Source organism: Paenibacillus lautus NBRC 15380, from assembly GCF_004000945.1.
GTDB classification, from domain to species: domain Bacteria; phylum Bacillota; class Bacilli; order Paenibacillales; family Paenibacillaceae; genus Paenibacillus_AQ; species Paenibacillus_AQ lautus.
In genome coordinates this window covers 1-57,671 of the sequence record NZ_BIMF01000020.1, presented here as the reverse complement: position 1 = coordinate 57,671, position 57,671 = coordinate 1, and the positions used below count along the sequence as shown (strand labels likewise).

General features: G+C 50.4%; 48 protein-coding genes (1 of these 48 running past the window's edge). 8 read left to right on the top strand and 40 right to left on the bottom strand.

What is annotated here, in order from left to right; all coding sequences use genetic code 11:
- On the bottom strand, positions 1 to 228 hold the beginning of the coding sequence (locus PLA01S_RS25710) for an ABC transporter ATP-binding protein (protein WP_127594626.1). It extends 828 nt beyond the left edge of the window; the window shows 228 of its 1,056 coding nt (coding positions 1–228); the start codon lies at positions 226 to 228; the stop codon falls past the left edge of the window.
- 362 nt (positions 229 to 590) lie between these two features.
- Here PLA01S_RS25710 and PLA01S_RS25705 point away from each other — a divergent pair, with 362 nt between their 5' ends.
- On the top strand, positions 591 to 1,352 hold the full coding sequence (locus PLA01S_RS25705; protein WP_071221931.1) for a DeoR/GlpR family DNA-binding transcription regulator: 762 nt from the start codon (positions 591 to 593) through the stop codon (positions 1,350 to 1,352).
- Positions 1,353 to 2,111: 759 nt separating this feature from the next.
- On the opposite strand, the gene PLA01S_RS25700 is transcribed toward PLA01S_RS25705, so the two are convergent.
- The gene (locus PLA01S_RS25700; protein WP_127594625.1) at positions 2,112 to 3,146 is read right to left on the bottom strand and encodes a lytic polysaccharide monooxygenase; all 1,035 of its coding nucleotides are present in this window, start codon (positions 3,144 to 3,146) and stop codon (positions 2,112 to 2,114) included.
- Between the two features lie 381 nt (positions 3,147 to 3,527).
- Positions 3,528 to 3,827 (bottom strand): hypothetical protein, encoded by a 300-nt coding sequence (locus tag PLA01S_RS25695; protein WP_127594624.1) that lies wholly within the window; start codon positions 3,825 to 3,827, stop codon positions 3,528 to 3,530.
- Between the two features lie 204 nt (positions 3,828 to 4,031).
- Here PLA01S_RS25695 and PLA01S_RS25690 point away from each other — a divergent pair, with 204 nt between their 5' ends.
- From PLA01S_RS25690 to PLA01S_RS25680, 3 genes are all read left to right on the top strand, one after another.
- Positions 4,032 to 5,447, top strand: coding sequence for an NAD-dependent malic enzyme (locus PLA01S_RS25690; RefSeq protein WP_127594623.1), 1,416 nt, complete (start codon positions 4,032 to 4,034; stop codon positions 5,445 to 5,447).
- Positions 5,440 to 6,045: a class I SAM-dependent methyltransferase gene (locus tag PLA01S_RS25685; protein WP_127594622.1), complete on the top strand. Its 606-nt coding sequence runs from the start codon at positions 5,440 to 5,442 to the stop codon at positions 6,043 to 6,045. The genes PLA01S_RS25690 and PLA01S_RS25685 overlap by 8 nt, the downstream gene beginning before the upstream one ends.
- 76 nt (positions 6,046 to 6,121) lie before the next feature.
- Positions 6,122 to 6,637, top strand: coding sequence for a DinB family protein (locus PLA01S_RS25680; protein WP_127594621.1), 516 nt, complete (start codon positions 6,122 to 6,124; stop codon positions 6,635 to 6,637).
- Between the two features lie 207 nt (positions 6,638 to 6,844).
- Here PLA01S_RS25680 and PLA01S_RS25675 read toward each other — a convergent pair whose 3' ends face one another.
- The 9 genes from PLA01S_RS25675 to PLA01S_RS25635 form a co-directional block, all read right to left on the bottom strand.
- The gene (locus tag PLA01S_RS25675; protein WP_246059851.1) at positions 6,845 to 7,624 is read right to left on the bottom strand and encodes an anti sigma factor C-terminal domain-containing protein; all 780 of its coding nucleotides are present in this window, start codon (positions 7,622 to 7,624) and stop codon (positions 6,845 to 6,847) included.
- Between the two features lie 326 nt (positions 7,625 to 7,950).
- Positions 7,951 to 9,375 (bottom strand): alanine/glycine:cation symporter family protein, encoded by a 1,425-nt coding sequence (locus tag PLA01S_RS25670; protein ID WP_127594619.1) that lies wholly within the window; start codon positions 9,373 to 9,375, stop codon positions 7,951 to 7,953.
- Positions 9,376 to 9,682: 307 nt separating this feature from the next.
- The gene (locus PLA01S_RS25665; protein ID WP_127594618.1) at positions 9,683 to 10,453 is read right to left on the bottom strand and encodes a MerR family transcriptional regulator; all 771 of its coding nucleotides are present in this window, start codon (positions 10,451 to 10,453) and stop codon (positions 9,683 to 9,685) included.
- Between the two features lie 158 nt (positions 10,454 to 10,611).
- A complete protein-coding gene (locus PLA01S_RS25660; protein ID WP_127594617.1) occupies positions 10,612 to 11,385 on the bottom strand; it encodes a hypothetical protein in 774 nt (257 codons plus the stop codon).
- A 227-nt stretch (positions 11,386 to 11,612) separates the two neighbouring features.
- Positions 11,613 to 12,281 carry a hypothetical protein gene (locus PLA01S_RS25655; RefSeq protein ID WP_127594616.1) on the bottom strand — a complete coding sequence of 223 codons (669 nt, stop codon included), beginning with the start codon at positions 12,279 to 12,281 and terminating at the stop codon, positions 11,613 to 11,615.
- Positions 12,282 to 12,576: 295 nt separating this feature from the next.
- Entirely contained in the window at positions 12,577 to 13,761 is a 1,185-nt protein-coding gene (locus PLA01S_RS25650) for an acyl-CoA dehydrogenase family protein (RefSeq protein WP_174819252.1), read from the bottom strand.
- Between the two features lie 110 nt (positions 13,762 to 13,871).
- A complete protein-coding gene (locus PLA01S_RS25645; protein ID WP_246059857.1) occupies positions 13,872 to 14,375 on the bottom strand; it encodes a GNAT family N-acetyltransferase in 504 nt (167 codons plus the stop codon).
- Between the two features lie 512 nt (positions 14,376 to 14,887).
- Positions 14,888 to 15,667, bottom strand: a complete 780-nt coding sequence (locus tag PLA01S_RS25640) for an alpha/beta fold hydrolase (RefSeq protein WP_127594614.1) — start codon at positions 15,665 to 15,667, stop codon at positions 14,888 to 14,890.
- Positions 15,668 to 15,693: 26 nt separating this feature from the next.
- Positions 15,694 to 16,287: a TetR/AcrR family transcriptional regulator gene (locus tag PLA01S_RS25635; protein WP_127594613.1), complete on the bottom strand. Its 594-nt coding sequence runs from the start codon at positions 16,285 to 16,287 to the stop codon at positions 15,694 to 15,696.
- A 278-nt stretch (positions 16,288 to 16,565) separates the two neighbouring features.
- On the opposite strand from PLA01S_RS25635, the gene lacZ reads away from it, so the two are divergent.
- A complete protein-coding gene (lacZ, locus tag PLA01S_RS25630) occupies positions 16,566 to 19,685 on the top strand; it encodes a beta-galactosidase, LacZ type (protein WP_127594612.1) in 3,120 nt (1,039 codons plus the stop codon).
- A gap of 150 nt (positions 19,686 to 19,835) precedes the next feature.
- Here the strand turns inward: lacZ and PLA01S_RS25625 are convergent, their stop codons facing one another.
- The 10 genes from PLA01S_RS25625 to PLA01S_RS25580 form a co-directional block, all read right to left on the bottom strand.
- Positions 19,836 to 20,903 carry a hemolysin family protein gene (locus PLA01S_RS25625; RefSeq protein ID WP_127594611.1) on the bottom strand — a complete coding sequence of 356 codons (1,068 nt, stop codon included), beginning with the start codon at positions 20,901 to 20,903 and terminating at the stop codon, positions 19,836 to 19,838.
- 77 nt (positions 20,904 to 20,980) lie between these two features.
- Positions 20,981 to 22,279 carry a hemolysin family protein gene (locus tag PLA01S_RS25620; protein ID WP_127594610.1) on the bottom strand — a complete coding sequence of 433 codons (1,299 nt, stop codon included), beginning with the start codon at positions 22,277 to 22,279 and terminating at the stop codon, positions 20,981 to 20,983.
- A 505-nt stretch (positions 22,280 to 22,784) separates the two neighbouring features.
- A complete protein-coding gene (locus PLA01S_RS25615) occupies positions 22,785 to 23,282 on the bottom strand; it encodes a pyridoxamine 5'-phosphate oxidase family protein (protein WP_127594609.1) in 498 nt (165 codons plus the stop codon).
- A gap of 229 nt (positions 23,283 to 23,511) precedes the next feature.
- Complete coding sequence (locus PLA01S_RS25610; RefSeq protein WP_127594608.1) at positions 23,512 to 25,527, bottom strand: alpha-L-arabinofuranosidase family protein; 2,016 nt, start codon at positions 25,525 to 25,527, stop codon at positions 23,512 to 23,514.
- A 51-nt stretch (positions 25,528 to 25,578) separates the two neighbouring features.
- On the bottom strand, positions 25,579 to 26,472 hold the full coding sequence (locus PLA01S_RS25605; protein WP_127594607.1) for a carbohydrate ABC transporter permease: 894 nt from the start codon (positions 26,470 to 26,472) through the stop codon (positions 25,579 to 25,581).
- Between the two features lie 15 nt (positions 26,473 to 26,487).
- Positions 26,488 to 27,456 (bottom strand): ABC transporter permease, encoded by a 969-nt coding sequence (locus tag PLA01S_RS25600; protein WP_371860458.1) that lies wholly within the window; start codon positions 27,454 to 27,456, stop codon positions 26,488 to 26,490.
- A 27-nt stretch (positions 27,457 to 27,483) separates the two neighbouring features.
- On the bottom strand, positions 27,484 to 29,055 hold the full coding sequence (locus tag PLA01S_RS25595; RefSeq protein ID WP_127594605.1) for an extracellular solute-binding protein: 1,572 nt from the start codon (positions 29,053 to 29,055) through the stop codon (positions 27,484 to 27,486).
- Positions 29,056 to 29,252: 197 nt separating this feature from the next.
- Entirely contained in the window at positions 29,253 to 30,896 is a 1,644-nt protein-coding gene (locus PLA01S_RS25590; RefSeq protein WP_127594604.1) for a response regulator transcription factor, read from the bottom strand.
- A 4-nt stretch (positions 30,897 to 30,900) separates the two neighbouring features.
- A complete protein-coding gene (locus PLA01S_RS25585; RefSeq protein ID WP_127594603.1) occupies positions 30,901 to 32,700 on the bottom strand; it encodes a sensor histidine kinase in 1,800 nt (599 codons plus the stop codon).
- Positions 32,701 to 32,775: 75 nt separating this feature from the next.
- Complete coding sequence (locus PLA01S_RS25580; protein ID WP_127594672.1) at positions 32,776 to 33,630, bottom strand: AraC family transcriptional regulator; 855 nt, start codon at positions 33,628 to 33,630, stop codon at positions 32,776 to 32,778.
- A 123-nt stretch (positions 33,631 to 33,753) separates the two neighbouring features.
- Here PLA01S_RS25580 and PLA01S_RS25575 point away from each other — a divergent pair, with 123 nt between their 5' ends.
- The 3 genes from PLA01S_RS25575 to PLA01S_RS25565 are packed head-to-tail and all read left to right on the top strand — an operon-like array spanning position 33,754 to position 36,496.
- Positions 33,754 to 35,292 carry a sulfatase family protein gene (locus PLA01S_RS25575; RefSeq protein WP_127594602.1) on the top strand — a complete coding sequence of 513 codons (1,539 nt, stop codon included), beginning with the start codon at positions 33,754 to 33,756 and terminating at the stop codon, positions 35,290 to 35,292.
- Positions 35,292 to 35,939: a chromate transporter gene (locus PLA01S_RS25570; protein WP_127594601.1), complete on the top strand. Its 648-nt coding sequence runs from the start codon at positions 35,292 to 35,294 to the stop codon at positions 35,937 to 35,939. The genes PLA01S_RS25575 and PLA01S_RS25570 overlap by 1 nt, the downstream gene beginning before the upstream one ends.
- Before the next feature lie 26 nt (positions 35,940 to 35,965).
- A complete protein-coding gene (locus tag PLA01S_RS25565; protein ID WP_127594600.1) occupies positions 35,966 to 36,496 on the top strand; it encodes a chromate transporter in 531 nt (176 codons plus the stop codon).
- A gap of 217 nt (positions 36,497 to 36,713) precedes the next feature.
- On the opposite strand, the gene PLA01S_RS25560 is transcribed toward PLA01S_RS25565, so the two are convergent.
- From PLA01S_RS25560 to PLA01S_RS25475, 18 genes are all read right to left on the bottom strand, one after another.
- Positions 36,714 to 37,514 (bottom strand): sugar phosphate isomerase/epimerase family protein, encoded by an 801-nt coding sequence (locus PLA01S_RS25560; RefSeq protein ID WP_127594599.1) that lies wholly within the window; start codon positions 37,512 to 37,514, stop codon positions 36,714 to 36,716.
- 27 nt (positions 37,515 to 37,541) lie between these two features.
- A complete protein-coding gene (locus PLA01S_RS25555) occupies positions 37,542 to 38,285 on the bottom strand; it encodes a phytanoyl-CoA dioxygenase family protein (RefSeq protein ID WP_127594598.1) in 744 nt (247 codons plus the stop codon).
- An 81-nt stretch (positions 38,286 to 38,366) separates the two neighbouring features.
- Positions 38,367 to 39,245: an AraC family transcriptional regulator gene (locus PLA01S_RS25550; RefSeq protein ID WP_127594597.1), complete on the bottom strand. Its 879-nt coding sequence runs from the start codon at positions 39,243 to 39,245 to the stop codon at positions 38,367 to 38,369.
- An 84-nt stretch (positions 39,246 to 39,329) separates the two neighbouring features.
- Positions 39,330 to 41,057 (bottom strand): thiol reductant ABC exporter subunit CydC, encoded by a 1,728-nt coding sequence (gene cydC / locus PLA01S_RS25545; RefSeq protein ID WP_127594596.1) that lies wholly within the window; start codon positions 41,055 to 41,057, stop codon positions 39,330 to 39,332.
- The gene (cydD, locus tag PLA01S_RS25540; protein ID WP_127594595.1) at positions 41,054 to 42,874 is read right to left on the bottom strand and encodes a thiol reductant ABC exporter subunit CydD; all 1,821 of its coding nucleotides are present in this window, start codon (positions 42,872 to 42,874) and stop codon (positions 41,054 to 41,056) included. Before cydD ends, cydC begins: the two co-directional genes overlap by 4 nt.
- 69 nt (positions 42,875 to 42,943) lie before the next feature.
- Complete coding sequence (locus PLA01S_RS25535) at positions 42,944 to 43,960, bottom strand: cytochrome d ubiquinol oxidase subunit II (protein ID WP_127594594.1); 1,017 nt, start codon at positions 43,958 to 43,960, stop codon at positions 42,944 to 42,946.
- Entirely contained in the window at positions 43,957 to 45,321 is a 1,365-nt protein-coding gene (locus PLA01S_RS25530) for a cytochrome ubiquinol oxidase subunit I (RefSeq protein ID WP_127594593.1), read from the bottom strand. Before PLA01S_RS25530 ends, PLA01S_RS25535 begins: the two co-directional genes overlap by 4 nt.
- Positions 45,322 to 45,649: 328 nt before the next feature.
- Complete coding sequence (locus PLA01S_RS25525) at positions 45,650 to 46,657, bottom strand: LacI family DNA-binding transcriptional regulator (RefSeq protein ID WP_127594592.1); 1,008 nt, start codon at positions 46,655 to 46,657, stop codon at positions 45,650 to 45,652.
- A gap of 132 nt (positions 46,658 to 46,789) precedes the next feature.
- Positions 46,790 to 48,175: an ABC transporter substrate-binding protein gene (locus PLA01S_RS25520; RefSeq protein WP_127594591.1), complete on the bottom strand. Its 1,386-nt coding sequence runs from the start codon at positions 48,173 to 48,175 to the stop codon at positions 46,790 to 46,792.
- Positions 48,176 to 48,228: 53 nt separating this feature from the next.
- The gene (locus PLA01S_RS25515) at positions 48,229 to 49,113 is read right to left on the bottom strand and encodes a carbohydrate ABC transporter permease (RefSeq protein ID WP_127594590.1); all 885 of its coding nucleotides are present in this window, start codon (positions 49,111 to 49,113) and stop codon (positions 48,229 to 48,231) included.
- A complete protein-coding gene (locus PLA01S_RS25510; protein WP_127594671.1) occupies positions 49,110 to 49,967 on the bottom strand; it encodes a carbohydrate ABC transporter permease in 858 nt (285 codons plus the stop codon). Before PLA01S_RS25510 ends, PLA01S_RS25515 begins: the two co-directional genes overlap by 4 nt.
- A gap of 454 nt (positions 49,968 to 50,421) precedes the next feature.
- Positions 50,422 to 51,225, bottom strand: coding sequence for a hypothetical protein (locus PLA01S_RS25505; RefSeq protein ID WP_127594589.1), 804 nt, complete (start codon positions 51,223 to 51,225; stop codon positions 50,422 to 50,424).
- A 355-nt stretch (positions 51,226 to 51,580) separates the two neighbouring features.
- Positions 51,581 to 52,795, bottom strand: coding sequence for a TraB/GumN family protein (locus tag PLA01S_RS25500; RefSeq protein WP_127594588.1), 1,215 nt, complete (start codon positions 52,793 to 52,795; stop codon positions 51,581 to 51,583).
- A gap of 189 nt (positions 52,796 to 52,984) precedes the next feature.
- Complete coding sequence (locus PLA01S_RS25495; protein WP_127594587.1) at positions 52,985 to 54,289, bottom strand: ABC transporter permease; 1,305 nt, start codon at positions 54,287 to 54,289, stop codon at positions 52,985 to 52,987.
- Positions 54,282 to 55,184 (bottom strand): ABC transporter ATP-binding protein, encoded by a 903-nt coding sequence (locus PLA01S_RS25490; RefSeq protein ID WP_041621923.1) that lies wholly within the window; start codon positions 55,182 to 55,184, stop codon positions 54,282 to 54,284. The genes PLA01S_RS25495 and PLA01S_RS25490 overlap by 8 nt, the downstream gene beginning before the upstream one ends.
- Positions 55,185 to 55,206: 22 nt before the next feature.
- Complete coding sequence (locus tag PLA01S_RS25485) at positions 55,207 to 56,109, bottom strand: ABC transporter ATP-binding protein (protein ID WP_127594586.1); 903 nt, start codon at positions 56,107 to 56,109, stop codon at positions 55,207 to 55,209.
- Positions 56,110 to 56,115: 6 nt separating this feature from the next.
- A complete protein-coding gene (locus tag PLA01S_RS25480; protein ID WP_127594585.1) occupies positions 56,116 to 56,517 on the bottom strand; it encodes a GntR family transcriptional regulator in 402 nt (133 codons plus the stop codon).
- Positions 56,518 to 56,590: 73 nt separating this feature from the next.
- Entirely contained in the window at positions 56,591 to 57,292 is a 702-nt protein-coding gene (locus PLA01S_RS25475) for a hypothetical protein (protein WP_246059848.1), read from the bottom strand.
- Positions 57,293 to 57,671 lie beyond the last annotated feature (379 nt).

Genomic DNA, 57,671 nt, shown 5'->3' with positions numbered 1-57,671 from the left:
GCCGCGCTTACCCGGTGCAATTCGCGTAACATCCTTGCCATCGATAAGAACGGAACCGGAGGTTTGAGGGTCAATGCCCGCGATCATCCTTAGGAGCGTTGTTTTTCCGCAACCTGACGGACCGACCAGCACGGTGAATTTTCCGTCCTCGATGGTAAGATCCAGGTCCTGTATGACGGTTTGACGATCAAACGACTTGCTTACTTTCACAAATTCAATGGATGCCAAGAGCGATCCCCCTCACGAAAGTGTAATGATGCTGTCATGACAAGCGAAAAATAAATGAATCCATAAAAATGAAATCCCTTACATACATCTGATAATAAGTACGCATGAAATGCACATGTAATGATCACTTTTGTTCATTTTTATTTAATTCGATTGTAGATGTGCAGTATTAGGAGAGTGTTAGACCTTCGTACGGATTTTGTAAATTCGCTTCGCATCAAGGGATTTAACATGGCATTAACATAATGGGAGTACACTAGATAGACATGGAATCCTTAAGCATAAAAGAGCAAAAGTGCGCATTGTATGTACAAACGTACCTGCACAGCTCATGGTCTATTTAGGAAGGGAGAAATTATCGATTGCTGGCACATGAACGAAAGAAAAGGATCATTGATTATGTAAGACAATACCGAACGGCAACGGTTGCTGCGCTGGCATCGGAATTCGGCGTTCACACAGCCACCATCCGCCGCGATCTGGCAGAGATTGAGCAGGAAGGCGCTTTGAAGCGCACACATGGCGGGGTCATTATGGAACAATGGACGCATAACGAGCCATCCTTTAATGAGCGAACCAACTTTCACCGGGACGAGAAAATACGCATCGGTCAGCTCGCGGCTTCGCTTGTGGAAGACGGGGAGAATATCATTATCGATTCGGGAACAACCACCCTTCATATTGCTACGCATCTTGTGCACCGCTCGGACATTACGGTGATTACGAACGATATGAATGTCGCTGTTGAACTTCGTGATGCTCCGGGAATCAAAGTCATTCTGACCGGCGGGGAGCTGTACCCCTCAAGCTATATGTTAAACGGCATGTTTACCGACCATGTGCTGAAATCCCTGCACGTTGAGAAAGCGTTCATCGGTACCCCTGCCCTGCATCCTCAGCATGGCCTCATGCACCCGGAAGCGCTGCTCGTCCCGGCCAAGCAGAACATGATACAGGCCGCCGGCGAAATTGTCGTTGTCACCGACCACAGCAAAATCGGCAAGCTGTCTCTGCACACGGTCGCTCCCAACAGCGCGATACATACCCTTGTCACCGGCACTGAGGCTTCCGACTCGGATATCAAGCCGTTTCAGGAACGGGGCATTACCGTGTACAGGGTTTGAGGCTTGCACACCTTGCATACTTTTTATAGATGCATACCTTTGCGTACCTTTGCGTACCATTGCGTACCTTGGCGGACCTTTGCATACCTGGACATACTCCTTGCAGAAAACACAATAGGCACCCCTAGGGGTGCCCAGATCAAGCTGCTGCTTGCCGGCAGCTTGATTATTTATATTCCACTGCTATTTTACCATCCATACTCGCTCTTTTTTCGCGATCCCCCCGCTCAGACCAAAAGAGCAATAAGCAGAAATTCACTGAACGTGCAAAAATACGATCGCCATATCATTCAATATGTCCAAAACTCAACTTGTTCTTTGGTGTGAGGACTTCCTAACGGACTCAGAATACCTTATTTCATAGAAAACAGCCCTTTTAGTAACTTTAGCGGACCCAGCGGATCTTATTTGCTGTTTTAATCGGTATTTGCTCCCGTAATTCTCATAATAGCGGATCTGGAGTCCCTTACATTGTGAAAAATCGGGTTATGATCTTAAATAACGGAACTAGGGTCCGTTAAAGTTGACGAAAGCCATGAAATCATCGAATGAAGAACATCGACAGTCAGTGAGCCCACAACATATCGATAGGTAATTCCAGGAGCCACCAGGGTCAATGCGTAGCCGACGGAAGCTATTTCCTCTACGCTTATTAATGGAAGTAACCAAAGAAAAGATTCCCCGACTCTCTCATTCCCTGCCCGGCTGCTAAAAAAAGATCCGGCAGTCATTAGACGCCGGATCCTCTCACACTATCGATTAAGGGATGACCTTCCAAACCTCGGCAGATCCAGGAGTTTCGCCTTGAGTCCACCATCTTGCTTCATAGTTCACGCCGTTGTGGCTGACTTTGCTGCCACCCAAGTAAACGGCTGTTGCGCTCCATGCCGGATAGGTCGTTGAGCTTCCGGATGTTGACACCGTAAGCGGGGCGGATGCTGACGATTTGCTGCCCGTGCTGCTTACGGCTACCACAGTATACGTATAAGACGTTCCTTCGGCTAACCCCGTATTGGTATAGGAGGTTGTAGTGGATGTACCCACAAGGGATCCGTTCCGGTAGATTTCGTAACTGGAAGCGCCTGTGGAGGCTGCCCATGCCAAGGAAACGCTGTTGTTGGTTTGGGATGGGGAAGTAAGTCCTGTCGGTGCCGGTACGCCTGGGTTCGGAGTTCCGCCGCCGCCAAAGTCCACATCGATGACATTATAGAAAGCGTTCGCCGTGTCAGCTACTTCCCATACTGCCAGAATGACATGGTAACCGGATTTAGCAGGAACGTTACAAGTGGAAGCATAGTTTGTTGGAGGTTTTACACCGCCGTAGTCAATGGAGCAGAAAGGCGTCAGATCAAACGAAGCTCTGCTCAGCGGAGCATTTTGATTCCAGCCGTCTTTCGTAATGTAGTATTTCCAGCTTGCCGTTGCATGGTTGGCTGTCAAATGCCATTGGAACGTTGTGGTTCCCGGGGAAATGCTTACTTTGCTCCAACGAGTTGCGGATTGCTCATCAAGTTTAGGGAACGCGCCGCCTGCACTGGCGATTTTTCCATCGGCCGGGCCTGCGTTCGGCCAGCCTTTAGGAGCTTCCAAGCTTTGAGGCTCATACACGATTGCGCCGCAATCGGTATTTTGCCCCTGCTTACACAGAATGGCGCGGCTGCCTGGAGAATCGACATATCCGTGGGCAAAAGCCTTATCTGCAAATAAAACCATGAATAAGGTCATCACTAACATCGTGGAACCGGCAATGATTAGATGCTTGAGCCAAGCTTTGTTCGGCAAACTTAAAGTCATACAATTAATCCTCCTTTAATATAAAAGATAATAATTGAAGCGTTTACATAACCTCCGGCTGCTCAGGCCACCTCCCTTTCTTTGATACAGTAGCTGCCCTCTTAACTTGACTGAAACTTGACTGAACTTGGAAATCTTCCACAACCATCGTCCAAGCTTTACCAGTACTATCATTATTTTAAAGCATCTGAAAGCCGTATCCCATAACACTAATCAACGATTTGTTACACATTTCAATGAAATTGGATAATTATGTAACCTGAAATGTTATGAAAACACTCGGAAATTGCAGAAAAAAAATCACAAAAAAAGCATGCCTCCCCTGGGGGAATCATGCCTTCATCCATGTTTTTCTATCCGTCCAGACCGCGCAACTTACTCCTATTCCACGCCGTCGTTAAAATGCTTCTTGTAATGTTTATCCCCTTTGTGCTCCAAATCCTCAATCGTAAGCTCCAGGGTATGCACAATTTGTTCCTTGACCTGATTCAAGGTATCAAAATAAACATTTTCCTCCGTCCCTACAATACGTGTACCACTGAGTGCCTGAACGGCCTGGTAGACCCGGTGCTGTTCGGCCAAATCATCAACGGCTTTCAACGTATGTTTCATCTGAAGAAACAGGTCTTTATGATGCTGGGTCGTTAAACGCTTTTCAAGCTCCTCGATTCTGGCATTCATGGCAGCTCTCTCCTTCACAATAAGATGCTTTCGATTATACTCCGTAGCATTCGCATTTCCAATAAATTCTTCCTATATATATCACAGTTTCTTTGCAATGAAACAGGAAATTGACCACTGCTCAGCGAACTATGATAACGTTAACATTTTGCACAGTTACATACACTTAGAAGGACGAAATCGATCAAACATTTGGAGGTAGCAATGGAAAACAACGGACTCGGAGGAAAAAGCATTATCCTCAGACTAGAGATGAATACACAGGAAATCAAATTCGGTCAAGTTGCATCCGCCATATTTGAAGCCGGGGGAGACATGGTCGCCATCGACGTCATTCAGGCGAGCGGCCACATTACCGTACGCGATATTACCATCACGGTCACGGACAGCGTGGATATCGGTAAAATTACAAATTCAGTAAAAAATCTAAAAGGTGTCCGGCTCGTCAACGTTTCGGACCGCACCTTCCTGCTGCATCTCGGCGGCAAGATCGAAACCCAGCCCAAAATTCCAATCCAAAACCGCGATGACCTGTCGCGCGTCTATACGCCAGATGTTGCTCGCGTATGTGCAGCCATCCAAGAGGACCCGAAAAAAGCCTTTACGCTTACCATTAAAAGAAATACGGTGGCCGTCATCTCGGACGGAAGCGCCGTGCTCGGTTTGGGCAACATCGGTCCTTATGCGGCCATGCCAGTCATGGAAGGAAAGTCGATGCTCTTCAAACAGTTTGCGGGCGTAGACTCCTTCCCGATCTGCCTGGATACCCAGGATACAGAAGAGATTATTGCCTGCATCAAAGCAATGGCTCCGGCTTTTGGAGGCATTAACCTGGAGGATATCTCCTCCCCGCGCTGCTTCGAGATCGAACAACGACTGCGGGATGAGCTGGATATTCCTGTGTTTCACGATGACCAGCACGGCACGGCGGTCGTTCTGTATGCAGCACTGATCAATGCGCTGAAAATTGTCGGGAAATCCATCGATACAGTTAGGATCGTGGTATGCGGAATCGGCGCTGCAGGCGTAGCATGCAGCAAAATCCTCCTGTCGGCCGGTGTCAAAGACATCATTGGCGTAGACCGTGAAGGTGCACTGGTGGCCGGAAAAACTTACAACAATAGTATGTGGCAATGGTACGCAGAGCATACGAATCCGAATAAAGTTGAAGGTTCCTTGCGCGAAGTGATCCAAGGTGCCGACGTATTCATCGGCCTCTCTGCCGGCGGCCTGCTTCGTCGTGAGGATGTACAGGCCATGGCTAAAGATCCGATCGTGTTTGCAATGGCAAACCCTACGCCGGAGATTAAACCGGAAGAGGTCGAGGATATTGCAGGCGTCATTGCAACCGGACGTTCGGATTATCCGAACCAGATTAATAACGTCCTCTGCTTCCCTGGTATTTTCCGAGCGGCCTTGGACTGCCGAGCGACCACGATTAATGAAGAGATGAAGCTGGCTGCAGCCGAAGCCATTGCATCCGCCGTATCGGATGAGGAACGCAACCCGTCGTATATTATTCCAAGCGTATTTAACCAGAACGTCGTAAAGGCCATTCGTGAGCTTGTCGTGAAAGCGGCGGTCAAAACCGGCGTTGCCCGGAGAATCCCGCGTGAATAAGGAATCCCTCATTCGGAAGTTCAATAAGCAGGCAGCGATATATGAAAGGAACACCAGACAGCGCAGGCTCGGTGAGTGGAGACAGCGGCTGCTTCAGGATGTAGAGGGTAACGTGCTTGAAGTAGCTGTCGGCGCCGGCGCGAACTTCCCCTTTTATCAACGCGACAAGGTGAACGTCACGGCTGTCGATTTCAGTCCCGAGATGTTAAGCCGTGCCCGGCGTATGGCCTCCGAGCTTGGCATTCGGGCCAATTTCCTGGAACGGGATATCGAAACGCTGGAGCTGCCGGAACGTTCCTATGATTGCGTTGTATCCACCCTGTCGCTATGCGGCTATGAGGATCCGGTCCAAGCTTTGAATAAAATCAACCGCTGGGCCAAGCCTGGCGGCCGCGTTTATTTACTGGAGCATGGCATGAGCACGAACCGATTCCTTGGCGCCATGCAGCACCTGATCAACCCCGCAGGACGGCGGATATCCGGCTGTCATTATAATAGGGACATGATCCATATCGCGAATGCCTCGGAACTGAATATCGTGAAGACGGAACGTTACTGGAACGGCATCGTCCATCTGATCTGGGCGCAAGCTACCTGATCATTCATTCATTCATTGTGACCTGTCGGCATATTTTTAACATAAGCTCTTATTAATTGATCTGGAGGAACTTGTTATGAATACAAGGCCCGATTCTAATGAATACTTACCCCTCGCCGAAAAATACGTCTCTCTTGTCCCCGAAGGCCATATTGCCGAGGTTTTGCAGCGACAGCATGATGAAACGCTAAGATCGCTCAGCGATCTGACGGAAGAACAAGCGAATGTTCGCTATGCGGAAGGGAAATGGAGTCTAAAACAGGTGGTTGGACACATCGCCGATGTAGAGCGCTTATGGAATTACCGCATTCTCTACATCGCGCGTGGAGATGCACGTGAATTTTCGGGGTATGACCGGGAGATTTTTGTCCAGAACTCTCCCTTCAGCCATCTTCCGTTACGGGAAGCCCTTAAGGATTATGCTGCCGTCAGGCAGTCTACCATTACGCTGGTTGGAAGCTTGACAGAGGAAGCAATGCTCCGCCAGGGCACGTTCAACAATTACCCGCTCTCCGCCCGGGCAGCCGCCTATGTCATTGCCGGGCATGAGCTTCATCACCTGAATATTTTGCGGGATAAATATTTAACGTAGTTTATGAAGATGGCTTAGCGGCATGGTTTAGTATTGCTTATTCTTAACAAAAGGGGGGGCCCAAAAAGATCTTAGATCTGACGGGATTCCCCCTTTTTCTGTTAGGAGACGCTCCGTGTAAGAATCGTTTCGTCCTCTCCGCTACCGTTGTGCGACCCACCAGCTCCTTCTTGTTTGGTTATACAAAGGTTGGCAGCGCAAGCTGTGTTAACTCCAATTCCATACCTCGATGCGACCCAAACGGAATTCCCGGAATTCCGGCCGCTCCTTCAGCTTCTCCAGCTCACGCACAGGTCCCGTAACGGTCGCTCCGTATACTTGAACCCCATTTTTCTTTAAGTAAGCCAGCCGCTGTTTGTCTTCATCCACACCGTTATATTTGATGTTGTCAGTCATCCATTCAACGTCGGCGATCAGTTGCTTCACGTGATCCGTTATCTCGGTATCCCCTGAGAAGAATGTGTGCCAGAGGGAAAGGGAATGGTTATCGCCAAACTGAACCTTGGGTCTTAACGTTAGATGAGGAATCATGTAATCTGCGCCGCTAGAGCTATAAGTACCCAGCTTAAAATCCTTCAGTTCGCCTGCAAAAACAGCCATACTGGTTGCTTTAACGTCATAGTCCGACAAGAGCTCCAAGACCTCCTCCGGTGACCTAAGCATTCGAAGCGAGAAGAATAATTCCGCTACGTTACCGTCTTCAAGTTTCCCTAACTGGTTCATTGCACCAGTAGGGTGAGGATCGTCTTTAATCTCCCTGCCCTCCAGCAGCGCAGAGTTCAGGATATAAGAATTTCTTTCCTCACGATTCAAATAAGGATTCAGTTCCTCAATAGAATACCTCAGTTCTCCCCCTAATCGCTTCTTCGCGTGAAGCTCTCCGACAATTACCTGCCATTCCCCCACATCCTTATACACTTTCAGCTCTGTCTTCTGAGTGAGGAAGGGCGTCACTTCACCCCAAGGCGAGCTTCGTTTATCTACCATAAGTCCATTTTCATGCAATTCAACCGTTGTTATGACGGTCCTTAGAAATTTATCATTTAGGCCGGTTTTATAATAGTAGATGTGGATAGCTGAGTAATACACGGCATAAATAAAAAACAATATTAACACAGCTAACAAAGCATATATAAGCTCCTTCACCCTTGTCCGCCAGGTCACTCGATTAATCATCCGTATTCATCTCCTCTCAACCCTCTCATCTAGACAACGGTTTGAGCCCGTAAATGTTACGGTAAAATAAGAAAAATCGCTACAGCAGCTAAAAACACGAGCTACTGTAACGATTCCATATCACACAAAATTATATATTATTGCGCTTCAGTGGATGGGGTGTTGTGTCCATCCCAGCACTCCACATCATCAAGCCCTCTGATGCTATCCTTGGTGAAGACAGGATCAAGACCAGCCCGCTTCTGCTTCAAGTAGTCATTCAGCGCGGCAAAGGCTGTTCGGGAAAGCAGCGTGATGGCCACAAGATTCACAATTACCATCAATCCCATGAACAGGTCGGCCAAATCCCACACCAGCTTCACGCTGGTAACCGAGCCGAAGATAACCATAGCCAGCACGGAAGCCCGATAGATCCACACCCACGCCCGATTCGACTTCAAAAATTCGATATTGGTTTCCCCGTAGTAATAATTGCCGATCAGCGTGCTGAACGCAAACAGGAAGACCATGATCGCCAGGAAGTCGGACGCCCATGCCCCCATCTCCATACCCAGCGCCGCCTGGGTCAGGGCGATTCCATCAAGTCCGGTCTGCTGATAAGCACCGGTAAAAAGAATAATGAAGGCGGTGCTTGTACATATGACCAGCGTATCGATCAGTACGCCCAGCGCCTGCACCAGCCCTTGCTTCGCAGGATGGCTTGTTGTTGCGGTAGCTGCTGCGTTAGGCGCGCTCCCCATGCCGGCTTCGTTGGAGAATAGTCCTCTTTTGATCCCGTTCATGAGGGCGGCACCGATTGATCCGCCAACGACCTGCTCATAGCCGAACGCGCTTTTGACGATAAGCGCAAAAACCTCCGGCAGCTTGGTGATGTTGGCTAGTACGATAAACAGCGCGGCACCGACATACACCACAGCCAATACAACAACGATCAGCTCCGACATTTTGGCAATTCGCTTCACGCCGCCAAAGATGATAACCGCGAAGATCACCGCCATAATAATTCCGATGGTTAAACGATCGGTACCGAATGAATTCTCGAAGGCAATCGTAATCGTGTTGGATTGGACCGCATTAAAGACAAGACCGAAGGACAAGGTGATCAGGACCGCAAACAACACGCCCATCCACCGTTTCTTTAATCCTTGCTGCATGTAATAAGCGGGACCGCCGCGGTAACCACCCGCCCCATCTTTTACTTTATAGATCTGGGCCAGCGTACTCTCGATAAAGCTGGATGCCGAACCGATAAGCGCAATGATCCACATCCAGAATACGGCACCAGGTCCCCCAAGCGAGATGGCCAGAGCAACCCCGGTTATATTCCCTGTCCCGACACGGGCAGCCATACTAATGGCAAATGCCTGAAAAGGCGAAATGCTGCCCTTTGCTTTACTTTTGGGTTCGCGAATCACCCGGAACATCTCGCCGATCAGGCGAAACTGCAGAAACTTGGTCCCCACCGTGAAATACAGGCCAACGGCAATCAGCAATACGATAAGCAGCTTAGACCATAAAAAATCATTAAAAATATTCACTACATGCTGTACAATTTGATCCATACTCTACCCTCGCTATATAAGTCATCACCCATGGTGTAGGTTTTGTGTATAATAGTCCACGTTTCATCTAACCATTACTTCCCCTTCGGAAACAAGAGGTTAATTGTGGTAATTGGAGGACATGGTTTCGACGGGGACCCTCCGCCCGAAAGTCGAGACGATGGTTTAGGCACTCCCCTCTCGGCAGCAGGGTGAGCAGAGCATGGACCTCCAAGCGATACCATATAAAAAAGACCCTCTCCTCCGCGGGTTTAGCGCAGGGAAAGGGTCTTGTCAGTATGGCAGGCGGCTGCTTCAACTTGCCTTACTATGATGAAGGATTCGCGCCCGTGTAGATCAGAATCGCATCGCGGAGGAACACTGCCGTTCCGGGCTGCTTCTCATCGTAATGGGCGGTAAAACGCTCATCGTCAACGTACATCTGAGCGAGGCCTGCGTGGGCCTCTTTACTGTAATCGTTCCAATAATAGGTGAGCCAGCGCTTGTGAAGATCGGCCGCCTTCTGAGCAAGCTCACTGGCAGGATCACCTTGCTTAAACGCTTCAGCCAGCGTCTTGTACAGTTCATCAGTCAGACGCGTTACTTCCTCATGCTGCTCTTGCGTCATGTTTTTCAGCTTGGCATTGGATTTATTTACAGTCTCTTCGCCATACTTCTCGCGAATTTCCTTACCGTATTTCTTCTCATTATCATCAATCAGCTTCTGCTTGAATCCTTCGAATTTCTCTTGGTCACTCATGGTTTTTCTCCCTTCGGCGGAGGCGATCGTGTTCTCCACATTGGTAATCAGCAAATCCAATTGCCTTCTTTTGTCTAGGAGCTGCGCATGGTGTTCCTGGAGCGCCTTGATCCGGTTGAAGGATGGCGAGGTCAGAATCTCCTTGATCCCGTCCAATTGAAGACCGAGCTCCCGGTAAAACAAGATCTGCTGCAATTGATTGACCTCCTCCTGCCCATAGATCCGATATCCTGAGGAGTTGATTCTGGCCGGCTTCAGAATGCCAATCTCATCGTAATAACGGAGCGTCCGTGTGCTTATTCCTGCCAACTTTCCAAGCTTTTGCACCGTGTATTCCATGGTTTCACCTCCTGACAACATCAATGTACACCTTCACGTAACGTTAAGGTCAACACTTTGTGCAAAAAAAATTATAAATATCTTAAATATAAAAAAAGAAACTGAATGTATTCTTAACAGAATATCATCCAGTCTCCCCAACGATCCAATTCAGAATGTTATTTCGCTTCCTCTGTCGTATCCGCCGCTGCTGCTGCGGATTTATCGGCGTCCGTATGCTTCTCGTTAATCCACTGCTTCAAGGGCTCGGTCATTTGATCCTTCAGCTTCTGAACCAATTGATCCTCCGTAATCCCCTTCGTGGCAGCTATCTCGGCTAGCGACTGTCCTTCTTGCATTTCCGCCTTCAGCTCGTCCTCCGATAATCCGAGCAAAGCTGCGATTTCCTCCGGATTACCGAATTGGCCGAAACCTCGGCCGCCTTTTCCGTGACCTTTTCCAAAACCGGCTTCGCTGCTCTCCACGATTTGTGTAAGGCGCGCGCTCAGAGCCTCTTTCCACTCGGCTGCTTCGGTTTCCGTCATGCTGCCTTCACTCAGACGTTCATCGATCTTGGCGGTTTCCAGCTCGGTCAGCTTCTGGACGAACACGGATTGGGTCATTCCCTTGCCTTCGGCAATTTCGGCAAACGTGCTGCCCGCTTCAAGCGCCGTCCGGATTTCGGTTTCCGTCAGCCCAAGGATCTCGGCCGTCTCTTTGACGATATTGCCGCCGCGAGGGCCGCCCGCCTTATGATCCATCCACTTTCCATCTCGGTTCTTCACTGCATCCGCAGCTGAAGAATCTGTCCCCGTCTGTCCATCCTCCGATACGGAGGTTGAAGCGTCCGTGCTCGCTGCTGCAAAAACCTTGTTCTGAAGGTACCCGGCTCCTCCCAGCACAATCGCTGCCGCCATGCTGCTTACCAATACTTTTTTACTTATCGGATTCATCGTCATCTCTCCTTTTAGGGTCAGGGTTTGTCTTACAATTTGAAGTATAGAGAGGGAATCTGAAAGTAAACTTAAGGGAATGTTATGCCAGGCTTAGGCTAAGCTGAAGGTTTGCTGAATGCCAAAAGACGCGCTGCTCCCTGTGCGCACGGTGGGTACTGGGGCATGCTTGGAGACGCGAAATAACCGCGTTCACCTCGGAGCGTAACGCGGCTTGCATCCATTCTCTATCGAAAAGACAACGTGCGGGCGGAGGCCAGCTTGCGAACCGTCAGCCACAGGGATACAAGAAGCAGCAGCTCGAATACGTTCGTGGCAGCCGAGCTTTCGATCGGAATCGGGATGGCGCTCCCGGCTGCCATCAGCACCGTACCGATGAACAGCAGCGGCGTTTTTCTCCTCCGCCATACGATAATGCCTGCCATAAGCAGAGGGATCAGGATCAGGATGACCATGAGCGGCGGCCCCGCGGATTCGGTCGGAACGTAACGAAGCGCTCCGTATTCCATGGATGGCTGGAGCTTGAGCTGCAGCGTCTCCGTCACCACTTCGAGCACGATGAGGGCCGCGGTGAAAAGCCAGGCTCCCCATGCGGCGGCCAGCTTGTTGGCCCAAGGGCTTCCGGCCTTGCGTATCAGATCGAACGACACGAGCACAAGCAGCGGCGTTGCCATCGCATGCACCCAGAAACGCGCAACGTTTAGCCTCTCCAGCAGGTCTCCCTCCCCGATATATTTCCCGATGCCGATCACGCCGTTATCCCAGACCAGTCCAGCCGTTACGATCAGAAGCAAGTACCGAAGGCCCGGTGACGCTTCCCGCTTCAGCAGCACACAACCATACAGAAACAGCACGGCATAGATAACGGCCAAGCCGAAATACAGCACAGAATCCATGGTTCATATCTCCTTTCATCTTAACTCCTCATGATCGGATCTGATCGACCCTTGCAGCACGTACTGATAGGTTTTATACCCGTTAGCCTGCCATCCTAACCTAAGTGTATGTATATGAAACAGAGGTCGCTGAAGATGCGGGGGATTTCGTAATGGAGCCTCGTAAGGAATGTCCGGTGCGTAAAGCGCAAAAAACCGCCGGAGCCAGCTCTCCAGCGGTTTCTATCCGTAAATCCCTTCGGTTCAACAAGTGATCCATTCTCTCGACCAATCAGATTTGAGAAGCCTGCTTCCCCTACTCCTCCGCTTCCGAAATGGCTCGACGGGCAAGATTCGTCAGCACGACATCGTCCATCGGCGGATTATGAAGACCCGCCCGAACATCCCTGTACATTCGTTCCAACGGGAGAGTCCGGGAGAGACTCAACCCTCCAACGATCCGCATAGCATGATCAACAATCCGGACCGCTGCATTGGTCACAACATACTTGGCAAGACCCAGCTCAGGCTTAAGCGCAGCACGGTTCTCCGCTTCCTTGTCCCAGCGGTCAGCGGTTTGATACAAATAGCTGCGGGCCGTAAGCAGGTCCACTTCGATTTCGGCGATATGTCTTTGGATATTCGGCAATTCGGCAATGGGGACCGTCAAGGAGTTCGGTTTATGATGACGGGCAAAATCGATGGCAAAATTGCGCGCGGCATAAGCAATCCCCATATAACATGCCGGTATGTGAAGCAGAATGCCTTCCGTTGGCACGGGAAACTCAGGCTTCTCGTAATCGAGTCCCCGAATGACTTCGGTCTCCGGCACGAAGACGTCCTCCAGAATTACGTCATGGCTTCCCGTTGCCCGCATGCCCATCGTATTCCAGGTTTCCTCGACCCTGACCCCGGGTCCGCTGCGTACAAGGAATGCACCGACCTTCTCGCTATGCTCGATACCAGCCGTAACCACAAATTGCTTCAAGATCGGGCTTAACGTGCTGAAAGTTTTGCGTCCGGTAATGCGCCAGCCGCCCGGCACCCGCCGTGCCGTGGTCTCCGGCCTTCCTCCCCGGCTGGGACTCCCTGTCGCAGGTTCGCTCGCCAGTTCATTAATGACCACACCTTCGGCCACAACGTCCTTGCACAGTCTTTCAAATAACGGCTCCGGCCAAGCTCCGGATAGGCGCAGCTGGAGTATTTGCCCGATATGCCAACCGACCGCCAGCGCCGTAGAGCCGTCGCCTCTGGCGAGTCTTTCCTGGGCAAGCACCATTTCGTATACGGATGCTTCTTCTCCTCCAAAGGATGCCGGTACGGTCAGCTTCAGATAGCCCGACTCCTTCAGGTCATCAAAATTCTCGAACGGAAACGACCCCTCCAAATCGTGCCGAGGAGCTCTTTCTGCGAATTTTGCCCCAAGCGTATCGGCCCGAGCTGCGATCATGGCTTCGCGTTCATTACGTATGAATGGATCTGTGGAACCGGATCGATTCAAGTTTGTCCCCTCCTTGCTAACCCTTGTATTCCGATGGATATATACTTAAAATTGTAGCAACCCTATTTTGGGGTGTCAATGAAGGGGATCACCGATCGCCGCTCCCCGCTTTAGTTCGGATATATCCAGTGTATGAATTCCGAATCCTCGTGTCTCTTCTGGAATCCCAGTTTAAGCAAAACATGCTGAGAAGCCGCATTCCCAGGTTCACATCTGGCGATGATGGATTTGACGTCCCGCTGACGCGAAGCCCAATCCAATAGTTTTTGCGCTGCTTCATGACAGTACCCTTGCCGCTGATGGCTTGGATTGGTGGCAAAGCCGATTTCGATTCTGCCCTCCGGATCAGGCTCTCCCAGGAATCCGATGCCGCCGACAATATCGCGCGTGGCTTTGTCGACGATAATCCATGAGTCAAAGCCCCGAGTGCCCTGATTCTTGATCAACAATTCCCGAAAAAAAGGCAGTGCCTCATAAAAGTCGGGTCCCGGCCATTCGCCGTTGCTATGGTATCCTAAATCCTCGAATGCCTTCGGATCTCGGCGCGCCGCCGCGTCAATCAAATCCATATCCAGTGTTCTAAGCAGTAAACGCTTTGTTTCCAGTTCCATAATGTGGTTCACCTGTCCTTCTCAAGATTATTTCTATTAGAAAACATAAAAAGACGGAAAATGAACTCGTGTCATTCTCCGCCTCTATATGAAGTCTATGTGCTAATTGCATCCATAAGAAAAACATCCATCGACGCACTTCATAGAAGACAGACCGCGTTTAGAAGAAGTTTTTCTTGCGATTATCGAATGGTTCAGCTTCGCTGAAAACGTACAAATTCAATAATCTAATAAAAAATCCGCGCTGCAGAAACAACGCGGATCCAAGACGCAAATAGGATAGTCTACCTAAGGCTTCCTTGATCTCCGCAGTTCTTAACCCCACCATATTTCCCCGAAGAATGCATCTTGAACGAAACCTAGCCTGTCTACGGCTATGTCAAGTCAAGCGTTCTTCCGACCCTATGGTTCAAACAAAGTTAAGAACAACAAATCTCTCCTTAAAGTAGGTTTTACATATTATACCTATCCCCAGATCAAAGCGTCAAGCTTTAAAGCCCCCTTCCGCTATAAGTCTACAACGCGTTCTCCGTCAGAAATGAAGCGATGGCTTCATTGACTTCATCCGGGTTATCCAAATTTGTTGCATGGTGAGCGTTCCGGATGATTTTTAATCGAGAATTCGCAATTCTCTCCTGCATGTACTCCTGCTGCCTTCGGATCATCGTGTCGCTCTCTCCTTGAAGAAGCAAGGTTGGACAATGAATCTTATGCAGATCCTGCGTGCTGTCCATCCGGGTCACTGCATCCCATATCCGAACCCAGTTGGAATGCGGGATGGAACGAAAGGCTTTCTCTATATAAGCTTGATTGCCCTTGTTATACTTGGATAGCATTTTCCCTTGCATTTTTCCCGATAAGGACATCGGCATCAAGTAGCTTGACCAGCGATTCAGCGGCACGAACATTCGCTCATACCAATTGAACGCATTCGTGAACGGAGTGCCGATCAGTACAAGGGCTGCGACCTTGTCAGGATAGCGAACAGCAGTCTGCAGCGAAATATGTCCACCGAGGGATAAACCGCATAAGATTGCTTTCTCGATGTCCAGATCACCTAGCAGATCCGCCAAATCTCTGCTAAAGTCCTCCGAATCCACTTTTCCGTCCGGCAAGGAAGACGAACCATGTCCCCGAACATCCCACACCAAGGTTTGATAATGGCGGGAGAAATAATCGACTTGCGTCCGCCATTGTTTATGATTCCATGAGGCCCCATGCGTAAAAACAAGCGGTTTTCCTTCACCCTTTACTTCATAGTACAAATCGACTTCCCTTCCTTTGAAAATCGGCATAACGAATCCTCCTCGCTAAGTTGAAATTATGACGTACCGACATTCAATAACGGAGCGAGTATCACCTGAAAGCATTCATCAAACAGTTCGTCCAACGCCCGGTTTGATTCTTTAATCCAGATCATCATGGCGCCGCTGATCGCGGCTTGCAATACCCTGCTAACCATAGCGACGTCGCATCCAGCGATTTCTTTGTTCGTAATCGCCTGGTTCAGCATCTGCCGGGTAAACTCATCGATCAGCTGCAGCCGGTACCGGGTCTTCTCCAACAAATCCGGATCATTCGTCCCTTCCAGATAGAAGGAAGTGTGGTTAGCCAATTCAACAGGATCTTTCATATGTAAAACCGCATGCTGAAACACGGCCTTTAGTGCATCAATTCTGGATTGATCGGATAAGCTGGCCTCCTGAAAGGCTTGCTTGGTTAATTCAATAACATAATCGCTGTAGGCCAGGAACAGATTTTTCTTCGAACCGAATCGCTTCATTAGGGCTGCCGGCGAAATATTCACTTCATGCGTGATGTCGGTTAATGCTGCTTGACCGTATCCTTTTTTACACAGTGCCCGGTAGACACCGTAGAAGATAGCCTCATCTTGGAATTCGCGAGGTCTTACCATAGCGTAATCTCCTCTCCCCAATTAGTGAATGTCCATTTACTAACCATTGTTTCATAAACCTTCTCCAATGTAAACCGTGAAATGCCTGGAGGCGAACACGCACATCAAGATACGGCCTGACTCCTGCAAAAAGGCTCTGTTCACCTCTGCTGACCACTCTGGTGTGTAATCTGGCTGTCGTTTTTAATAGAAAAACGCAACTTCCTTATACTCTTGGACCGAATTAACCTCTATACTGACAGTAGAAGGAAACCATAATCTAGGAGGAGCTGAACACATTGCGTACCAAATTCATTTACCAGGCACCTGCAAACGGTTATCCCGAATGGAATAATAATCCGAATATTTTTCAGCTAAACCGTCACAAAGCCCATGCTTACATGATGACGTTTCCGTCGGAGTCTGAGGCGTTGAACCATGCCCACTCCATGTCCCCTTGGTATCAGTCATTGAACGGGATATGGAAGTTTGCATTTGCCGAAACCCCTGACAAGCGCATCCAAAATTTCTACGAGGCCGATTATGATTCCGGCAGCTGGGCCGATATGCCCGTCCCTTCCCATTGGCAGCTTCAAGGCTATGACTATCCTCAATATACGAATGTTAGATACCCCTGGTCCGAATTGGAGCCTGAATTAAAAGCCCCCTTCGCGCCAACGAGATACAATCCCGTAGGCTCCTACATCCGTGAATTCACGGTACCGGACACATGGAAGGAACAGCCCGTTTATATTAGCTTCCAAGGTGTTGAATCCGCTTTCTATGTATGGGTGAACGGCGAGATGGTCGGATACAGCGAGGATACGTTTACGCCGGCCGAGTTCGACATTACCCCCTATCTGATCGAAGGCAAGAACAAATTGGCTGTTGAGGTTTACCGATGGTGCGACGCGAGCTGGCTGGAGGACCAGGATTTCTGGAGGCTTAGCGGGATCTTCCGCGAAGTCTACCTCTATTCCGTCCCTACCATCCATATCTCCGATTTCTTCGTGCGCCCGGTTCTTGATGACGAATACCGGAATGCCGAGCTGCAGATCAATGCAACCGTTACGAATTACTTTAATGAAACCATCGATAAGGACAAGCTTCAGCTTGAGGCGCTTCTATACGATCAGGACCGTCAGCTGGTCAAGAAACAAGCACTCACAATAGCGGATTACATTATCGATGAGGGCAGCTTCACCCTGAGCATGGACGTTCCCGAGCCCCAAAAATGGAGCGCGGAATCACCTTATTTGTACACCGTCGTTCTGGCATTGAAGGATACGGACGGAGCTTGCCGCGGAGCCGTAAGCTGCCGTACGGGTTTCCGCCGCTTCGAGCTGAAGGACGGGCTGATGCGAATCAACGGTCAGCGCATTCTGTTCAAAGGCGTGAACCGGCATGAATTCTCCCCGGATACCGGGCGGGCTCTTAGCCGTGAAGACATGATCACCGATATTGAGCTGATGAAGACGCATAACATTAATGCGGTACGGACCTCCCATTACCCGAATCAATCCGTATGGTATGACCTCTGCGATGAATACGGTTTATATGTCATCGATGAAACGAATCTGGAGACGCACGGAACCTGGACGTATGGACAGCAGGAGCTGGAAGAAACGGTGCCCGGCAGCAAGCTCGAGTGGCGCGACAATGTATTGGACCGCTGCAATTCGATGTTTCAACGGGACAAGAATCACCCCTCCGTCATCATCTGGTCGCTTGGCAATGAATCGTTCGGAGGCGACAACTTCATTGCGATGCACGATTTTCTGAAGGAGGCCGATCCGTCGCGGCTCGTTCATTACGAGGGAATCTTTCATTACAGGGCGTCCGAAGCGGCCAGCGACATGGAATCCACCATGTATGCAAAACCGCAGGATGTAGAGAAGTATGCCAACAGCAACCCGGACAAGCCTTATATCATTTGCGAGTACAGTCACGCGATGGGCAATTCCTGCGGCGGGCTTCACCTGTATTGGGAGCTGTTTGAGAGGTATGACATTTTGCAGGGAGCTTTTATATGGGACTGGATCGATCAAGCGATCCGCACCCAAACGGCGGACGGAATCGAATATTTGGCGTACGGCGGGGACTTCAACGAAACGCCGCATGACGGCAACTTCAGCGGAAACGGCCTGATCTTCGCGGACCGCAGCAAAACCCCCAAGCTGGACGAAGTAAAAAAATGCTACCAGAACGTCAAGTTTGAATGTTTGGACCCTGCCGCAGGCCGGATTCGGGTCAGCAACCGTTTCTTGTTTACCAATCTCGATTCGTATCTTGTAAAATGGGAAATCCAACTGAACGGAGAAGAAAGCCAATCCGGCACGCTCCAGCTCTCGCTTCAGCCCGGTGACCATTCCGAAATCAAGATTCCGTATTCCCCTATAGAGGACGATGGAAAAGAAGCGATTCTCACCGTCTCCCTCGTTCGGAAGGAGAGCACCAAGTGGGCACCAGCGGGGCATGAAGAGGCTTGGGAGCAGTTCGCGCTAACGACCTATATAGCGGCGAACCAACCGGAAACAGACACTCTTGCAAACGCGCAGGCTCTGGAAGTTACCGAGTCGGATGAAGAGCTTCTCATCTCGGGCCCTGCCGTTTCGTTACGCTTCCACCTTGGCACCGGCGATCTGACATCTTACGCGCAATCCGGCAAGGAATACCTGCTCGCACCGGCCAGACCGAATTTCTGGCGGGCCGTCACCGATAACGATCTGGGCAACCGGCTCCCCGAACGCTGCGGCGTATGGAGAACGGCCCATGATCAGCGGAAGCTGCTGGCTCTGCGCTGGCATACAGAAGGTCCTGCCGTCGTGGTCTCCAGTCACTATCAGATTGAGACCCATCCCGTATCCGGCTTGACTCTGGGGTATCGAATCTTCCCGGATGGGACCATCCGCGTGCAAGAAACCTTTGTTCCGGGCAGCGGCTTGCCAGACATTCCGGAAATCGGCATGCTGTTCTTGCTGGATGAAAGTCTCGATATGCTCAGCTGGTATGGGCGGGGGCCGCATGATAATTATTGGGACCGGAAGACGGGGGCCAAAATCGGTCGATACACGGGAAAAGCAGCCGATCAGTTCGTTCCTTATCTAAGACCTCAAGAATGCGGGAACAAAACGGATGTCCGCTTCGCGAGTCTCACCGAAGGAAGCAGCGGGGAAGGTCTACGATTCGAAAGCTCCTCCCTCATGGAGGTATGCGTCCTGCCGTGGACGCCGGATGAACTCGAGGGCAGCGACCATATGTACAAGCTCCCGCCAAGCGATAAAACCGTCCTCCGCATTAACTATAAGCAAATGGGCGTAGGCGGTGACGACAGCTGGGGAGCGCCGATCCACGAAGAATTTACGCTGCCTTCCAACCGTACTTACAGCTTCGGCTTTACGATGGGGGCAGCACGCTAAAACCCCTCTATAAAACAAATACAAAGAGCAGCTTCTAAGATTAGAAGCTGCTCTTTCCATGATTCAAGATCATGCTCTCTCGCCACCGGATGGGTAGCTAAAGAGCATTTTCATATTCTTAGATCGTGCCCGATGCTAGTTCGCCATCGCTTAGGCCTGTGCACCCAGCAGTTCGTGACGATCCGATTCGTCCCGAATGTCGCCCACGATTTCCTCCAGGATATCCTCCATCGTCACCAGCCCGATCGCCGCGCCGGATTCGTTCGCGACAACGGCCATATGCACGCGGATTTGCTGCATCTTGATCAGGACGTCCTTGATCGAAGACGATTCCGGAAAACGCGGCATGTCATGAATAAAATCATTCACGCTGCAGTTTCTTCCGGCTGCTATGCCCGTCAGCATCTCCTTCGTATGGATAAACCCGATGAAATCCTCCGTGCGTCCCGCTTCCGTCACCGGGTAACGGGTATAGTCGTACTCCCCGAGAACTTCCAGGATATTGGCAAGGGGCCACCCTCGTTCTACCGTGACGATGCGATCTCTCGGGACCATGATTTCCCGCAAGGTGCGCTCCTCAAAAGCAAATATATTGGTCAAATACCCCATCTCGGTTTGGTTAATTTCGCCGCTCTCGTAACTCTGATCCACGATCCACTTCAATTCCTCTTCGGAATGGACCGTTTCATGCCCTGCGGGCTTTACGCCGAATAATCGAAGCAGAAGACGCGAAGCTCCATTCAGTGCATAGATAAACGGATACATGATCTTCCCAAACCAATACAAGGGAGGTGCCAGCAGTAACGTCATTTTCTCGGCAAATTGGATCGCTAGTGTTTTAGGTGCCAGTTCCCCGATGACAACGTGCAGGAACGTAATGATCCCAAGGGCAATGGCATAAGAGAGTACTGTTGCCACCGCCGCCGGCACGTCGAATCGTTCAAACAGCGGGTGCAGCATTCTTTCGACGGTCGGTTCGCCCAGCGCGCCGAGCACGAGGGCCGTAATAGTGATTCCAAGCTGGCAAGCGGACAAGTAGTAATCCAGCTCATGGGCTACCTTCCTGGCCGTGACCGCCCGTTTATTCCCCTCTGCGATCAATTGATCGATCTGGGACAGCCGCACCTTCAATATGGCGAATTCGGCGCCCACGAAAAATGCAGTCAGTCCTATAAACACAGCTACCAAAAATAAATTTAACACGATTATTCCGTCCAATGATTTCCCTCTTGCGAGGGATTCACCTCCAAAAAAGTTATGGTCTGAATGTGCACGGGATTACGCTATGCCCTTGATCACCCGTGTCTGAGAATGACGTGTTTGATCTGGAAATTATCCGTTTCGGCTACGGCCCATACATGCTCGCCATGCTGGATCTCATCGCCGTCTTGAGCCGTCGTGCCTTTCTGATACTGTATCCAGCCGCCGATCGTATCCATCTCCTCGTTATCCTCGAATACCAAGCCGAAGCGCTTCTCAAGCTCCTCCAAGAGAACCCGTCCGCTTATCAGGTATTCGCGTTCACCGATCATGCGGATATCCGCTACTTCATCTTCATCAAATTCGTCGCGAATTTCCCCGACGATCTCTTCCAAGATATCCTCCAGGGTCAGAATCCCCGCCGTACCGCCGTATTCATCAATCACCAAAGCCATATGCATCTGCTCCTGCTGCATCTTCAGCATGGCATCCTGGATCGGCGTAATTTCAAGCACGACCGGAAGATCCCGAACGAATTCTTCCAGCTTGCGGTCTCGTCCGGCCACGATGTGGGGCAGCATCTTTTTGACATTGACGACGCCAACCACCCGATCCTTGCTGCCATCCTCGATGACAGGGTACCGCGTATAGTTGTGCTCATCCAGGATACGGACGATGTCCGGGTGTTTCATGCCTTTATCCAGGGTGATCAGATCCGTTCTCGGTACCATAATGTCTTTGGCCACACGCTCATCAAACGAAAATACGTTTTCCATGTAAGCCAGCTTGGTCTCATTGATCTCGCCGCCCTGAAAGCTCTGTGCCATGACAATGCGCAGTTCCTCTTCCGAGTAGGCCTGCTCATGCGGCGTAGGTTTCACGCCGAACAAACGAAGCAGCACGCGCGAGGCTCCATTTAGCGCCCAAATGAACGGATACATCAGCTTTCCGAACCCATACAGCGGGGCTGCAAGGAGCAGCGTCATCTTTTCCGAGAATTGAATAGCCAAGGTCTTGGGCGCCATCTCCCCCACCACGACATGCAAAAAGGTCACGAGAATGAACGCAATGGCGTAAGAGGCAATCGAGGCCGTTGAAGCCGATATGTCAAACCAATCGAATACCGGGTACATGAAACGTTCAACGGCCGGCTTGCCGATGGCCCCGAGCCCCAACGCCGTCACTGTAATGCCGAGCTGGCAGGCCGAGAGATAGTAATCGAGATCCCCGGCTACCTTTTTGGCAACAACCGCCTTTTTGTTTCCTTCCGTTATCAATTGATCGATCCGCGACATGCGGATTTTAACGACAGCAAACTCGGACGCTACGAAAAAAGCGGTCAACGCAATCAGTATGGCAAGTATGATTAAATTAGTGATGGTAATAATGTCCAATGATTTCCCTCTTCAGAGGGATTCACCTCCAGATTGAATTAAAGGCCATAGGTTATGCATCTGAACAGGTCATGTCTATATACGATATTTCCATGAAAAAGAGGTAGTTCGCCGAAGAAAATATTACCGCCTAATTCCGCAATTTGATCCATTTGCAATAACGCCTTCCCAATGTACTACCTCCTCTCCAGGAATCTATTTTTCATATTTATGAAAAAATTATATCATGGCAGCACTCAAACCATCCAGTTGCACGTTATGGTTTGAGGGCGGGTTCCAGCACGAATTCACATAATTCTCACTTGTTTGATGAGGTATATTCCTACGTGGTACTAAATATGCCCTGTTATGTATTAAAATGTACGCTTCATCTATTGTTCATCCATTCATAACCATAATGGCATTCGTCTGGTGGGATCCGTGCAGGCTGGTTCAACTTACAGGAAAAAACCGCAGGATCGTGGCTGGATCCTGCGGTTTTTTCATCATCTTGTTACGTATTTCGTTATCCATGGAGATCTACGGTTTTGTTTATATCCGAGTCACCCTTCGGCTCTTGGCCCACCATTTTCTTGAAGAAGGCTTTGACCGTTTTCGTTTTGTTTCCGGTTTCCCAATACTCCGCAGTATCTGTATCCACCTTGATCAGAATAATGTTGGGATCGTCGTAGGACGTTTGCAGAAACTTCTCATATGCCGCATTCCAAAGCGCCTTTTTCCGCTCAAGGTCATCCACGACTTCGGCCGTTCCCCGAATCGATACATAGGATTTGCCGACATAAGCAACATTGACGTTGGGATTGGCCATAATTTCTTGATATTTGCTGGTATCCCTCTTCGTTAAGAACCACAAATCGCCGTCGAATTCGATATCCTGCGTTTGCATCGGTCTGGAATTGATCCCGCCCTCCGATATCGTGGAGAACATCGCCGTTTCGATATCCTTGATAATATCCTTCACGGTCTCGACCGCTTCCTGGTTCACTACGGTTTCGTTTGACATCTCAATCACCCCATCCTTGTGTTTAGTCTCTATTTACACTTCCCCAAAATAAGTTAAACGATGAATCATGTAAGACTCCGTTTTTCTTTGCAGGATCATTCACTCATGACTTTATGTAGAACCTGAACCATCGTCTGCACCAAAAAAGCCGAAAACTGCCAGCGCAGTCCGACTTTTTTGGTGCAACGATTTGTTATGGGAGCTTACATCATTCCTGTACCTTCCGCCACTATACACTCGCTTTGAATTCCAGCGCGTAAACGGACGAAGGCCGCAAGTTGTAACCTTGGCGCCATGCCTCTACCGGCACCCTGCTTTCTTTGCACACAATATGATCCGGCTGGAATACGGAGTTAATATCATCGTAAGAATTGCCGGTGATTTCATATAGAGTCGTTTCCCCGGAAGCCTCGAAGGGCTGCAAATCCAGCACGGCCCTTACCTCCTCCAGACTTCGGTTAACGATAAATACGGTGACTTTGCTGCCGTCGCCATTCGTCCCGGCCGCAACGTCCAGGTCCGGAAGCGCATCAAGCTCCATCGGCGTCTTCTTGCTTGATGCCACGGAGAAAGTTCCGCATTCCGCTTGGACGGGGAGAATACGCCGGACGTCCCGATTCGCGTAAAGCTTTAACACTTCATAGGTCGGCGTCCCGTATATCGTGAGCGGAAGCCCGCTCCATCCGGGCTCCTTGCCGCAATACTGATCCGCATAGTAGTCCCCGACCCGTATGCATCCTCCGAGCCAGCCATTAACAAGATCGGAGAAGCTGCCGATATGCACCATGTCGCTGCAGCGAATCATTTCGTTCAGGTTGGCGGCATTAGCCACCGCGGCTCCTAACGTGTGCTCGTTCGGCAGCCCTTTTCGCACCGTATTCGGATAGTACATCGTGTTATATTCGGTGATCGCCAGCTTCACGTGGCTGTGCTTCGCCTTGGACTCAATCAGTTCCGTCGTCTGACGGATATGGTGCCGGGTCCACTCGGGATAAGAAGCAATCGCCTTATAGCGTTCCTCTGCCGGCGTATCCCGGTTCATGCCGAAGGGTCCGTAACCGTGATACAAATGCAGTGTCAAATAATCCATATACTCGCCTGCCAGGTCCAGCACGGTTCGGTTCCATTCCTGCTCGTAATGCCCGCAGGCCAGCAGCACGATGGAAGGGTCCGCCTCCTTCATGGCCTTGGCAAACGATATCGTCCGCTCGCCAAACCGTTCTGCTGTACAAGTGCCGACCTGCCATTGGCCCCATACTTCGTTACCGATTTCCCAATACTTGACGTTATACGGCTCAGGAAAGCCGTTTCGGGCTCGTAAGGCGCCCATCGGCGTATCCACGCTCCCATTGCAGTATTCGATCCACTGTGCGGCTTCTTCAGGGGTACCCGATCCATCGTTCACGCAAATCAGGGGCTCCACCTGCAGCTCGCGGCAAAAGCGGATGAATTCGTCCGTGCCGAAATATTTACTGGTCCATCCTCCCCAGGCCTCGTTGTACATGACCGGTCTCTCCAGGACCGGACCAATGCCATGCTCCCAATGATAAGCGCTGATATAATTGCCTGCGAGCCTCATCATGCCCGCATTCAGCCCTCTAGTCATCTCGATCACTTCACGCTTCACCATAGCGATGCTATCGATCGGCAGCAGGGACACGTGATCGATCCAGAGCATGCCGGTGGATACGTGGTCGATCCACCTTGGATGCTCGGCCGGAACATACACCCGGATCTCCGCATCGCTGCAAGCGCGTGTTGTGGACAGCTCTCCCTCGTATTCCTGCCAGTTGTGGCTGCCCAGCTCTACGCGAAGCTGTCCAATCGTTTCTTCCGTGCGCCGGTCCACGGCTTCCACCGTCACGTATTGAAGCTCAATGGAAGCGCGGGCAACAAGCCGGACCGTATACTTCATCGGACCCTTTAATGCTACTTTCTGCGCAATACCGGCATAGGCTTCGTCATCGCTCAGGATGCGGATGCGCTGGGTGCGTCCCGAATGCCGGGGTGCCGGCGCTTCCAAGGCGTACCTGGTGTTCCGCCCGTTGGTATACGCGCGCCAGCTTCCCGATACCGGCGTCTTGGTCTCCGCTTCGCTTTCCAAATCCATGTCCTTTAACGGAAACGCGAGCATCGCCTCCATATGGTCCCGGATATCCTCCACAAAATGACCGAACAGATACGGATTAATCTCATGCTCGCTCTTGCGGCTACAATCAATGGTAATCGTTGCGTTCGTATTCAAGAATATAACCTCCCATGGAATTTTAGGCTGAGCCGTGCAATCATATCGGCATCACCCTTTAATCGAGCCAATCATGACGCCTTTAACGAAATGCCGCTGCACGAACGGATACATCAGCAGTACAGGTAAACTGGAGACGATAATGACCGCGTATTTGATGCTTTCAGCAAGCAAAATTTTATCCTCCAGTCCAACGCTGCCGTCCACGGCATCGGATTGGCTGATCAGCAGAATTTCGCGCAGCACCAGCTGAAGCGGGTGCAGATCTTCGTTTCGGATGTATATGAGTGCATTAAAGAACGAATTCCAGTGGCCGACCGCATAGAACAACACCATGACGGCCAGGATCGGCTTGGATAGAGGCAGAATGATACTGAAAAGCAGCCTCCAATTGGAGCAGCCGTCGATATGGGCGGCCTCCTGCAGCTCCCAGGGAATACTCGATTGGAAATAGGTCCTCATCACGATCAGATTGTAAGTCGCAATGGCGCCGGGAACAATCAGCGCCCACATCGTATCGACCATGCCCAAATCCTTGACCAGCAGATACGTTGGAATCAAGCCTCCGCTGAAGAACATCGTCAGCGTGATAAACACCATGATCGCATTACGCCCCGGAAGGTCAGGCCTCGATAACGGGTAGGCCGCCAAAATCGTCATGATAATATTCATCACTGTGCCAACGATCGTATAGAAGATCGTGTTGCGATATCCCGTCCAAATCTTTTCGTTTTGCAAAATATTCGTGTACGCATCCAGCGTTACGCTTTTCGGCAGCAGCCAAACCTCGCCGTTCAATACCCTTGTCGGATCACTGAACGACGCGCTGACAATAAAAATCAACGGGTACAGCACAATGACGATAATTATCGCGGCGTTCGCGTATATGATGACATCGAATACCCGTTCATTCGCGGCCTCTTTTACTGTCGACGGCTTGGACATGGCACGTCCCCCCCTTTACCATAAGCTTGTCTCCGACGTCTTGCGCGCAATCCGGTTCACGAACAGCAGCAGGATCAGATTGATAACCGAATTAAACAGCCCGATTGCTGCCGTGTAGCTGTATTCTCCCTTTAAAATGCCTGTCGTGTAGACAAACGTGGAAATGACGTCGCTTGATTCCAGATTCAAGTTGTTCTGCATCAACAATATTTTCTCAAAGCCAATGTTCATGAAATGGCCGATATCCAAAATAAGCAAAATGATAACGACAGGCGCGATTCCTGGCAAAGAGATGTGCCAGATGCGCCGCAGCCTCGACGCCCCGTCCATCTTGGCCGCCTCGTAGAGCTGCGGGTTCACCCCGCTGAGCGCCGCAATATAGATAATGGACTGCCACCCCATGTTCTGCCATATGTTAGAGCCGATAAAGATGGTCTTGAACCAGCCGGCTTCCTCAAGAAAACGAATCGGCGTACCGCCGACGGCCTCGATCAACAGATTGATCGGACCGCTATTGGGCGAGAGGAACACGTTCAGAATGCCCACGATCACGACCACCGAAATAAAATGCGGAATGTACGTAATGTTCTGCAGCCATTTGCTGAAAGTCTTGTTGCGTATTTCGTTGATGATCAGCGCCAGCAAGATCGGAATCGGGAAGGCGATCAACAAGGAAAACAAATTGATGGACAGCGTATTCCACAGCAGCCGCCAAAAATAATACGAATCAAAGAAGCGTTCGAAATGCCCGAAGCCCTCCCAGCTGCTGCCGAGGATACCTTTTGCCGGATTAAAATTTTTAAACGCGATTTGCAGCCCGTACAACGGACCATAATGAAACACCAGATACCAGATGACTGGCAGAAGCAGCATGAGATACAGGTCATATCGCTTGGCCATTTGCCTTAAAAGGCGGGAACCCCGCCTCGAATCGCTTCGAGGCAGAGCCATTGATGTATCGGCTTTGACACGCTTCAAGGGCATCCACTCCTTATCCATGATGTAGCAGCATTATTTCTGCATCTTGTCATAGGCATCCTGATACAATTTCTCCAGCTCGTCTACTTTCATCTTCTTGAGCGTGGATTGGAATTCTCCCCACTTGTCGAAGCTAAGCGCGCCAACAATGAATTTCGTGCTTTGCTCTTCGTAATATTTGTCGATGTCGTTGCGCAGAATGTTGACCTGCTGCGCGGTTTGCTCGTCAAACATCGGAGCCGCATAACGAACCTCCGGCATGAACGGATCCAGCTTCTGCTGCGCCTCCTGTACCTGCGGCGGATTGATGAAAGAAGCAACCTGCTCGCTGATGAGATGAGGTGCCCCTCCCCCGGCGTAAGGCGTGATTTTGGCCTGATTGCTAATATCCTTCAGGAAATCTTCTGTATAGAACGGAATCCCGTCCTTGAGTTCATAATGCTCCCCTTCCCTGCCGAACCTCAGAAGCGTCGATCCTTCGTCGCTATAGAAATAGTCGATCCAGCGCATTGTGACTTCAGGGTATTTATTAATGGACGTGATGGCAAAGGCTCCAAAATCCCGCGCAATCGGCAAGGCCTGACTTTGCATCCGATCTCCGTTCGGGCCGGCCGGAGGCGCGATTCCGGTATACTGATCCTGGATCGACAAGAAGTTATTGTTGGTTTGGTCAAAGAAGAATCCCGCATTGCCCGACCCCTGCTTGGCCAAATACTGCGCTTCGGTGTGCGAGAAGATTTCGGGGTCCAGCAGCTTTTCCTTGTAGAGCTTATTTAAGTACATGAGCATCTCTTTATTCTTGTCGCTGCCCATCCAGATGCTCACTTTGTCGTTGTCGATGTTGATGTTATATCCGAGCTGCGTATCCAGACCGAATGAGCCGCTCATCGCGGCAACGACCGCCAATCCGACACGGGCCGTCATCGGAATTTCATCCTGCTTCCCGTTGCCGTTCGGGTCACCGTCGCGGAAGGCAAGCAGCACCTCGTACAGTTCGTCCGTCGTCTCCGGCACCTCCAGACTCAACTTCTCCAGCCACATCTGGTTGATCCATTTCTTATCCGTCCGCGCCGCGCCCAGCGTCACAATGCCCGGAACCGCATAGATATGACCCTCCGGCGTCGTGATGCCCGCCCGGATTTCGGGATATTCCTCCATCAATTTCTTCAGGTTCGGCGCGTATTCATCGATGAGGCCTTCCAGCGGAATCAATTGGCCTGCCGATCCGTAGCGAACGGCTTCCAGCGGCGATAGGCCGGAACGGAACAAAGCATCCGGCAGCTCGTTGGAGGCAAACAACAGATTTTTCTTCTCTTGGAAACCGTCCGTCGGCGCTTCAATGAATTCGACCTTCACATTGCTTAATTTCTCGTAATCCTGAAACACCGGCATCTCTTTGAACGGACCGTTCACGGGTGCAATCCGGGTGAACATCTTGAGATCCACGGGCTGCTCTACAATCGGAAACCCTGTAGCATGAACGACATTCTCTGTACCTTCGGGCGCAGCTTCTTTCTTCGAACCTCCATCGGAACTGCATCCGGCCAGCATCAAGCTGGAAGCGAGCATCGTGATGACCGCGTTTCTTCCCCAGCGTTTACGCATAAATAAGCGACCCCCATATCTCTTCATTCACCAAGCGCCATTTGTAAGCGTTTACCGCCTGGTGTGTGATTATTATAATCCACCCTTCAAGACGGCCCATTACAAAAATATGACCATTTACTCCACATATTTTACGGTTCTTGAAAGGCGGCTTCCCTGCACGTTCTCCTGCCGATCCGAATACTGGGTTTTTCAGCCTATCCTCTTCCCAAGCGGTTCAAATACTCCTGCGGGGTTACCCCCGTTATTTCCTTGAATACTTTGAAAAAATAGTTATGGGTCGTAAAACCCACTTGATTGCTGATTTCCTTGATCGAATATTTACCGCTCTCCAGCAGCTTCCGCCCTGCATCGATCCGTACCCGATTCAGATACTCCGAGAACGTCCGCTGCGTCTCTTCCTTGAAGATTCTGCTTAAATAAGAAGAGTTCAGGCCGATTGCGCCGGCGGCAAGCTCCAGCGTGACATAACCCGGATACCTCTCCAGAATAAAATGAACAGCCTGCGTGACATGCCGGGAATACGGACCCGCTGCACGGTGCTGCTTCAGTAGGCCAAGCAAGCCCGCATAGTAGGATTGCAGCCATAACACTAACTCCCCAACACTGCCGATTCTTCCGAGCTCGCTTCTTGAAGGAAGCTTCTCCTTCGCATTTTCCGCAGATGGCATCCATGTCTTCCATGCCTTATCCCCGGTTAACATGAGCTCGCTAACGATCATCTGGACCGTATGCGAATGGATCGGCAGATGGCGGATCGAAGCAAAGATGGAGGAGATTAACCCGTGCACGTCTTCGACGTCCAGCCTTTCAATCGAAAGCAGAAGCTGTTTGTGTTCCTCGATCGTCAAAGATACGCGCTGATGGTTTCCGCCAGCAAGTCCGCCGGCCCGGCCCGGTATTCTTGGAGCGGCACTGCTTCCGGTCGACTCCGCCGTGGAAGCATCGAGCACCCGCTCAGCGGAGCTATAACTTGAGCCGAGTTGAGACAAGCTGGTGCATACATGTCCGACGGAGGCCACGCATTTTAAATTAAGGAACAGCTCAATCGCATGCTGAAGCTTCCTCATCCGCCCGGCTATCTCGTTCTTTATGGCATGTTCGCTCCGCTCCTTGAACGCAAACACGACAATAAACCTTCCATCCTCCACGTAAGCCGCCGTCCGCTCCTGAATATCGCCCAGGCTCTGCTGCATGATATCGACTACCTGCTGAACCAGCCGGTTCGTTTGCACGTCGCTGTATGACTCCGTCAGCAGCAGGAACGGAACAATCTGCACAGCCGCTGCCGCATAGCTTAACGCGTGGGTGTAAAGGCGATTTTTTTGTGAAAAAGCCTCAACCTCCATGGTTGCATCCTTCCGCCCGCTAGCGAGATACACGATATAATCGCGAATCAGCACGGGATTCAGCCTCTCAGCCACGGCCTCGTGAGCCATGCGTTCATCCAGCAACCGATCCTCCTGCCGCAACTCCAGGACCGCTTTGTTCAACAGGGTGACCAGCGCTGCACCGTCCAGCCGATGCTTCAACAGATAATCGATGGAGCCGTTCTTCAGACACTCCCGCACGTAGTCATAATCATCATAGCTGCTGAGCATAATCGTCTGAATAAGTGGAAACCGTTCTTTAATCGCCCGGTTGAGCTCTACGCCGTTCATTTCGGGCATATTCACGTCAATAATCGCAATATGCGGGGGAGACTGCTCAATCATGGCCAAGGCCATTAATCCGTTATGCGCTTGGCCGCATAATTCGAATCCATGCTCATTCCAGTCCAATAACGTTCGCAGATCATGCCGCACGAGCGGCTCATCATCAACGAGCAGCACTTGAAACATGGCTTTATATCACCTCTTGTCGGGATTTGTCCGTACTCTCCATTTTTTTCGGCAGCCGGATCTCCGCCTTCGTATATAAACCCGGTTCACTGTACAACTTGACGCCGTACGAATCGCCGTACATGTGAACGATCCGCTCATGCACGCTGCGCACGCCCATACCGCTAAAACGGGAGGTTTCTCCCTTCTTGCCAGTCTCGCCCGGCAGGTGCGCCCTTTGCCCTTCCGTTATGCCCTTGCCATTGTCGATCACTTCAATCTTCAGGTCGCTGCCCTCATCGCATACGCGTATCAGCACGAGCCCTTCCTGCTCCATCGCTCCGATTCCATGAATGATGGCATTCTCCACAAGGGGCTGCAGCATCAGCTTCAGCACCCGGCATTCCAGCAAAACGTCGTCCTCGATCTGGGTAACCATCCGGATCGGCTGCATATACCTGTACTTCACAATGGAGATATAGCGTTCAACATAATCCAGCTCCTCCCTCACCGTCAGAAATTCACTCGAATTGCCCAGAACGCCGCGCATGAGCTCAATCAGCGATCCGGACACCTCTTCGATATTCGGCACGCCGTTCATCTTGGCCAAATACTTGATGGTGTTGAGCGAATTGTATAAAAAATGGGGATGAATTTGTGCCTGAAGCGCCGTCAGCTCGGCCTCCCGCTTCTCCTTCTCGCTGACCCGGATCCCTTCCAGCAGCCGTTTCAATTCCTCCACCATGCTGATAAAGACGCGGTAAAGCTCCCCTGTCTCGTCCTCGCCTTTGATTTCCTTTCTCGGGAACGTCAGATTCCCTTCCTTCACGAACATCATCAGGGACTTCAACCTCCGGATGTTGAGGGTGATTCGGGAAGATACTTGCAGCGAACCGATCAGGATAACAATGAAGACGATAACCGATACCTCCGCCAACAATTTACGGAGCCTTGTCGATTCGCTAAGGAGCGAATCCATCGGTATCAGAGCCAGGGTGGTCCATCCCGTATAACCGGATTGGCGGCTGACGACGATGTAGTCTCTGCCGTCAATGGCTTGCTTGATGGCATCCCCATTCCCTGCGAGCTCCCCATGGATGCTGAGGATCTTCTCGAACGAAGGGGCAAAGGATGGCGCCGATTCGGCCTCATAGACAAACCCGCCCTGCTTGTCCAGCACATAGACCATGCTATCGGTGGTCGGCTTTACGCCGTATGTTTTTTGGATGAAATCATAATTCAAATCCACCATGACAACCCCGATCGGTTCACGGTTATACCGGATCTCCCGCCCGACCGTGATGGCATCCGACACCCCGGTCTGCTTGAAATACGCATGACGCGATCCATTCTGGAGCATGTAATCCATCATTCCGGTCCCCAAAACCGTCTTGTCCAGCCACGGGCCACCCGAGAAAAACACCTTGCCGTTCAAACCGACCACGGTAATCCGTGAAATATACGGCTTGTAATCGATCAGAACGGATAGAAACTCATCGATCCGTTTCTGCTCTTGAAACCATTCATAGCTAATTTCTTCATGAGGGCTCAGCAAGGTGTCGATCACCGTGTTTTTGTTGGTCACCACGACGGTGTTCAGCCGGTCGATCTCTTCCAGCATCATATTCAGCGATTCATCCGCCTGCCTGATGCTGTCCGAGACCGAGGTGATCGCATTTTGCATGATCGTCTCACGCATGCTCATATACACAATGACCGTAATGGAGACAATGGATACGAGCGTAACCGCACTGAACGCAATGAAGATTTTCCCTTGAATGCTTCGCCTCGGTGATATCCACCTTTGAATCGTAGATAGTTTCATGGCGCGTGTCTCCTTTTTCCAGGTCAGAAGAAATAGATCGTAAACGTTTACAAAAACGTATTTTCGTCCGTACGGTCAGCATTGAGCTCCGCGCATGGTTATGGGAGGCACCTTATAATAGATCTTGAAAGCTCTGGTGAACGAATACAAATTCGGATAGCCGAGAGACAAGGCAATCTCGGTAATCGTTGCGTCGGTTTCTTGTAACAAGCGTTTCGCCTTTTCCATTCGTATGCGCTGAAGGTATTTTAATGGCGGCATTCCTACCTGATGGGTGAACATGTTGGAGAAGTACGACCGATGCACCCCCGCGAATTCGGCAACCTGCTGTACGGAAATCCCCTCGGTGGCATGCAGCTCCATATAATCCAAACACTCGTGAATCCATCCCGCAAGTTCCGTCGGCTGTGCGGAAGCCGTATCCGGGACCATCCCGGCGAGCAGCCCATAAATCAAGCCGTGCAGCTCCAGCGATACCGCCGGTTTCCAGCGCTCGACTGCGGCCAGGGCATCAATCACGCGTTCGGAGGATTCTTTGACCTTAGCGGATATCATCTGTTTGCCGAACGGGCTTTCCGGGAATAAGCCCGCCAGCTCCAATAATGGCTTGACCCTGTTCCCGTCCACTGCCAACCAGCTCATCTGAAGCGGTGTATCCGCGGGAAGCATGTGATAATAATAGGTCCGACCCGGAAACAGGCAGAACAGATCATTCTTCTGCAGATCCACTCGTTTGTCTTCGAACTCCAGCCGCACCCTGCCTTCATGTACAAAATGCAAGCTGTAACACTCGATTCGTTTCGGTCCGACCCTGTAATTGGGCTTGGCAATGCTTCGCCCGGCCCGGACAGGCCAGATCTGTTCCTCTTTATCCAAATATCCCGGCGTGTAATAGATGAACTCCGCATATTCATATTCGTATTCCTGCATCATGGCTCCCTCCTCTTCCTTCATTTTTCTATCAAGAATAACAAAATGACAATAAAAATATAACACCCCGCTATTTTTATAACCCGTTATTTTCAATATCATCATACTAGGAGGGGATTACACTTGTCGAGACGACCTAACATTTTGCTAATCACAAGCGATCAGCAGCATTGGAATACAATCGGCGCGTTTCAGCCTGAAATCTCTACGCCGAACCTGGACCGCCTCGCACGTCAAGGAACGACGTTCGATCGGGCATATTGCCCCAATCCGACCTGCACGCCGAGCCGGGCTTCCATCATTACGGGGCAGTACCCGAGTCAGCATGGAGCCTGGACCTTGGGGACAAAGCTGCTGGAAGACCGCCATACCGTGGGAGAGAGCTTCCAAGACGCAGGCTACCGGACCGCACTGGTGGGAAAGGCGCATTTTCAGCCGTTGAAATCAACGGAAGATTACCCATCCGTGGAGGCCTACCCGATTCTTCAGGATTTGGAGTATTGGCGGAATTTTCACGGTCCTTTTTACGGCTTTGATCACGTCGAGCTGGCCCGCAACCATACGAATGAGGCCCATGTCGGACAACATTATGCCCTATGGCTGGAGGAGCAAGGATGTGCCCATTGGCGGGATTACTTCCTGCCGCCTACGGGAACCATGGATCCTTCCCAAACATACACCTGGCCCATCCCGGAAAAATACCACTACAACACCTGGATCGCCGAGCGAACCAATGCGCTTTTGGACCAATATCAGAAGGCGGATGATCCTTTCTTTATGTGGGCTAGCTTCTTCGACCCGCATCCGGAATACCTGGTGCCGGAACCATGGGATTCGATGTATGATCCGGAAAAACTCACGATCCCATCCCTGACGCCCGGTGAGCATGACCGCAATCCGCCGCATTTTAGCCTGACGCAGGAAGAAGACCCCGATTTTTCCCATCTCGCTGAAACCGGGTTCGGCATCCACGGCTACCGTTCTCATCATTATTACGAATACGGCTCGAAATCCAGGTTAACGGCGTACGACAAGAAGAAGCTGGTCGCCGTGTATTACGGCATGATCAGCATGATGGATAAATATATCGGAAACATTCTCGATAAACTGGATGAACTGGGACTGTCGGAGGATACGATCGTTGTCTTCACCACCGATCATGGACATTTCTTCGGCCAGCACGGCCTTCAAGCCAAGGGCGGGTTCCATTACGAGGATTTAATCAAGCTACCATTCATTGCACGATATCCAGGACGGGTGCCTGCCGGAAAAAGGACAAATGCGATGCAGTCCCTGGTCGATTTGGCCCCTACCTTCCTATCCTTCTGCAATATACCGATACCGCCAGCGATGACGGGCATCGACCAAAAGGATGTGTGGCTCGGTAACGCGGACGCCGCGCGGCAGCACGCGCTCTGCGAATTCCGTCATGAGCCTACGACGATTCATCAAAAAACGTACATCGAGCAGCGCTATAAAATCACCGTTTATTACAATCAAACCTACGGCGAGCTCTTTGACCTGGAAGCGGATCCCGGCGAACTGCGCAATTTATGGGACGACCCGGGGTACAAGCAGCTGAAGGCAGAGCTTCTGCTCAAGTATATCTGGGCCGAGCTTGGCAAGGAGCCGATGCCGATGCCGAGAATTCATCACGCCTAATGGAAAGGATAAACGTGTACTTTAGCAGGCTGAAAGAACGGTTAACGCTGCTGGCCCGGCTATTTTGGACCTTCTTTCGCATCGGGCCTTCCACCTTCGGAGGCGGATATGCGATGCTGCCCATAATTGAGCGCGAAGTGGTGAGCAAGAAAAAGTGGGTAAACAAGGAGGAAATCGGTGAGCTGATCTCGCTTGCCGGTTCCGCTCCCGGCGGAGTCGGCGTGAATGCTGCCGCGATGATCGGCCACCGGCAAGCCGGTATTGCCGGGGCTGTTTCGGCCGTGCTTGGCGTGACATGCCCCACGTTTTTGATCGTGATCCTGATCAGCGTAGGTGCCGTTTTTTTTCGGGATCAACCTAAGGTTGAAGCTGCTTTAAAGGGAATGCATGGCGCCGTTATTGCGTTGATCACCGTCGCTGCTTACCGGATGGCCAAATATGCCGTCTTCGATGCGACGACAACGATATCCACCCTTGCCACCGTATCCGTGATGCTGTTTACAGGCGTGCACCCCCTCTATCTTATTGCGCTAAGCCTACTGTGCGGAATGGCCGCCATTCAGATAAAAAAACGGCTGGGCCTTCAAGCGAATACGGAGAAGAAAGCTGCGACCAACAGCTGCCCGGAACTGGAATATTACATTTGAGCGAAACGAATCGGGGCGATTGAAACATGTATTGGGACTTGTTCATGATGTTCATAAGTGTAGGCCTCGTGTCCTTTGGCGGCGGTTATGCGGTGATCCCGGTCATTCAGAAGGAGGTAACGGAAAAAGGGCTGCTGACTACGGCGGAATTCCAGCAGACCGTGGCGCTGGCCGGTATGGCGCCCGGTTCGATCGCCACCAATGCCGCTACGCTGATTGGCTATCAGTCCGCCGGCTATATCGGAGCCGCCGTCTCCACCGCGGGCATCATCCTGCCGTCGCTGGTTGTCATCGTGCTGCTCTCCGCTCTCTTCTATCGCATGCGGAGCAATCCATGGGTAAAATCTTCTTTATACGGCCTGCGTCCCGTAACGACAGGACTCATTGTATATGCAGCTATTCATTTTGGGTATCCCGATGAGGGCGAAGGGCTCATCCAGAGCCTCATTCCTACGCTGCTGATTTGCGGAGCCTGTTTATTTCTCTTGCTGAAGTACAAACTTCACCCGTTGTTGATTCTCCTAGTGGCCGGCGCTGCCGGCATTGTTTTATTCTAATTTGTAATAGGGAGGCGGGGAACAGACGGCTCAACACATACCCAAACGGTCCTCCTTCTTGTACATCGTGCACCCTGCTCCCTGTGCGCACAGTGCGTGGTCCGGGGCATGCTTGGATGGCTGTCGGCCGTGCGTGAATGATTGGACAAGGATGGCTTTCCAAACGCACGAATAACAAGCCGGAACCTTCATGGTCCGGCTTGTTTTCGTTTCCTTTTTATGGTGTCATCCGTTCAGAAATTCGTTTGGCCATCCACTCGTTTACGTCCCATAGATCCGTAACAGGAGCTCCTGTGAAGGGCAGCGCATGCATGTAACCGGAATTGGCAGGCCCGAATTCAGGCGTTATGCTGGTATAACTGAACCCTTGCTCTCTCCGGTATTGGACAATTCGTGTCCACCATGCTTCAAAGGCCGCAAGCTCCCGGCTATATTCAGGCGCCCCGGGATGGGGAACCTGCGGGCCCTGGGCATAGCCTACGCGCGCGTGAATATGGACGGTCCGGCGAATAGCGACCTCCATATCTTCCACATAATCCTCCAGCAAGGACTCGGTTACGCAGCACCAGTGGCTGAAATCGGCTGTAATGCTCAGCTCAGGGAACTCCTCAAGCAGGGTTCGCGTCGTCCATGGCGTGAACATCGCCCGCGATCGGTGGGTTTCATGGCCGATGGTGATGCCGACCTCTTGTTCCATCTTCAGTGCGGATTCGAAAAAACGAAATTGGTCCACAAGCTTCATACCGTCGCGGGCACTATGGGATACAATCAGCTTCGGATCGAAATCGGCAGCCCGGCGAACCTGCTCAGCGAAGGTTTCTTGATGGGGAACGGAGGTGACCACCTGTGCAATGTAATGAAGCTGCAGCTCGGCAAGCAGGTTTTTGAATTCGTGTTCCAGATCCCGAGGAGGCAGCGGGGCTTCAATCCCCGCGTAACCGGCTTGTGCAGCTCGCGTCAATTGGTCCCTGTAGCTTCCTTCCATGCCCCATAGGGCTTTATACAGCTGAATATTCAATTCGCGAATTCTCCCTTCCCCTTCAGGTTATTCGTTGACGAATTTCGTTCCGGCTATATTCTTCCCGCGGGCCAGCCACACCTTAAAGCCGGGGTTCTTATCCGGATAGACAAGCGCTTCCGTCGAGAAATACCGCATGGTGTAGCCGCAGCGACGGTACGGGCTAGTATTCGGCGCCGCGCCGTGAATGATGCGCGAATCGTGAAGCGAGCATTCTCCCGCTTCCAACTCGAAGTAAACCGCTTGAGACTCATCGACGGAACCGCTCTTGATTTGGGTGTCGAACAAATTGCTCGCCCGGTCCACTTCCTCATAATCGGAGAAACCGTTACGGTGCGTGCCCGGAATAACTCGCATGCATCCGTTTTCCTTCCAGCTGCGGTCGATCGCCAGCCATACGGTGATAATCTTGTCGAAGCTGCTTAATCTGCCATTCCAGTAGGCCGAATCCTCATGCCATGGCGTAGCACGTCCGACATGCGGATCTTTACAGATAAAATGGCTGGACCACAACCCGATATTCGGGCCGATGATCGGTTCAACCAGATCAAGCACCTCATCGGATAACAGAAAGTCCAGCAGCCTTTCGTCACGGAAATGCGGCGTATCCAGCTCGTCGGATAATTTGCTGCCCTTCTCCTCCAGCTGCTCTTCAAAGATGGATGTCAGAACCTGCATTTTTTCGGCACTAAACAGCGGTTTCTTGTACAAGTAGTACCCATGTTCCTTATAAAACTCAACTTCCTGTTTCGAAAGGGCTTGCGTTGTCATCCTCATAACCTCCAGTCAAGTAAGGATTTCGTTAACTGTGGTCATTATATCCCGGACGATCAGAGCCATACTGCGCATTCGTTAGGATAAATGCTGCATATCTTCGGTTATCTCAGCCTTGTTGCGGTACTGGCGGGGAGATATTCCTTTTCGCTGACGAAACACCCTTTCAAAATGCCCCAATGTATTAAAGCCGGAAGCGTAACAAATTTCGGTAACGGGCAGCGAGGATGCCTGCAGCAGCGATTCAGCGAATTGCATTCTGACATTTTGCAGATAACGTTGAAAAGACTGCCCCACGGATTTCGAAAAGCACTCGCTGAAATAAGTAGCCGAGTATTGGGCCTGGCCCGCTGCATCCTCCAATCTCAAATCCTCACGGAAATGATGATGAATGTAGATTAGAGCCTTTTGCAGGTTTAAGTTGAGCTGCCGATCTTTCGTCCCGTTCGTGGGCAGGAGGCGATTTGCGGCGCTGCCCCGATACAGATCCACCAACAGCCGCTGAAGCGTAGCCCGGATCGCGATCTCGCTGCCTTCCCGCCAGGCTCCGTTTTCCTCCCTCATCCGTTCATAGTCGGCGAATACCCCCGGGAGCTGCTTCTCCTCAAGCTGTGCTTGCAGCAGAAGCTTCCCACCGAATAACCAATGGTAGATGTGATCATCCATCATAGCCTCGGTGAAAATGACATTATAAATTTCAAGAGGTTCCTCTTTCAACGAAACCAGCTCATGAAAATCGGCTGGCGTCAGCAAGAAGATGGTTCCGGATGACAGCGGATACGAGGAACCGTTGAGCCTGTGCTCACCTTTTCCAGAAACCACATAACTCAGCTCGTAAAATTCATGCCAATGCAGCGGAATCGTCCCCGGATGGATGCCATGAAACACCTGAACAGGCGCGTGGGGCTGCAATTGGTAATCTTCATTGGTTAGCCTGGGAGGCTGCTTGGTTTGCACTAAAGACACTCCTTTTCATCGCAATGATTAAAGACGTGCACCATGTTGTCATATCATTCGCTTGCATACACTCGCTCGCTATTCCTATGATCCGTCTTCGCCGATCATTTGCAGCTCAATTTGTTTCATTTCGTAAAAATATCCCTTTTGTTCCATCAGCTCTGCATACGTGCCCGCTTCAATGACCCTGCCTTGGTCCATGACCAGAATCCGGTCCATCTCCTCCAAGCCGGTCAGCCGATGGCAAATCAGAACAAGCGTATCGTTAACCGCTTGCGCCAGCAGTTGCCGAAAAACACGCTGCTCCGTAACGTAATCCAGTGAAGACGCCGGTTCGTCCAGAAGCCATAGGCGTCCCTCTCGGAGCATCGCCCGGGCCAAGGCTAAGCGCTGCTTCTCTCCCTCCGACAAGTTCTCCCCTTTTTCATACACCCTATCGTCCAGGGACTTGTTCGGCAGCTGCACTTTATCCAGTATAACCGACAACGCTTGATCGGAATGATGTTCCTCATTCAGCAGCAGGTTGTCCCGAATGGTGCCCCGAAAGAAATGACTGTGCTGCAGCACAACCTTTGAGGCTTGCCAAATGCTCGTTTCATCCAGTTCCTTAACCGAAGTATCATTCAAACGAATCTGGCCGTCGGTCGGTAAACGCAGCTTGAGCAGCAATTCGATGAGGGTGGTTTTCCCTGATCCGCTCGGCCCGACAATGGCGGTTTTAGATCCCGGCGGTAGATAGAGGGAAATGTCTTTCAGCACTGGGCGCCATTCATCTTCATATTGAAATGAAACACCGCTCAGCTCAATGGAAACGGCCTTCTCGATAGAGAGGACACCGCTTGGCTGCGGCGGCTGCTTATCTGCGGCATGAACCGTTTCCGCAAGCCGAGCTGCCGCATGTTCGCTATCCAGCTTATAAGCAGGCAGTGTGGCCATTGGCGCAGCTTCTTCAAACACCGTAAGCGAAGCCATGACCAGCATGGCGAGAAATATGCCGGCCAGCGAGCCGTCCATAATCAAATAGGCGCCAAGAATCAGTACGCCCCATGAAATCAGATACGATACAAAAACATGCAGCGATTGTCCGCGCAGCAAATGCCGGGCTGCCGCTTGCTGTTCCGCTGCCAATGCAGCAGAGGTGCGCTGCAGCTGCTGCTCGCGCTTTTTCATTTGCCCGTATACTTTCAAATCGCGGAAACCGTAAAGCATTTCGGTCACTTCGGTGGATAGCGCCGCTCGTTCTTGGCGAACGCGGCCATATATCCTTCTCTGCCCAAGGAGAACAAGTCCCGGAACCACAAAAGCCGTTGCCAGCATCCCCAGCACAAACAAACAGGCAATCCAGAATGAAAAGGCGGAAGTAAACAAAACCGTAGCCAGAAACACCATGACAACCATGATAGGCGGATAGGCGACGCGCAGAAAGTAATGCTGTAAACTCTCTACATCCCCGACGATCCGTGCGAGCAGCTCTCCGCTCCGTTTTTTACCCAATATCCCTGGCGTCAAAGGAACCAGCTTGGCAAAAAAGGATGTACGCAAACGGCTGAGCAGAGAGAATGTCGCCCGATGGGAATACAAGCGTTCCGCGTAGCGGCTTGCCGCCCGCAGCAAACCCAGTATTTTTACCAGGGACGTCAGCACAATCAAGGTATAGAGCGGCGGGGCAAATACCGTCTGGGAGATCACATACCCGCTTGTGGCGAAGAGGCATACACCTGCGATGCCCGCAACGAATCCTCCGATAATGGCGATGGCAATATCCTTCCGTTCCTGAATCATCGCCTTGCTTAAAATAGCCAGCTCATTCATGCGAGTCCCCCTTTCCGCTGGGCATCCACCATGTCAGCATATTGGGGCAGACGCGCTAGAAGCTCATCATGTCGCCCGCTGTCCAGCAGCGCTCCGTTGTCCATAAACAATATCCGGTCGGCATGCCGTATCGTGTACAAGCGGTGCGCCACGGTAATCATGGTCGCTTTGCTTGCAAGCTCGGCAATGGACCGCTGTAGGACGCGTTCGGTGTGCAGGTCCAATCCGACGGTGGGCTCATCAAACAAAATAACGGCAGGCTGCTTCAAAAAAGCACGCGCCAGCGCCAGCCTTTGCTTCTCGCCGCCTGACAATCCCCGGCCCCCTTCGCCGACAAAGGTGTCATAGCCCTGCTCCAACTCGGCTGCAACCGCAGCAAGTCCGGCGGCCTCCGCCGCCTGCAGCACTTCGTCCCTGGAGACGTCCCTGCCCGCGCCAATCGCAATATTGTCGGCAAACGTGCCGGCAAAAATATACGGATGCTGGGTAATGTAGCTAACATGATCAAACCATGAAGCCTCATCGTATTGCGCAAGCGGACGTCCGTTCACCAGCACTTCTCCCGACGTTGGCGCAAGCAGCCCGGCAATAAGATGCAGCAAGGTGGTTTTGCCCGATCCGCTTTTACCGACGATGGCGATTTGCTCCCCTGGTCCAAACGACATGGAGCCGGCTGCAAGCTCGAAGGAATCCGGCGCATACCGAAACCGGACATCCCTCAGTTCGATGGTTGGCGGGATCCGAATCAAACCCTGATCGGATGCCCCAGGTTTATCCGCCGCATCCATCGGATCGTCCCCGTTTGTTCTGTCTTTTTTCCCGGCGCTCTCTTGTCCATCTGTCACTGCTCCTGCTTCCCTTGTTTCCGTGAGCATCTCCTCTACTTTACGGATGGCCCCCATGCTGGTACGACCGCTGTGAAAAGCAGTTCCCGTGTTTTTTAGCAGGCTGTAAAACTCGGGCACCAGCAGCAGGATCAAAAAGGCGGTATGGAAGGAAAGCGTTTTGAAAACCAGCAGCTGCAGCGCAAGCTCAAGCGCAACAACGCCAATGCTAAGCATGACGATGGATTCCAGCATGAAGGTGTTGGTAAACGCAATCCGCAAAATGCCCATCGTTGCATCCCGATAGCCAAGGCTGCTGCGTTCAATTTCCTGCTGCTGATGATCCGTCCGACCAAACAGCTTGAGCGAAACCAGCCCTTGAAGAGAGTCGAGAAACGTACCGGAAAACTCGGCCAGCTGTGCGAATTTCTCCTCCGATTTGTTCTTCGTTTTCAGCCCCACAAGCACCATAAAAATCGGGATAAAGGGGGCGGTAAACAGCATAATCAAGCCAGAATTTATATGCTCCGTAAAAACAATGACCAGAATCAGGACAGGAATGATGGCAGCTTCTATCATACGCGGCATATACTGGCTGAAATAACTGTCGGCCTCGTCCACGGCATCCAGCGCCACACTGACCTTTCCGCCCGTTTGTCCACGAAGTGTGGAAGCTACGGAAGCATGGGCCAGCTTACGCAGCACCGCTGCTCGCATCTCCGTCTTGGCACTGGCAGCCATGTGCAAGCCGATGATCCCGTTTCCATAAGACAGCAGCGTCCGCGCAGCCATCACAGCCAGCAAAGCGCCAAGTATGACACCAACCGACGAAAAGGAAGCCCGCTGCACAAAAATCCTCTGGACCGCTTCGGCGAGCAGCACGGCCTGGCCTGCCATGGCTGCACCGAGCCCAAGCGACATGAACCCCAAGAGAATCAACCGTTTTCTTTGTGCGGACATTTGCTCAGACAGCAAAGTGGTTTTCCCCTTCAACTAACTCCCCTCCTTTATACCAAACCGCTGCAAGGTGCTCCCAAATGAAGTGATACCCACACACGATTATTATTTTTTGCCTTTTACATAATCCGCATCAAACAGGAATAACCTGAAGACCAGTATAAGGGACGGAATCAGCAGGCAGAGACCGCCGATAAAGGCTGCCACAAGCGCAGCGCCCATCGACTCATGCGTGGCTCCGCTTTGAATCGTAATGTACGGATCCAGAATATAAGGATATTGCCCGATACCGTATGCAAAAAACGCACAGAAAAATTGCAGCATGACACAAATAAAAGCCAGTCCGTAGCGGCGGCCTTTGTACAGCAGCCATACGGCTATCATGAAAAAACCGACGGAAAGCGCCAGCAGCCACCATAAATCCATCATGTTTTGAAAATGCCGCTCATTATGTTGACTGAGGAAAATAAATGCCGTGAGCGCGGCAATGATGGTTGGCGTACTCCAAAACAGGGCATATGTCCGCACCAGCTTTAGCGCCGGCTGATCGTCCGCCCGGAAGGCGTAGAAGGCCAGGAACGACCCGCTTATAAACAGTACCGATACGATGGCCAACGCGACGATGCTCCACGACAACGGACTCGTCATCAGCGTCCAATATTCCAGAGAAACAGCTCCGCCCCTTTCCACAATAAAACCGCCTTCGGAAAGCGTTAATGCTACCGACAAGGAAGCCGGTATCAGCAAACCTGTGGCCCCATATAAAAACAGATACACGATATTTTCTTTGGAGCCGTAATTTTCAAACGCGTAAAAGGAGCCGCGGATCGCCAGCAGAATTATGGCGATGCTTCCCGGTATAAGCAGCGCAGAGCCATAATAATAGGCCGTGTCCGGAAAAAAACCGACGATGCCGATAAAGAAAAAGACAAAAAACACATTGGTAATCTCCCAGACCGGCGATAAATAGCGGGATATCAATCGATTGATCAGGTGGTCCTGCTTCGTCAGACGGGCATAGAAGGCAAAAAAACCAGCACCGTAATCAATGGAGGCAATTATTAGATAGCCGTATAAAAACAGCCAAAGAACGGAGATGCCTATCAACTCGTAATGGATCATACCGGCTCACCCTTTCCCGTGGATTGATCGCGTTTCTCTTTCACGAACTCGTCCAGCTCGGCTTCTGCCGGTTTATTACGGAACAAGCGTCTCAGTACAAAGACACACATGGTCCCCAGTACAATATACAATAGCAGGAAGAGGAAAAAGAGAATCCTTACATTCGGTGAAGTCGTAGCCGCCTCCTCTACGCGCATATATCCGCGGATAATCCATGGCTGCCGCCCGAGCTCCGCATAGAACCAGCCCATTTCAACGCCCAAAAATGCAAGGGGCGCACTAAAAACAATGGCCCGAAGCAGCCACTTGTTGAGCTCATTGCGTCTCTTCCAGAACAAAAACAGGAAATACAGGACCGCAACGGCCAACACAACAAAACCGATCCCGGCCATCAAATCAAACAAATAGTGGACAAGCAGCGGCGGCCTTTCATCAAGCGGAAACTCCTCCAGCCCCTTTACCTCGGCATCAAAGTCTCCGAAGGCCAGGAAGCTGAGCGCTTTCGGAATGTGGATGGCTCCCATGACCTCCCGTTCTGCATTAAGCCAGCCCAATAATATCAAATCCGCACCGCTTTCCGTTTCAAAATGCCATTCTGCGGCCGCCAGTTTCTCCGGTTGATGCTCCGCCAAAAACTTGGCCGACATATCCCCGGCTAAGGTTGTCAGCAAGCTGAACACCAGAACAACCGCCATCATGAGCTTCAATGCTTTCTTGTAATATGCCGAGGCCCCTTTTCTTAGAATCACGTAGGCTGCGATTCCTGCCAGCAGGGCAGCTCCCGTCAAATAGGCCGAGGTTAGTACATGGAATACTTTTGAAGGCGTCGCTGTATTCAACATCGCCTGCAGCGGGTTAACCCCCGTAAAGTGGCCTGCCTCCATGACAAAGCCTCCAGGCTGATTCATGAAACCGTTCACCGTCGTAATAAAAATAGCGGACATGCCTGCCCCGGCGACAATCGGAATCGTCAGCAGCCAATGGATATACGGGTTGCGGAACCGATCCCACGTGTACATATATATCCCCAGGAAAATGGCTTCAAAAAAGAATGCAAAAACCTCCATAAATAACGGGAGCGCAATGACATTCCCCGCCACTTGCATAAAATTCGGCCAAACAAGCGCAAGCAGCAAGGAGATCGCCGTTCCAGTCACCACGCCAACCGCCACCGAAATAACGAACCCTCGCGTCCATCTTTTGGCCATGAGCGTATAATGGGGATCCTTCTTACGTATACCGACAAATTCGGCAATGGCAATCATTAACGGAACACCCACGCCAACCGTGGCAAAAATGACATGAAACGCCAAGGTTAGCCCCGTCAGCCATTTGCTCCACAGCACCGTATCTATAACCACGAGATACTGCCTCCTTTCAAACTCTGTTCATTCGTTGATCGGGATTGACCCTAACCATACATACCCGATAATTAAACGTTATTATAACGAAGCCATGTCTCAAATGAATCACGAAAGCCTCTCGTTCAACAAACAATCGAATCTTTCCGACAACTCGGTGAAAAACAAGAAAATCACTCCATCGAGTCATTGTACTATTAACCGATGTATGGTATTTGAAGCTGCATGCTCATCTACTCGTACATTCGATAAAAAAGAAAAAGTCCCCGTAAATACGGGGACCAGGCACTCTTCTTTGAATGAAACAACCGACTCTATGTTTTTCTATTTATTCGGACGCACTTTCTGCAGGTCTGACCGTAGATTCTCTTACGATAAGCTCAGGGTCAATCCGAACATTGCCCCCGCGTTTCATCGTACCATCCATGCGCTTCAGCAGCATATCCGCTGCGGCAAGCCCAATCCGGTCAGTAGGCTGCCGAACCGTTGTCAAATGGGGGCGCAGCTTGGACGAGATATACTGATCATCATAACCGACAATGGCTACCTGTTCGGGAACCCGGATGCCCTCTTCCAGAAGAGCGTTCATGACTCCGAGCGCGATATTGTCATCGCCTGCGAATACGGCGGAAGGAAGTCGTCCTTCCCGCAGCCATTTACGGCAGACATCATAGCCAAAGTCGATTTCGAAATCGCCCGTAATCATTTCGAACGGCGCCAGGCTTCTTTCCTCAAGCGCCTGCAGAAAGCCGCTGCGGCGTTCTCTCGTACTGCGGAACATATCCTGCCCGCTGATATGCGCAATGGAGGTATGGCCGAGATCAAGCAGGTGCTTCGTTGCGGCATAACCGCCTTTGTAGTTGTCTATAGTGACGGAATAAGCGTCATTATCCGGCTTCTGGTTGTCTATCAGGACATAAGGGATATTCCGCCGTTTCAATTCCACGATATAGTTGTCTTCTTCCATCGGTGAGAGCAGAATCAGTCCGTCCACGCGGTCTTCCTGAATCAGATAATGGGCTTCGTCGGAGCCTATGCCCGTAGAGACCGAAATGGCGAGGAAATAACCGTGAAGTGCCAGCACCTCATTCAGCTCCTTCACCACAGCGTCGAAGAAAGAGTCCTGAAGGGTGGTCACAATCAACCCGACGATCCCTGTCTTACCGCGGGCTAAACTCCGGGCAGCCGCATTGGGACGGTAATCAAGCTCCTTGATGGCTTCCAGAACCTTAAGTCTGTTTTTCTCTCGAACCGATTCGGCACCGTTTAAGACACGTGAAACCGTCACGACGGACAGTCCTGATTTTTTGGCTACGTCAAATATACTAACCTTCATTGTTTATACTCCTTGCGGCAGATTTTCCGTACGTTTACATTGACTTAACACTAGTATACATGCACGGAGGCCTGGCCGCGAAGCTAATTTAACAAAAGCACCGCCCCTTTCGGGACTTTACGATAGTTTGTTTTAACGTTTGATAATTTCCATGACTTTTTTCTGGATCGTCGGCATCACTTCTTCAACGGTCTTATGTCCGGTATCGATCGGCTGCATTTCGTTGATGAACATGTCGTTAATCTGCGAATAGTTGGTGATCAGGTGATTGTAGGATTCAAAGCCGTATTTGACAGCGCCTTCGTAAACCTTTTTCACATCTTCCGGATCGATGCCCTCAAAATGCTTGTAGTAAGCCTCGGCTGCCTTCGTATTGACAGGAGGGTTGCCGCCGCTCAGGTCAATGGATTTTTCCTGAACTTCATCGCTGACCAGATATTTGATCCATTCAAAAGCTTCCTTCGGATGCTTGGAATCTTTCAGAATAAAGAGTGGATCGACGAACAGCACGCTGCGGATCTTGTCGTTGCCGCCGGCAGGAACTGCAGCCACGCCGACCTTGAACGGGAAGTCATTGGAGCCGGCCAGGCTCCAGGAACCGCTGACGGTCATGCCAATCTTGCCGGTTACGAATGCATCGCCATTTTGCCCGGCTACGCTCTTGCTCCATTCCGTCGTCGGGGAAACCTTATCTTTCAAAATCAGGTCAAACAGTTTGTTATAGGTTGCGATCACTTCAGGAGAATCGAAATGAGTCTCTGAAGGCACGCCGCCGTTAGTCCAGGTATCCTGGGAGTATGGCTCAACGCCGAAATACAGCGGGCGCATATCGCGTTCGGACCATGTGAAGTCGACGCCATACTGTGTTTTAGCGATATCGTCGGATACATGAGTCATTTTCTTTGCATCTTCGACCATTTTGTCAAATGTCCAGCTCTTGTCCTCGTAATCGCTTGGAGGATAAGGAACATTAGCAGCATCGAACATGTCTTTGTTATAGAGCATGAGAGTCACATACATATTGACCGGAATGCCGTATACATGGTCTTTGACGGTATAGATTTCCATGAGGTCATCCGGGATGCTGTAATCGGATGCTTTAAATCCGTCTTCTTTTATGATGTCGCTCATATCAAGCAGCATGTCTTTATTGAAATATTCCGCAAAGCCGCCGTAGCCATAGTGGCTTGTCACGTCAGGCGATTTACCGCCGGCGATCAGCGTTTGCAGCTTGCTGTCGAACTGCTCGTAAGGAGCCTTTTCTATTCTGACCTTGATGTTAGGGTGCTTGGCTTCAAAGTCCGGAACCAGCTTTTCAATAAATGTGCGGTCTTCCGAATCCATCGTGTAATGCGTAATCGTTACTTGCTCGCCTGCAGAGCCGGCGCTGTCGCCTTTGCCTGCGGGAGCCACTTCTCCCGCTGATTTGCCGCCGCTGCAGCCGGACAATGCCAATACGACGAGCATGCTGAATGCAAGCAGAATTGCATAGGTCTTTTTGGTCCTTCTTTTTTTCATGATCTACAATCCCCCATATACTCAAGTTTTTTGCCGCCGCTGCGGCGGGGTCTTTACTTGATGCCTGTAAGTACAATTCCTTCAACGAATCGCTTCTGGGCTATCGCAAATAAGGTGACGATCGGCAGCATGGCGAGCACGGAGGCAACCATGAGCAGATGCCACGGCGGAATGCGAAACCGCGACGAGGTGAAGGAAGACATACCGACTGGAAGCGTAAATTTATCCGATGAGCTTAGATAGAGCACGGGTGTTAGCAGGTCGTTCCAGCTGTAAATAAAGGCAAAAATCGCAACGGTTGCAAGTGCCGGACCAGACAGAGGCAAGGCAATCCGCCACCACATCCGCAGCTCGCCGCAACCGTCCATGCGTCCGGCGTCAAACAGCTCATCCGGAAGTGTGGAAAAGAACTGGCGCAGCAAAAAGATGTTGTATGCCGAGCCGAAAAATGCAGGTACGATCAGCGGCAAGAACGTATCGATCCAGTTCAGCTTGGAAAAAAGAATGAACTGCGGAATCATAATCGCCGGATAAGGAAGCATCATGGTGCTGAGCATCAGCATGAACCACAGGTTGCTGCCCTTGCCCCGGTATCTGGCGAAGCCGTAGCCTGCCAGCGCCGACGACAACAGGGTGCCGACTACGGTCAAAGTGCCGATAATGAGACTGTTCATGTACATTTGACCAAAATTCAGCGTTTCGAAAATTTCCTTGTAGTTGCTCCACTGCCAGGACTCCGGCAAAAAGGTCGGAGGAAACCTCAGTAGTTCCTTCTTCGATTTCAGCGAGGTCGAGACCATGAAAAACAAAGGCAGGAGCATGAGAAAGGTGGTGACCACCAAGGCAATAAAGCTGGCAATGCTTATTGCATCGATTTTGCGCCGACGTTTATTCGTAGAAGGTGAAGTCGAAGGACTGGCTGCCGGAATGATACTCATCTGCGTCCGCCTCCTTCATAATGAACATAACGGTTAGAGAACTTCATAATTAGTGCCGTAAACAGCATGACAACGATCAACAGAACCCACGCGAGAGCGGAAGAGTATCCGGCCCGGTATTCTTTGAAGGCACTGGTATACAGGTTGTAAACATAGAACCATGTCGAGTAGTTGGGACCGCCTTGGGTCATAACGTACGCTTGGGTAAATACCTGGAAGGAGTCAATGACCCCCATAATCAGCTGGAACAATAGCACTGGTGAAATCATGGGAAGCGTCACATTCAGAAAAATCCGGAAGCGTCCCGCACCGTCAAGCTTGGCAGCCTCCACGAGACTTGCAGGTACACTCATGAGCCCCGCGAGGAACAGAATCATGCCTGAGCCTACTGTCCAGAAGGACATAATCATCAAAGCGTAAAGTGCATAATCCGGACTCATGAGCCAAGACGGGCCACGGATGCCGAACCAGGACAGAACGTAGTTGAACAGGCCGATCGATGGATTAAAGATCCAGTACCACAGCAGTGACATCGCCACGCCGGATACCATGCTCGGAAAGTACATGGCGGTCCGAAAAAATCTGCGGAACGGTATTTTCGTATTGAGCAAGAGCGCAAATCCGAGTGCCAGCAGCAGTTGGATCGGTACGCTTATAAACGTATACCGCACCGTTACCCCAACGGATTTCCAAAACAGATCATTGTGAAACATTTCGATGTAATTCGCCAGGCCGACATATTTCGGCGGGTGGATAATGTCATAGTCCGTGAAGCTGTAATAAAGGGATGACAGAATCGGATACAAGGCAAACACCATGAAACCGATAAGCCATGGAGCGATGAAGAGGTACATGTATAACGTCTGCCGCCGGCTTTCGCGATGGGTCACGTAAACACCAACCTTTCTTTTTATTATGAAAATTATAACGCTTTAACTTTCAATATAAAGTTTTCCCTGTTTCAAGGCATTCATAGGATGATGTATACATTAAAGTTAAAGTGCTTTAATTTTCCATATCGGTCTGATGACATTATCATAGAGGATGATTTCCCAATTATCAACTCTTTTTTTGAAGAAATGAAAGCGCTGCATTGATTGCAGCCGCCGACACCATTTGGTGGGCAGTGTGAGTTTGCTACTGTTCCCCGGCCTGGAGAAGATTTGATTTATAATTGTTATGTTGGTCGGTCTGTACGTGGGTTTGGAGGACCCTCTGGTTTTGATCGAGGGCATCAATCATTTTCCTCTAGCTTTCTCAAATCAAAATAAAAAGAACAGCTTCACATTGGAAGCTGTTCTTAGTAATTTAAACAGTGTATGTACTCAATTTCCTGACCTCATTCATGAAACCCAGTTTGGTCATTTCATCAATTAGAAAGTTTAGTAAATCAAGCCCATGCTCAAGCGAGACTTGTTCCTGAAGATCACGAATACAGGCAAGTTTACTCTCCAAGGATGCACTTTCAAAGAAACGTTTAACCTCAACTAATAGATTATCCCACTCCTCATTCAGTTCAAAAGTTCCATGCGAATCTTCATTGCTAATCCCCTTAACACCAATTCCATTTTTAGTGATGATTGCAACGTCACGTGAACGAATCTGCATGAGCTTTTGTTTATACTGTTGAACGCTTTCGAATGGTTGAAGATCGAATCTTTCTTCGATTCTTTTATAAAAATATCCTTCCTCCGCGGTTTGCTCTTCATGCTTCTCATCATCTTCCTGGTCGAGACTGAAAATGTTTTTAACCGTGATAAGCAATCTTAGAAAATCTCTTATGTTATTAGCGATTATTTTTGCGCTATATTCTGAATCACCAATACGCAGTGGTTCAAAAAGTACAATGGGTGCATTTTCAAGATCATCAATCGTGCTAAACTCCGTAATGAATCCACAGTAGCTATCAACACGGGTGAACGTCATTAACACCATATCAATAGGTGCGCTAGCATAAGAAAAATAATCATTTTCTTCCGGAGAATAGGAAAAACTTAATCCAACTAAGTCAGCAAATACTTCTCCTGTCTCTGCTTCAATTTCTTCTTCCAGTTCACGCAACATGACCAGTGTTTGAGGCAACTCATAATTACCCGTTCGAATGGATTTCATTTTTATTTATCTGTCCTTTTTAAAGTAATATGTATCACTGATTAATTCTGCTTAAGATTATAATTTTCCTTTTTTAGGATTAAACAACTCTGTGAATAGTTGGATGAGCATCTCTTAACCTTTACCAAAGAATTTGATCAAACTAGTCTTTATTCTGTCTCATTTATAACCATTACTCACACCACCTTCCGATGCTATTCCTTTGAACAATGGCCCGCGCGCTCTCCGAAATAGGCATAGATACAGATTCGGCATGCCCCCTTTTTTACAATTAAAAAACCTTCCAGTGATCGAATGACGATCATTGGAAGGTTTCCGTTTCTCAGATTCTAGAAGACTACAACCCTGCAGCTATTTATTTGCGAACCACAGTATAGCCTTTATCCTTAAGCAGCTTCACGATGCCGTGCTCACCCAGATAGTGCGCTGACCCTACCACAATGAAATACTCTTCGTTTTTGCCGTTTTTCAAATATCCATCGATTTTGTCTGCCATGCCGATGTTGCGGTCGATCAGCATCGCTTTGTTATATTCCTCGTCACCCGATATGCTGTTTGTAAACTCGAGCAGCTGCTCATCATTGCCCGTTTTCCACATTTCGGCCATCTGGTTCACGCTCTCATCCAGCACGTCAAAGTTATCGAGGGCGGTATTGAGGTTTTTCTCCTGCAGCTCTTTGGAGAAGTTATCAAACATGCCCAGCTGGGATTCATAAGTTTCCAGTTCCAGAATCGGCACTTTGCGTTCAATGGCCTTCTGGATGAAATACAGGTCGATTCCAGCTGATGCGTCGTACCCGGCTTTCACGGATTTCAGACTACTAATTGTGGTTTCGGCAACCCAAGGCTTGAATGCATCGAGTGCATTCGGCTGCATGCCACTTTGCTTCAGAATTTCGCCCAGCTTGGCATAGGTCTCACTGGATACATGGTCCTTCAAGGTTGTCCCATCCTGATACATGCCCAGATCCATGATCAGTTTCTGCTGCTCCTCATCAGCCGCTTTGCTGATATCAATCTCGACACCCAGATAGTCCGCCTCAGCAAACGCTTCTTCAAACTCCGGACGCAGCGGGTAGAAGCTGTCATCCGCGATGTGCATGGAGCCTACCAGGTACACCGTATTCCCGTTGCTCTCCACTTCCCACATGAAGCCGCGGCCACCCGCTTGCACGGTTTCCGTGTCTTTGGAAACCAGCAGAACGGCGCGAGTCTTCGCATCCCAGCTAACCTTATAACCCGCAGCGTCCCCAACAACCCGAATTGGCGCATAGGTTACGCCATTGATTCGTTTCAGTTTGCCTTTCAGGGTAATGGTTTTACCATCCACGACCACAGTAATGGTGTCATCTGCTGCACCCGTCAGTTGCACGTCCAGAGCCTGGAGTGTTGTTCTGAGCGGAACAAGCGTTGTGCCCTTATCTATCATCGGTGTGCCAAGCGAATATTGAACAACTTGGTTATCGACTTTTACTGCCGGCTGCTGTGGCGCTGCCATGGCAGGCACTGCCGAAGTGAGCAAACCAACCGAAATCGCGAGGGACAAGAGCATTTTTTTCCAGCTTTTCATTTATGTAATCTCCTTCATTCTCGTGTGGTTTTGAAAAAACTTAGTTTGTGTCAAAGAATAACCGCCATTGTGCTTCATTTATGATCAAAGATTGATGAGGGTTCGCCATACCGATATTGTCGTTATGGCGAACCCTTATCTTCTACTTTCTTGCTTTCAGCAGACCATAACTTCTTGTACTGCCTATGCTTACATCTTATAAGCCTTCATCGCTTTTCTAAGCTCCTTGAATGTAGGGCGCTTGCCGTACATCAGGACACCGGTGCGATAGATTTTCGCAGCCAGCCAGCCGAAGACGAGAATGGCTACGACCAGGATCGCCAGCGAGAGCAGGATCTCCCATACTGGAATGTTACCAAGTCCGATCCGTACCAGGATCGTGGTCGGCGAGATGAACGGGATGTAAGTAGACACCTTCATCAGCATCGAGTTCGGAGCGCTTAAGCTAAAGATCGCGATATAGAACGCCACCAGCGACAGCATCGTGATCGGCATGACCGCCTGCCCCAAATCCTCGGTACGGCTGACAATCGAACCAATGGCCGCGTAGAGCATCGCATACAAGAAATAGCCAAGGATGTAGAAAACCAAACCGAACACCAGCAGCATCGGGTCTATCGCTGTCAGATCGAGATTCATGTCCTTCAATGTATCCATATTGTGCGGCAGCATCAAGTTCACGGCGGCCACAACTCCAAATGCCGCGATCTGTGACAGTCCCAGCAGGAACATGCCGATAACCTTACCAAACATTTGGCTCAGCGGAGATACGCTTGTAATCAAGATCTCCATAATGCGGGAGCTCTTCTCTGTCGTTACTTCTGAAGCAATCATGTTACCTGTTCCCATCAAAGTGAAGAAGAATAGAATAATCAGTGCATACACGACGATGTAGTTAATTACCTCGGAAGCCCCTTCCTTCTCTCCGGAAGCTCCGCCCGCGTTACCTGTTTCTGTAGGGTCGATACCCCGAGTGTCGATTTGAACCGGCGTATTCAGCTCATTGATCTGCGTTTCGGACAAATCAAGTCCGTCTACAATGCTGCGCGTCTTCGCCACTTGCAGAGCTGCTTGCAGATTGGATTGCAGTTCCGGGCTCATAGCCTCATCTTCAGAGCTGTAGACCACGGTCGGGAACGTATTGCCTTCTTGCGCTTCGAATTTCAGATAACCTTCGATTACGCCACCTTTAATATCCTTATTCAGAGCGGCTTCATCAGCCGTTTCGTATTTTACCAATTCATAGGAGGTTGTCGGCAGGTTACTCCAGGTAGTCTCCAGTTGTTCAGCGAGCGTCTGCTCCTGTCCGTATACCAGACCGATGCGTGTGGTTTCTTCAGAGCCTGCTTTATCTCCCGTAAACATTTGAATCAGAAAAGGAAGATTGATCCCGATCGTAATAATGAGTGCAAAAATCAACGTTGAAACGAGAAAGGACTTCGTTCTTACTTTATTCATGAATGTAAATCGGATAACGGTCCACATATTATTCATTGGATTCACCTACCGCCTTTATGAAGATTTGATTGAGTGTCGGCTCCTTCACTTCAAACCGATGGATCGTGCTTTGCGACATGGCTGTATTCAAAATGTTTTGCGCTGCATCAACCTGGCTGATCCGGATGGAGTAGCCGTCCTCTGTTCGCTCCACAGCCGTTACGCCAGGCAGGGCTTCAAGGCCCCGGACTTCACCGGACGTACCGAGCACCACTTCTTCACGAGGATACTTGGATTTGATATCCTTGAGATTCCCCTTCACTACCGTGTTGGAGCGATGCAGTATGGTAATGTTCTTACACAACTCCTCGACATGTTCCATCCGGTGGGTGGAGAACAGAATGCTCGTGCCCTTATCGCGAAGTTCTTTTACCGTTGATTTCAGAAGTTCGACGTTCACTGGATCCAGTCCGCTGAAGGCTTCGTCCAGAATCAGAATTTGCGGGTCATGGACAACCGCTGCGATAAAGCCCATTTTTTGCTGGTTACCCTTGGAGAGCTCTTCAATCTTCTTATCGTAATAGTCAGGTACTTCAAACCGTTCCAGCCAGTATTTCAGACTCTTATCCGCGTCTTTCGCGGACATGCCCCGCAGCTGTGCCAAGTAGGAAATCTGCTCGCTGACTTTCACTTTCGGGTATAACCCGCGCTCCTCCGGCAAATAACCCATAATGTGACGCAGTTCTTTGTTATACGGCTTGCCGTTATACAGGATCGTTCCGTCATCCGGGTAGATCAACCCAAGCACCATCCGCATGGTGGTTGTTTTGCCGGCGCCGTTCGCACCAAGCAGTCCGTAGATTTCACCTTCCTCAACCTGAAGCGAAATCCGGTTTACCGCCGTTTTGTCTGCATAAATCTTAACTACATTGTCTAATTGCAAGCGTTGCATATCGTAAAAACCCCTCTCTATCCTAGTTCTGCACGTTGGCAGGAATGTTTCCGTCAATCCATAATCGAAGCACTTCATCCAGCTCCAGGGAACGGGTCTGAATGAACGGTATGCCTGCAGACTGCAGGATCTTCTCCACTTCCAAGCATTCCGTTGTTATAAAAGAAATCGTAGTCGCTGTCTCTTGTTTGCAACTCAGAATACCCGGCAGCTCCTCGACAATGGAGGTATCCCCTTGGACCCAGCACTCCTTCCAGTTATCCAGGAGCGAATCCTTCTCCACCATGCCCAGCAGCTTCCCATGATGGATGAGAATGACGTAGTCCGCCAGACGCCGGATTTCATCCACCACATGGGTGGAGAGCACAATCGTTGTATCCATGGACTTCATCACTTTCTGCAGCTGATCGATCATCAGCTTCCAAGCGAAAGGATCGAGGCCGGAAGAAGGTTCATCCAGCAGCAAAAACTTGGGCCTAGGGGCAAGTGCAGCGGCGATCTCGAACTTGCGTCGTTCCCCTTTGGACATCTTGCGAAGTTTTACGCCCCGCGGGACATCGAACCGGGATAGCAGCTCATCGAAAAAATAACCGTCCCAAGTGTCATACCAGGATGCGCGAAAGCTGGCAGCCTCATCTACCGTCATATGCTGTTCCTCTACGCTCAGCTGTTCGGGAACGAATCCCATTTGTTTACGGATGGAGACGGGAAGCTCTCCCCGGTAAGACTCACCGAACCAGGTGATCTCCCCTTCGTCCGGAAACACGGTCTGCATCATCATGTTCAGCAAGGTGCTTTTTCCCGAGCCATTTGGTCCCACCAGGGCAACGATATACCCTTGAGGGATCGATAATTGGATCGGACCGATGGTTTTCGTTTTCCGTCGTTTTATGACATTACGAAATTCAATAACATGCGGTTCCATGGAATGTTAGCGACCTCCTTTTGCGTCATATTTTTCCCGAATAACTTCCATGAACAGTTCTTTCATTTCATCTTCATTAAATTGAACGGCAAGCCCTTTATCCACTGCCATCCTTAACGCCTCAATCACCGCGTCACGTTTATATTGTTCACGGGCCTGGTCGCCGACACCAGCAACAAAAGTTCCCGTACCTTGTCTTGTTCGCAGCAACCCTTCATTCTCAAGATCCTGATACACCCTGCGCACCGTAATAACGCTACACTTCAGATTCCCGGCAAATTCCCTAATGGATGGCAATAACGTTCCCTCCTCGATCTGACCGCTAATAATGAGCGAGCGCAGCTGTGTTTCAATCTGGTGATATAAAGGCTCTGCGCTATTTTCATTGATCTGTATCAGAAGTCGCACCTTTTACCACCTCGCTTTTCTTTGTACATAAACCCGTGCCATTGCATGCCATACGGATTCATCTTCATATCCTTCATGATAAATCCCGGGACTGCTGCCGAATGTAGGTTAATTTGCTCATAAGCAGCATAGACGCCAATCCCGCAATCAACGAACCCCACATCACCGGAGATAACAGGCCCCATTTCATGGCGGCGTTCGCTACGAAATGGAATATGCTGTATCCCAGCAGACTCAGTACAGCGACCGTTCCGGCAATGAGCAGATTCAGAAGAACGGTGTTCCTAAGATACACTTTGCCGCTGCACATATGTTCCCAGTAAATATAAGGTCCCGTTAATAAAAATCCAACCCCAACCCATGTCAACATAAAGGCGATATAGTTTGGAATATCCATCACGCCTCTCAGGTGATTCCCTATAGCGTAAATGATTCCATAAAACACGATGCTGTTGATGGCGAAAGCGATCAGGGTATTAATGATCCGACTAACAAAAATCGCGGAAGCCGGCACCGGTATGCTCCGGTAAAAGTACAGCATTCGGGTGTATGAATCCTCGTTCAAATATTTGAAGGACTTTCTGTTAAATAAAAATCCTACAAAAGGAGCAAACAGCACCATGATAAAATCGACAAATGGGTTATTGTATTCGTCTAGATGCTCAAACTGAACGTTTATGACAACGCTCGTGGCAAACCCCATGTACAGCATGAACAGTATCGTCCATATGATTTGGAGCTTATCGCTAGCGAAGTCTTTCTTCACGATCTTCATCGCATTATGGAAAACCTGTTGCAATGCGTCTCACCCTTTCATTTCTTCATATATTCATTTCGTTATCATCGCAGTTTAAGTTTTACTGTGCTTAGTGTGATTACTGTGCTCACTGTATATATCTTTATACACAGTATATAGTGTGTATATAAACAGTGTCAATAGAAGTTGTAAAAAAATTCCCGTCAGAGGCTTCCTGTCGGGTGCCACCCTCCCTGCTTGCGGCTCATTCATGAGCTTCCCTGTGCAAGGGGAGTGTAGCCGTGGAGGAGACCTGGCGTTCGCCTTTGAAACCGGGAAACAACTCTCTTATCTCATCACAGTTTCCTGGTTTCAACAGCGACCGGAGCGGATACACTCCCCCACCTCTGCCCTCACA

What these genes read in the sequence shown, in the direction of transcription:
- PLA01S_RS25700 (WP_127594625.1), bottom strand. Translation starts at nt 3,146, where the DNA reads ATGACTTTAAGTTTGCCGAACAAAGCTTGGCTCAAGCATCTAATCATT.
- PLA01S_RS25695 (WP_127594624.1), bottom strand. Translation starts at nt 3,827, where the DNA reads ATGAATGCCAGAATCGAGGAGCTTGAAAAGCGTTTAACGACCCAGCAT.
- PLA01S_RS25690 (WP_127594623.1), top strand. Translation starts at nt 4,032, where the DNA reads ATGGAAAACAACGGACTCGGAGGAAAAAGCATTATCCTCAGACTAGAG.
- PLA01S_RS25680 (WP_127594621.1), top strand. Translation starts at nt 6,122, where the DNA reads ATGAATACAAGGCCCGATTCTAATGAATACTTACCCCTCGCCGAAAAA.
- PLA01S_RS25675 (WP_246059851.1), bottom strand. Translation starts at nt 7,624, where the DNA reads ATGGTAGATAAACGAAGCTCGCCTTGGGGTGAAGTGACGCCCTTCCTC.
- PLA01S_RS25670 (WP_127594619.1), bottom strand. Translation starts at nt 9,375, where the DNA reads ATGGATCAAATTGTACAGCATGTAGTGAATATTTTTAATGATTTTTTA.
- PLA01S_RS25665 (WP_127594618.1), bottom strand. Translation starts at nt 10,453, where the DNA reads ATGGAATACACGGTGCAAAAGCTTGGAAAGTTGGCAGGAATAAGCACA.
- PLA01S_RS25660 (WP_127594617.1), bottom strand. Translation starts at nt 11,385, where the DNA reads ATGAATCCGATAAGTAAAAAAGTATTGGTAAGCAGCATGGCGGCAGCG.
- PLA01S_RS25655 (WP_127594616.1), bottom strand. Translation starts at nt 12,281, where the DNA reads ATGGATTCTGTGCTGTATTTCGGCTTGGCCGTTATCTATGCCGTGCTG.
- PLA01S_RS25640 (WP_127594614.1), bottom strand. Translation starts at nt 15,667, where the DNA reads ATGCCGATTTTCAAAGGAAGGGAAGTCGATTTGTACTATGAAGTAAAG.
- PLA01S_RS25635 (WP_127594613.1), bottom strand. Translation starts at nt 16,287, where the DNA reads ATGGTAAGACCTCGCGAATTCCAAGATGAGGCTATCTTCTACGGTGTC.
- PLA01S_RS25615 (WP_127594609.1), bottom strand. Translation starts at nt 23,282, where the DNA reads ATGTCAAACGAAACCGTAGTGAACCAGGAAGCGGTCGAGACCGTGAAG.
- PLA01S_RS25605 (WP_127594607.1), bottom strand. Translation starts at nt 26,472, where the DNA reads ATGTCCAAGCCGTCGACAGTAAAAGAGGCCGCGAATGAACGGGTATTC.
- PLA01S_RS25600 (WP_371860458.1), bottom strand. Translation starts at nt 27,456, where the DNA reads ATGCCCTTGAAGCGTGTCAAAGCCGATACATCAATGGCTCTGCCTCGA.
- PLA01S_RS25595 (WP_127594605.1), bottom strand. Translation starts at nt 29,055, where the DNA reads ATGCGTAAACGCTGGGGAAGAAACGCGGTCATCACGATGCTCGCTTCC.
- PLA01S_RS25590 (WP_127594604.1), bottom strand. Translation starts at nt 30,896, where the DNA reads ATGTTTCAAGTGCTGCTCGTTGATGATGAGCCGCTCGTGCGGCATGAT.
- PLA01S_RS25585 (WP_127594603.1), bottom strand. Translation starts at nt 32,700, where the DNA reads ATGAAACTATCTACGATTCAAAGGTGGATATCACCGAGGCGAAGCATT.
- PLA01S_RS25580 (WP_127594672.1), bottom strand. Translation starts at nt 33,630, where the DNA reads ATGCAGGAATACGAATATGAATATGCGGAGTTCATCTATTACACGCCG.
- PLA01S_RS25570 (WP_127594601.1), top strand. Translation starts at nt 35,292, where the DNA reads ATGGAAAGGATAAACGTGTACTTTAGCAGGCTGAAAGAACGGTTAACG.
- PLA01S_RS25565 (WP_127594600.1), top strand. Translation starts at nt 35,966, where the DNA reads ATGTATTGGGACTTGTTCATGATGTTCATAAGTGTAGGCCTCGTGTCC.
- PLA01S_RS25555 (WP_127594598.1), bottom strand. Translation starts at nt 38,285, where the DNA reads ATGACAACGCAAGCCCTTTCGAAACAGGAAGTTGAGTTTTATAAGGAA.
- cydC (WP_127594596.1), bottom strand. Translation starts at nt 41,057, where the DNA reads ATGAATGAGCTGGCTATTTTAAGCAAGGCGATGATTCAGGAACGGAAG.
- PLA01S_RS25535 (WP_127594594.1), bottom strand. Translation starts at nt 43,960, where the DNA reads ATGATCCATTACGAGTTGATAGGCATCTCCGTTCTTTGGCTGTTTTTA.
- PLA01S_RS25525 (WP_127594592.1), bottom strand. Translation starts at nt 46,657, where the DNA reads ATGAAGGTTAGTATATTTGACGTAGCCAAAAAATCAGGACTGTCCGTC.
- PLA01S_RS25520 (WP_127594591.1), bottom strand. Translation starts at nt 48,175, where the DNA reads ATGAAAAAAAGAAGGACCAAAAAGACCTATGCAATTCTGCTTGCATTC.
- PLA01S_RS25515 (WP_127594590.1), bottom strand. Translation starts at nt 49,113, where the DNA reads ATGAGTATCATTCCGGCAGCCAGTCCTTCGACTTCACCTTCTACGAAT.
- PLA01S_RS25510 (WP_127594671.1), bottom strand. Translation starts at nt 49,967, where the DNA reads ATGTACCTCTTCATCGCTCCATGGCTTATCGGTTTCATGGTGTTTGCC.
- PLA01S_RS25505 (WP_127594589.1), bottom strand. Translation starts at nt 51,225, where the DNA reads ATGAAATCCATTCGAACGGGTAATTATGAGTTGCCTCAAACACTGGTC.
- PLA01S_RS25500 (WP_127594588.1), bottom strand. Translation starts at nt 52,795, where the DNA reads ATGAAAAGCTGGAAAAAAATGCTCTTGTCCCTCGCGATTTCGGTTGGT.
- PLA01S_RS25495 (WP_127594587.1), bottom strand. Translation starts at nt 54,289, where the DNA reads ATGAATAATATGTGGACCGTTATCCGATTTACATTCATGAATAAAGTA.
- PLA01S_RS25490 (WP_041621923.1), bottom strand. Translation starts at nt 55,184, where the DNA reads ATGCAACGCTTGCAATTAGACAATGTAGTTAAGATTTATGCAGACAAA.
- PLA01S_RS25485 (WP_127594586.1), bottom strand. Translation starts at nt 56,109, where the DNA reads ATGGAACCGCATGTTATTGAATTTCGTAATGTCATAAAACGACGGAAA.
- PLA01S_RS25475 (WP_246059848.1), bottom strand. Translation starts at nt 57,292, where the DNA reads ATGAAGATCGTGAAGAAAGACTTCGCTAGCGATAAGCTCCAAATCATA.